Genomic DNA, 55599 nt, shown 5'->3' with positions numbered 1-55599 from the left:
GCGGGGCACCGGCGCTTCCGCACGGTGGCATTGCCTGCCGCGTTGTGGCTGTTCACCTCCGCCGCGGCGGCCTACGCGGTGCTGCCCGCGCTGATGGCGCCTCGGGTCGGCGCGGCGCCGATCGCGTTCTCCGCCATGATCTGTGTCATCACCCTCGGCTGCGGGTTCGCCGTCCAGTCCGTCGCCCGCCGGATCGACCGGCCCGGCACCGCGCGGGCGGCGACGGTGGCACTGATCGCGGTCACGATCGGGATGGCGCTCGCCGCGACGGCTTCCGGTCTGTTGACCCTGTGGGCGACGGTGGCCGCCGCCGTGGTGCTGGGAGCCGGCTACGGAATCGGTCTGGTGGCCGGGCTGCAGGAGATCGAACGCATCGCCCGCCCGGACGACCTGGCCGGGCTGACAGCCGTGTTCTACTCCGCGAGCTACTTGGGCTTCGGCACCCCGGCCCTGCTTACGTTCCTGCACGACATGTTCGGTCTCGGCTATCCGGCGATGTTCGGTGCGGGCGCGCTCGCGGCGGCCGGATGCCTCGGTCCGGTGCTGCGCGACTATCGCGCCTGACGGTCACCGATCCGCCGCGCCGCTCTCAGCCTTTCGGCGTCAGCAGGACGAGCGGAATCTCGCGCGTGGTCTTCGTCTGATAACCGGCGTAGACCGACTGCGCGGAGGTGACCCGGGGCCACAACGCCGCGCGCTCCTCGCTGGTGGCCACCCGAGCCGTCATCGGCACCTTCGGCCCGTTGCGCACCGACACGACGACGTCCGGGTTGTCGCGCAGGTTCAGGAACCACGCCGGGTGGACGGGGTCGCCGCCCCGCGAAGCGACCACGACATAGGTGTCACCGTCGACGATCGGCGCCGTGAGCATCACCGCGTGCGGCCGGCCCGATTTGCGGCCGGTGGTGGTGAGCTCGAGCGACGGCATGCCGGAGAAGTCGTTGCCCAGTTTCCCGAAGCTGATCTTCAGTAGGACGCGGTGCGCCGTATTCATGGCTTTCAGCGCGAAATTCGAGGGCATACGATCCTCACGATCGGCTCGACGGGTGGTTCTGCTCGACGACCCCCGCGACGGGAGATCACGAATCGGACTGTACCCGAATCGGCGCGGCTCGCTCAGCGGGCGGACCATCCCGACCACCGCGCCACATCGATGGCTATCACCGGGCCCGGTGGCGGCTGCTGTTCGTACTGGGAGTAACGCGCGGTCAAGTGAGCGATCGCCGCCTGCGCCTCGGCGCCGTCCGCGATACGAGCCGTACCGTCGGCGCGAGCCCACCACAGCTGGGTCCAGTCGTCGCCGTAGCGGTCGACGAGCACGGCGACCGCAGGGTTCGCCGCGATATTGTCCAGGCGGCGCAGCGCCGTGGTCGTCTTCGGTTTCGCGTCGACGCTGGTGTAGACGACCTCCCCCGCCACTGCGAAGACTATGGGCACCAAATGCGGGCGCAGTTGCGGCGAAACCGTTGCCAACCGTGCGACCGGACTGGTCGCGAATCGTTTGCGCGCCTCCTCGGAACTCAGCCGCACACCCGCCTCCTCGAGCTCGCCGTCCCCGGAAATCGGGGATCGAGTATGTTCCGCCCCCTATGCAACCGGACATTTGCCGTGAAATCACGGCGATCGACTACTACCACGCTACGGTCGAGTCAATGTGTGACCCGTCAAGAGGCTATGTCGTCAGAAGGTGGAGGCGGTTGTGGAAATCGATATCACTGCCCGGCTGAACCTAGCGTTCGAGATGTGGGAGCGTGCGCACGGGCGCCCGCTCGCCGACGATACGGTCGAGACATGGGTGACCGCAGCCGGGTACGACCTGGAACCAGGTCACCTGACGAAAGTTCGACGCGGTCAGGTCGCCACGCTCCCGGAGCAGACCCGGGCCGGGCTGGCCCACGTGTTCGGGCTCGACCCCAACTATTTCGTGTTCGATCCCGGTCCCGACCGGGCCTGCGACGCCGAAGTGATCGCACACCTGGACAATTCGGCCCTGCGCCGCCTCGGACAGGCCGTGAACGGCGTATCGCTGCGCACCCTGCTGTACCTGGAGTCCGTCGCCGAAGTACTCCGCCAGGCCGACGGCCTGCCCCCGTGCGAGCAAACCGCACAACTCTGATCGAACGACAGCGGCTCGGCTTCGGCCCCCCGGGAAGCCCGGCGGGCCGGCCACACCGCCCCGGCGCCACCGCCACTCGCGGGCGCGATCACATGACGCGTCGATAATTCAAGCTTGCAATATCGCATCGGTAATACGGCCGCACACAGGACGCCCCGGCACACCGATAGTGAATTCTAGGCAAACGTTAATTTCCCATTTCGCACCGAGCGCGTCGCCGTGTAGCACTTTTCGGCGCGTCGTCAGCGTAATCCGAGCATCGACACGGCAGCGGAATATCCGCCCGCGCCGCTTTCCCGCGAAATACGTCCGAGTGGCGCCGCACCGCCCACCCCGCTATGCTCGGGCCGCGATATTTCGAAACTGCTTGTCGGTCTGCGTATTTGGGGTGCCGAGGCACGCAGAAGGGGGCAAGTTTGCCGTTTCCCGGCGGCAAACGCGAGTGCGGAAGTACGGAACTTGTCAGAGTTGTTGAATCCGGCTGTGAGTGGGCCCGGCGAAGACGCCGTCCGGCATCCGAAACCGCCGTACGCGACATTGTGGGCCTGCGTTGTCGCGACCGCTGCCGTCGTCACGGCGGCGGTGTACTACGCGCCCGCCGAATTCCGGATACCACTCGCGGCAGGCGCCACCGCCGCCGCCGTCGCCCTGTGCGCCGCCACCACGGCGGCCGTCCACTTCCATCGGCAGGCCCGGCACGCCCGGCGGGACGCAGACCGGGCCAGGGACGACCGAGCGCTCGTCGCCAGCGGCGCGGAGGCCGAGGTCACCGCCGCGAGCGCGGCGGTCGCCGAATACGAAGCGCGCGCGAAGAGCAGCGATAGTCGTCGCGCCGCGGCCATGGCGGCCTTCGCGGGCGCGGCGGGCCGCATGCAGGCGATGACCACCAGCATGCTCGCGGAGCTGCGCGAGATGGAGCACCGCCACGGCGACCCCACCGTGCTCGCCGATCTCCTGCAACTCGATCACCGCACCGCTCGAGCGGGCAGGCTCGCCGACAGCATCGCCGTGCTCAGCGGCGCGCGATCCGGCCGCCGCTGGGCCAAACCCATTGCGATGGAATCGATTCTGCGTGGCGCGATGGGACGTGTCGCGGGCTATCAGCGAGTCCGGTTGCGCGCGATCGCCGACATCGCGGTCTCCGGTCACGCCGCGGAAGGCGTCATGCACGCGCTCGCGGAACTGCTCGACAACGCCTGCAACTTCTCCCCGCCCACCACCGAGGTGCACGTCTACGCCGCCGAGGTTCCGGCGGGCGTGATCATCACCATCGAGGACAGCGGATTGGTCATGAGCGAGTCGGCGCTGCGCCGGGCCGAGGCGGCGGTCTCGGCCGGCACGACGGACGCCCGCGGGGCCGGAGCCGACCTGTCCTCGCTGACCGGAACCAGGCTCGGCCTCGCCGTGGTGGGCAATCTGGCGCGCAAGCACGGGCTTACCGTCTCCTACCGGCCTTCCGCCATCGGCGGCACCGCCGTGGTCGTGGTGATCCCGCGGGACCTCACCACCCGCGCGGAACGGCCGCAGCCCTCCACCACGGGCACGCTGCCCGTCGCACGGGAGCGGTCTCGCGCAGCCGCGCCGCTCGATCACGAATCCACCGATCCGGAGCCCGTGCGTCCGTCGCCCGCGGTGGACGCTCCCGCCGTCGCGCCGCGAGCGCTGCCCAAGCGGCGTCGCGGCAGCACGCTGGCCGCTGTCCATCCCGAGGGCATCGGCGCACCGGAGGCCGCCGCACCGACTCCTCCTCCGGCACGACCGGACTCGCTCGGCGCGTTCCAGCGCGCGGTGTCCGGGCCCACGACCGGCAGCGCCGCCACCACTCCCCCTGCCCCCTCCGTCTCCATGGAGAACGAACGATGACCACCTCCGAGACCGCCCAGCTGAGCTGGCTATTGGAACAGCTGCTCACCCGCACACCGCGCACCAGACACGCCCTGCTGCTGTCCAGCGACGGGTTGAAGATCTGTCACACGCCCGAACTCACCGTGGACGGGGCCGACCAGCTCGCCGCCATCGCGGCGGGCATCCAGAGCCTCTCGCACGGCGCGTCGGTGGAATTCGGCGACGGCCGGGCCGGGGTGCGCCAGTCGATGACGGAGTTCTACGGCGGCATCCTGTTCATCGTCGAAGCGGGGCTCGGCGCGCACATCGCGGTCGTCGCCGCCGAGGACGCGGACGCCGGGCTGGTCGGCCACAATATGCGCGAGCTGGTGGAACAGCTCGGCGAACACTTGGCGGCCACACCGCGCTTCCCGGGAGCGGGCGTGTCGTGAGCAGACCAGGCCGCGACGACGACCCCGATCGGCTCTACACGCTGACCGGCGGGCGCAGCAAACCGGACTCCGACGCCTTCGATCTGGTCACCCTGGTGGTCAGCGAGTGCGCGCCGACGCCGGGCATGCAGTCCGAGCACGTGGTGATCCTCGACCTGTGCCGAGCTCCGACCGCCGTCGTCGAAATCGCGGCCGAGCTGCGGATTCCGGTCGGCATCGCGACCATCCTGCTGTCGGATCTGCTGCACGCGGGCAAGATCACCGTGCGTCCTCCGCAGGCCGGTCCGTCCGACTCGCCATGGCATTGCCTGCCCGACACCACGACGCTCGAGAAGGTGCTCGTTGGACTCCGCAAGCTCTGATCGGCGTCCCGCCCGCGCGGACGCGCCCCTGCACCGTGCGACCACGCGGGGACTGAAGGTCGTCATCGTCGGCGGTTTCGGCGTCGGCAAGACGACGATGGTCCGCGCGGTCAGCGAGATCCGGCCGCTCGATACCGAGGCGATCATGACCGACGAAGGACTGGAGATCGACGATCCCAGTGGCGCGCCGGGCAAATCGACGACGACCGTCGCCTTCGACTTCGGGCGCATCACCATCGATGACGAGCATGTGCTGTACCTGTTCGGCGCACCGGGACAACAGCGGTTCCGGTTCCTCTGGGATCGGCTGTTCACCGGCGCGCTCGGCGCGATCGTGCTGGTCGACCCGCACCGGATCGCGGATTCCTGGTACGCGGTCGACCGGCTGGAACACCAGAAGACGCCGTTCGTCGTCGCGTGCAACGACTTCGGCGAGGGCCACCGGCCCGACGAGGTCCGCGACGCGCTCGACCTGGATCGGCACGTGCCGGTGATCGACTGCGACGCCCGCTCCCGCGAGTCCGGCAAGGGCGTCCTCATCACCCTCGTCGAACACCTCTATTCCCGCGCGCCGTCCCCGGCGGCCCGGCGCCCCTTGTTCCCCACTCCGGAGGCCGCGTCATGACCACGCCCGCGCCGAGCTCCGCCGACAGCTGCCCCGTCGGCACCGCACCGGTCACGTTGAGCGGCCCGCGTTTCCATACCGACCCGCATCAGCTCTATCACGAGATGCGCCGGGAGCACGGACCGGTGGTCGCCGTGGAGCTGCCCGGCGGCGTCCCCGCGTGGCTGGTCATCGGCTACCGCGAATTGCATCAGGTGACCAACGATCCCGAGTTGTTCCCCCGCGATGTCGGGCGGTGGAACCAGTGGCCGAACATCCCGCCGGACTGGCCCTTGCTGCCGATGGTCGGGCAGCCGATGCCGTCGATCTATTTCACCGCGGGCGCGGAGCACCGCAGGCACGTGGCGATGGTGGAACCGGCATTGGAGACCGTCGACACCTTCGAATTGCGCCGGACCTGCGAGGACCTGGCCGACCGCCTGATCGACGCGTTCTGCGGCAGGGGCGAAGCGGAGCTGGTCGCCGATTTCGCCGAACCGCTGCCGGTGCTGGCCCTGGCGCGGATCCTCGGCTTCCCCGACGCGGACGGACCGCGGCTGGCGTGGACGATGAAGACCCTGGCCGACGGCGGGGCCGACGCCCAGGCCGCGCATCAGCAGTTCGCCGAGCACATGGGGCGGTTGCTCGCGACCAAGAAAGTCGGGCGAGGCGCCGATTTGGTGTCCTGGATGCTGGCGCATCCCGGTCCGTTCTCCGACGAGGAATACGTCCTGGACCTGATGGCGATCACCGCCGCCGGATACCTGCCCACGGCCGACTGGATCGGGAACTCGGTGCGGCTGATGCTCACCGACGACCGGTTCGCCGCGGCGCTCGGCGGCGGGCGACACAGTGTGGGCCAGGCGATGAACGAAGTGCTGTGGGAGGACACCCCGACCCAGATCCTCGCCGGACGGTGGGCAGCCCGCGACACGCGGCTCGGCGACAAGGTCATCCGGGCCGGTGACATGCTGCTGCTCGGCCTGGCCGCGGCCAACGCCGATCCCCATGTGCGCCAGCATGTTTCCGACGGCGCCGAGCCGGCGCACTCGGGCAACAGCGCGCACTTCGCGTTCAGCTACGGCGAATACCGCTGCCCGTTTCCCGCGCAGGAGATCGCCGAGGTCATCGCGCGCACCGGCATCGAGGTGCTGCTCGACCGGCTGCCCGATCTCGATCTCGCGGTGCCCGCCCAGAACCTGGTCCGGCGACCGTCGGCCTTCCTGCGCGGCATGACATCCCTGCCCGTCCGCTTCACACCCGTTCGTGCCGTCGGAGGTACCCCGTGAGCAGAGAATGCCCACACGCAGCAGCAATTGTCATCGATCCGATGGTCGGCGACCTGGGCGGAGAGACCAGCAGGCTGCGCGCCGCGGGTCCGCTCACCCGGATCGAGTTGCTCGGCGTGCCCGCTTGGACCGTCACCCAGCACGCACTGGCCAGGCAGCTGCTCGTCGACACCAGGCTGGTCAAGGACATCAACGCCTGGTCGCTGTGGCAGTCCGGCGCGGTGACCAGGCAGTGGCCGCTGATCGGCATGATCGACGCGGGCCGTTCCATGTTCACCGTCGACGGTCCCGAGCACCGCAGGCTGCGGATCAAGACCACCCAGGCGTTGACCAAGCGCAGGCTCGACGCGCTGCGTCCCGCGGTCGAGCGGATGACCGCCGAACTGCTCGACGACCTGGCCGAGGCCGGACGCGACGGAGCGGCGGTCGACCTCAAGACGGTGTTCGCCTACCCGCTGCCGATGCGGGTCATCAGTGAGCTGATGGGCGTGGACCGCGCCGACCATCCGATGCTGCTCGACTGGTACAAAGCGTTCTTCTCGCTGCTGACGCCGCAGGACGAGCGGTTGCGGGTGATCGACGAGATGGACATCTATTTCACCGATTTGGTGCGCAAGAAGACCGCCGACCCGACCGACGACCTGACCAGCGCCTTCATCGTCGGCGGCGACGACACCGAGCCGCTGACCGAAGAGGAAGTGGTCGGCAACCTGAAGGCGCTGGTGGCCGCCGGGCACGAAACCACGATCGGCCTCATCCTCAACACCGTGCGCGCCCTGCTGGCGCGGCCGGAGCAGTTGAGCGCCGTCCACACCGGTGACCGCACCTGGGACGCCGCGGTGGAGGAGACCCTGCGCTGGGACAGCCCGGTGACTCATCTGCTCATGCGTTTCGCCACCGAGGACATCGCCGTCGGCGACACCGTCATCGAGAAGGGCGAGGGTGTGGTCATGTCCTACCGCGCGATCGGCCGGGACTTCGCCGTGCACGGCGAGGACGCCGACGACTTCGACGTCTCCCGCCCGACGGCCAACCGGCACTTGGCTTTCGGCTACGGCCCGCACATCTGCCCCGGCGCCGCGCTCGCCCGGATGGAAGCGGGCATCGCGCTGCCCGCCTTGTTCGCCCGCTTCCCCGGCCTGCGCTTCGCCGTGCCGGTCGAACAGATCCGCAACCTGCCGGTGCTCACCCAGAACGACCTCGAAGCGTTTCCGGTGTATCTGGGGAACTGATCTGGCGCATGGGTTGTTGCCGTGCCTATGGTCAGTGATTCCCCGGCACCGCACCGGCGCGCGCAGCTACGCGACTTCCTCCGCACCCGCAGAGCCAGGCTCACGCCGCGCGACGTCGGTCTGCCGACCGTGGGCAAGCGGCGGACGCCCGGCCTGCGGCGGGAGGAGGTCGCGATGCTCGCCGGAGTCGGCGTCTCCTGGTACACCTGGCTGGAGCAGGGACGCGAGATCACGGTGTCGGCGGAGGTGCTGGACGCGGTCGGCGCGGCGCTGCGCCTGTCCGGCCCGGAACGACGGCATCTGTATCTGCTCGCCGGTCTCAATCCGCCGCCGCCGGGCCCGGCGCGTGACGCCGAGGTCACCCCACAGTTGCGCCGACTGCTCGATGCTTGGGGAGCGCGGCCGGCCGTGCTGCGGGACCGCTACTGGAATCTGCTCGCGGTCAACGACACGGCGCGCACCGTCTTCGGCTTCACTGCCGCCGACCACAACTGCCTGGTCTCCTTCTTCCACAACCCCCGGTATCGCGGCATGCACGTGGCGTGGACCGCGATCGCGCCCGCCGTCGTGGCCGCCTTCCGCGCCGATGCCGCCTACGCTCCCGACGATCCCGAATTCGGCCGGGTGGTCGGCGAACTCAGTGCCGTGAGCCCCGAATTCGCCCGGTTGTGGGCCCGCCACGACGTGGACGCCCCCGTCCAAGCCGTGAAGGCGGTACGCCATCCCGACGCCGGCGACCTGGTGTTCGACACGACCACCCTCGCAGTGGCCGACCACCCCGGCTGGTTCCTGGTGCTATACAACCCGCAGCCGGGCAGCGCGGAGCGGGTGGAGGGCCTGATGCGCGTCGCGCTCACCGCCTCGGCGTGACCGCAGCCTGGTGGCGCCACACCTAGGTCGACTGGACACTGTTCGCCCGCGCGGCCTTTCGGCACGCTGATTCCCATGAGGCACAACATTTCCCGATTCGATGGCAAGGTCGCACTCGTCACTGGCGGTTCGAGCGGCATGGGGCTGGCCGCCGCGCGACGGCTGCTCGCCGAAGGCGCACAGGTGGTCGTCACCGGCCGGGACAAGGCCAGGCTGGACGCGGCGGTCGACGCACTGCGCGGCGGCGACCGGGTGCTCGCGGTCCGGGCCGACGTGGCGCGCCTGGCCGATCTGGACGCGCTCACCGCCGCCGTCCGCAACAGGCACGGCCGATTGGATGTCGTGTTCGCCAACGCTGGGGTCGCGTCCTTCCGGCCGAACGCAGATATCACCGAGGACGAGTTCGCGCGCGTCGTCGACATCAACTTCAAAGGCGTGTTCTTCACCGTCCAGAAGGCGCTGCCGCTGCTGTCCGAGCACGCGGCGATCGTCATCAACGCGTCGTGGACCCTGCACCGCGGCCTGCCCGGCGCGTCGCTGTACGCGTCCACCAAGGCGGCCGTGCACAACCTGGCCCGCAGCCTCGCGGCGGAGCTGGGCCCCCGAGGGATCCGGGTGAACTCGGTGAGCCCCGGCTATATCGAGACTCCGATGTTCCACGACAACGTCAGCCCCGACGCGCACACCGCCGTGCTCGCCGAAGTGGCGAGCCGCCGACTCGGCACCGCCGACGACGTGGCCGACGCCGTGGCGTTCCTCGCGTCCGCCGAGGCGTCCTACGTCAACGGGCAGGACCTGATCATCGACGGCGGTTTGGTCGCGGCCGTTTCCCGGGAACTGATCTGACCGGACCGCACCCCGTCACGAGCGGGAACCCGCTCGCGTCGTAGTGATTCGATGATGGCTTTCCGGATGAGCCGCCAGAGCAGGCCGAGTTCTGCCGGGGTGCGTGGGTCGGCGTGGCGGTGGTCAGGCGTACCCCGCCAGGTTCGGCGCACGTCGGGCATCGGTCTGCCCACGTTATCGGTCACGAGTTATTCCGCGTGCGCGGTCTTGTCCGTGTCCGGTGCCGCCACGCGCCACGCCCGGCGCGTGACCGGGCGGCTGCCGCACCGCCGCTTGTGGGTGCTGCGCCTGTCCCAACCACAGAAGTCGTTCGACCTCCGACAGACGGCCTTTCTCGTCCAGCTCCTTGAACGCGGCGTTCCTCGCCTCGTCCAGCGCCTTGAACGCCGCTTCGCGTTCCTTCTCGGCTGCTGCCGCGCGTGCCTCGGCCGCTTCGCGCTCCACCGTGGCGGCGTCGGCCGCTTCGCGGGCCGCTTGCTCTGCGGTGTCGGCGGTTTCGCGTTCCTGGTACTGGCTGGGTACCGGGAATTCCTGCGCCACCCGTTCGGCGGCTTCTCGTTCGATGCGTGCCCGCTCGGTTTCCGGCGTCTGGCGTGCCTGCCGGGATCGCTCGGCCTCTACACGGGCTTGCCGGTCGCGTTCGACCTGATGCGGGGCATCCGCCCGGCCACGCGCGGCAGCTTCGCGGAATTGCTGGATCTTCCGGAATTTTTCGGCTCGTTCTTGCGCCCGCACGATCTGGCGAATCTTCGCCAGCCGTTCCCGCGCCCGATCGGCCCGTTGCAGCTCGTACGGCCGGATCAGTTCCAATTGTTGAGATACCAGCGACTGCCCGAGCTGCATCGCGCGAAGTGCATCCGACCTCGATACTACTTCGTGCTGAAACCTGCCCGGGAACTCCTGGGCTATTTCGCGCATGTATTCGAGGACGGAGCGTGGCACCTTTTCCCCAGAAACAGTCTCCCATCGGCTTTGGGTAAGTATTCCTGCCTGAAGTGCCGTGCGTTCAGTCTTCAGTTGCCTGAGCGTTTCTCGCTCGTTGACGCGTCCTGATTTCCGTTCGACACCGTTTGCGCCCCTGCCCTGAGTGCGTGCGGAATCTAGTACGCGGACACTCTTTCCGATTCTGATTGCGAATTGACGGACCCAGCCGCGTTCGCGAGTCTCGCCCCGGATCTGCGCTCGTCCCAGTTCGAAGTACAGGCCCTTTTCATAGTTGGTCAATCGCCGCCGGATGGCATCGTACTCATCGGGCACTGTCGCCCCCCACTTACAGTCGAATCAGGCAGGTCTACCGGCCATGCGAATACTGTATTCGACCCCCTTGGGGCCGAAATTCTCCATGAACAACTCTTCCGCCAGTGATATCAGCTCACAGCCGAGACCACTGTCAGAAAAGTGCACAGCGGGTCCGAAATCGGAATACAAAGGAGCACCAGAGTCCGGGCTATTCGTCCATGTCATCCCAGCATGCCGCCGCACGCAAACTTCACCCAAAAATCGAATGAATCCATCTGCGGCTTCTCGGTTCTCCGGCGAAAAAAATCTTGCTCGGTCGTGGAAGTGATTCTGTGTGGCTTCCAAGATTTGCAAAGTCAACGGCGGTTTCCACCACGAATCCGTGTATGCGGCGATCCCGGGAACTATGTCGGACAAGAATTTCCGAATGGCCGATTCCATGCGTTCCGGCGCAACCCAATCCAAGTACGCTTCCGTTGCGGCGTCGAATTCGATATCAAAACCCATTTGGTCGTCGTCCACTGGCGAAGCCTTCCCCTCATGCGAGCTGTCTCGTGTCGCGGTTTCGAGCACTACAGTGTCACGTCGGTACGTGTCGCCGGGCAAGCGGTGTGCGGAGGCGGGGTGTCGCCATCATCGCTCGACATACAGCCGCTCACAGGGCATCCGGGGCAGCCGGTCGGTTGCGCCGCTGGCGACGGCTGCGGCGTCGGTGCAACGGCGGACACTCTGGTCTTACAGGAACACCAGGGCCGCAGTCAGGCACGCCACGTAGTGCAGCTGGTGGCCGCGCATTCGCACGATCAGGTGCACGTCGGGTTCGTCCGGCAAAGGTGAGGTCATGCCGTGCATGGAGTGGTGCGGTTCGTCTGCGGGTTGCATGGGAGCCTTCCGTGAAGGGATCACCCTGGCTTGAATGCTGCTGTAGCGCAATAAATTCGGCGTGTCGGGGGAGGCTGGCGGGCGGGTTCGGTTGGGCACACCGATGCGGAGTCCCGTCCGCGCAGCCTTCCCCCTTCTGGGTGCCCCGGCACGTGGCGCGCTTCCCCTGTGGTGCAAAGGGGGCCAGGGGGACGCGCCTTTCGTGCGGGGCGGTCTGGGTGGTTCAGGTGTTGTTGAGGTGCTGGCCGATGATGGCGGGGATCAACAGGTCCAGAAAGGTGATGTCGTCGGCGGCGGGAATGTTCTCGATGATCGGATCGAGTACCGGTGCGGCATACAGGCGTCCGGTGTGCGGTGCGGCGGCAGCGCGGGCGCTGCTGATCAGTTCATAGACCACCATCGCCATCACACGGACACGGGTCGTGTCGCTCATCCCGTCGGGCACCGCGTCTGTGGTGGCGGCTACCAGAGTGCCGATCACGTCGGTAAGAACGTCGAGTTCGGCGTCGGCGCGCTCGGCGTCCTGGTCCCCGGTCACCGACCGGCCTGCGGCGGCTGGGTTGGCGGCGGCGCAGGTGGGGCGGCGGGGTCGGGATAGCGGGTGGGATCGAACACCACGCGGATACCGATCCACGGGCATTTCTGGCCTCCGAGCGCGATGTCCATCGGGGAATCGTGGTCGGCCATGCGACCGCGAACCACCGTCACCATCTGCCCGAAGCAGTTCATCGACGGGCATTTGACCGACAGCATTTCGCCGGTCTGGTGGTGGAAGGTGAACAGGCCGCATTGTTCGACGGCGATCCACGGCCCACACGCTGGAGCGCACCCGTGCGGCACCACAGTGTTGGGTTGTTCAGGCATACGCCATCACCCGCCCTCGATGCCGCACACGCTCGGCGACGCATCCCCGGATCGCCTCGACCACAACCCGGCCGGATGGCCGGTAGGCATCGCGGGGCGGGTGCACCCACGCCCGGAACAAACCTGGCCGCTGACCCGGACCGGGCAACGCGATCTCGCCTGCACGCAGGATCGACACACCCAACCGCGACATCTCCGCGAACAACCGAATGTCCTCCGGCAGATCCGGTCCGGTGAGGAAAGTCCACCGCTGCGAACGCGGATGCGTCAGTACCGGCCCGGATTGCTGGCCCGTGCGGTGCATCCACGCTTTGACTTCCGAGCCGATGAACGCAGGCATCATCACGCCGCACACCCGGCCCGCACGTAGCGTGATGCGCCCCAGGTGCGGTGGGTGGACTTCGGCAGGCAGGTCGCACACTCGCCGATAGAAATCGCATACCAACAACGGTGTGTCCTCAGGCTGTTGCTGTGAGTTCACAAGCGTCTCCCCTCGCTCGAACGATTGGCTTGCACCCGACGCCGAGGCCAACCGCAGGCTACTCGTAATCCGGCAACCGGCAGGGCCGGGATGAAGAACCGGCAGCACCCGGCGTCGGGGCCTATTCAGCGTCAGCGCTCGGCTCGATGGCCACAATGGGAGTAGTGAGCAGCGGCGTTGTAAACTACTAATTCGGAAATCTCTCGAAATCAATTGAGCCCACGTACCGTTGGCATATGGGCGCACAACTAGGGGACCGCCTGCGCAGTATTCGTAAACGGCGTGGGCTCACTCAGGCGGAGCTTGCAGAACGTTCCGGTGTATCGGTTCAGCTGGTCAGGCTTCTGGAGCAGGGTGGTCAGGAATCGACGAGAACTGAGACGGCGCGTCGGCTGGCGAGTGCACTGCGAGTCGAAACATCTGCGTTGATCGTCAAGCCGGATGCGGCCGATCCAGACGTGACAGATGTCGAGTTGTGGGCCGAGGTCCGTCAGGCGCTGGCTGGCATCTATCCGGCTGATGAGTTCAGCGAGCCGCCGACCGTCGCCGGTGTCAGCGCGACATTCGCTGAGGTCAAGCCACTCTTCCGTGGTGGTCGGTTCACAGAACTCGCTCCTCGGCTCGTACCGATGTTGCGCGACGCGGATTACCTGGTTTCCGCTGCGGATTCGGGTAGCACCGATGCACGCAGACTACGATCACGGATTCGGCAGATGGTGGCATGGCAAATGTGCCTGACCTGGCAGTTCGACGCCGCAGACCACGCCATCGCCTTGGCACTCGATGATGCCCCCGACCTTCGTGCTGCTGCGCCGTTGGCAGATGCGGATTGCTGGCGCTGGATTCGCAAAGGCGATCTGGCCAAGGCGCGCGAGGTTGCAACTAAGTGGGCGGACGATCTCGAACCGCGCCGGATCTCGAAGGCATCACGGGAAGACCTCGCCGGTTGGGGACTGATGTTGCAACGTGTCTCCACAGCGGCGATACGTGACAACCGGCCTGGCGAGGCAGAAGACGCGCTCGCGTTCGCCCGCGTAGCCGGGATGGCGATCCGTCACGGTGAACACGACTCCAAAGACGGCCTGCTGCACGCATTCGGCCCGGTCACCGTGCAGATGTTGGCGGCAGAGAACGCGATGGTCGTCGACAAACCGCAGGTGGCGCTGGCGATCGGTGCGCAACTGGCGGGGACGAAGTACCCCCTGCCGTGGCCGTGGCAGCGTCATCGGCTCGACATTGCAGCAGCACACGCGGCCATGCGGCAGTACCCGGAAGCGCTCGCCGTGCTTCAGCAGATCCGGCGGGAGCTGCCGGAATGGCTTGTGAAACAACGGTTTGCGCGTGACATCCTCGCAGGAATGATCGAGAAGCGGAGGACGCTGACCGCAGAGGTCCGCGAACTGGCGGACTTCGTGCAGGTCCCATACTGAAGCGGTTGGTGAGTCCCGGGTACATCGAGACCCCGATGTTCCACGACAACGTCAGCCCCGCCGCGCCGCCGCCGCGCTCGCCGAAGTGGCGAGCGGCGGTTGGGCATCGCCGATGACCAAGGAAGAGGACGCCGACGACTTCGACTTCTCCCGCTCGACGGCCAACCGGCACTTGGCTTTCAGCTACGGCCCGCACATCTGTCCCGGCGCGCCCAGCTGCGCCACTTCCTCCGCACCCCTAGGGCCAGATCACGCCGAAGGACGTCGGTCTGCCGACAGCGGGCCTGCGGCGGTCGCCCGGCCTGCGGCGAGCGGAGGTCGTGATACTCACCGAGGTGACGTCAGCAGGCGACGACTCTCAGGATGACTCCCCGTAGTAGGTGGCGATCGCGGCGGCGCGGTAGCGAAGGGAAGTGCGCAACGACCGCGGGGCCAGTGCTTCCGCGTCTGTGGTGAGCTGCCACAGCGCCCATTCGGCGTGTCGCGAGTCTTGGAAGATCACCTCCAGCCGCAGCCAGCCGTTTGTGTCGGTTTCTTCGGCGCGGACGGCCAGTGCGGTGCTCACCAATTCCTCCCGCCGGGCTGGGTTCACCCGTACCAGCACGGCGATTCGGTCGCCGCCGGCCCGGAACCGCGCGCTGCGTTCCTGCCACGCCCGGTCCAGATCGACCCGGCCTGGTCGCTGTGCCGGTTCGGAGAGTTCCTTCGCAGCCAGCACCCGCGACAGCCGGTAGGTGCGGTCCGCGCCAGATCTCGTGGCCAGCAGGTAGCCCTGGTCGCGAACGATGACCAAGCCGATCGGGTCCACCGTGCGCCACTTCGGGGTCTGGTCCACAGCCGCGTAGTGGATGCGCAGCTTGTGTCCGGCGAACACCGCGCGCCGGATCTCCGTCGATATGGTGTCGGGCACTTCCTCAGCGATCAGCCGACGCGACAGCAGATCGGTCTGCGGATCGATGAGCAATCGCTCGGCCACGCCAGCCGCGGTGTCCCGATAGCTTTCGGGTAGCGCGTCGATCACCTTGAGCATCGCCGAAGCAAGCGCCGAGCCGAGGCCGAATGCCTGTGCGCCGCGACGTGATCCGGCGACCAGCAGGGCAAGCGCCTCGTCGTGGTTCAGCCCGGTGAGCTCGGTCCGAAACCCGGGTAACAACGCGTAACCGCCGTGTCGGCCGCGTTCGGCGTAGACCGGGACACCGGCCGCGGACAGCGCCTCGATGTCGCGCAACACGGTGCGGGTGGACACCTCCAGCTCGTCGGCCAGCTCGGCCGCAGTCAGCCGACCACGCTGGCGCAGCAGTAGCACCAGCGAGACCAACCGGTCGGCGCGCATACGAAAAACTCTAACGAATACACGACACACGATGTCGTGATTCGCTGGGAGGCTCATCACCACGGCGTCACGGACAGCGGCTATCGGGCCGACAGGACGTACGTACTTCGAAATCGAATGGAGCTGATGTGGTAGCGGAACGAACGGCGGTCAACCCGGTGACGTGGTCGGTGGAGATGGGATTCAACCAAGGCGAGCTCGTCTGCGGCCACACCCGGACCCTGTACTGCTCCGGGCAGACCGCGATGGGCGGCGACGGCAAGCCCCAGCATGACGGTGACATGGCGGCGCAGTTGGCGCTGAGCCTCGACAACCTGGAAGCCGTGCTGGGCGAGGCCGACATGTCTCTCGCGAACGTCGTCCGGCTCAACGTCTACACCACCGACGTCGATCTGCTTTTCCAGCACTACGGTGTGCTGGCGTCGAGGTTGGGTGCTTCCCGGGTGGCGCCGACTACCACGATGCTCGGGGTCACACGGCTGGCGATCCCGGGCCAGTTGGTCGAGCTCGAGGGAACCGCCGTCGCGTGATGCCAACTCCGTCGAGCACATGACCGCCGGGAACTGGTCCGACCGGCCCGTGCCGCATCAGGTGCGGGAATCGGTTTCCCGTCGCACGGATTCGATGATGGCTTCCCGGATTGGCCGCCAGCGCAGATCGAGATCGGCCAGCGTGCGGGAGTCGTCGGTCGGCGTGGCGGTGGTCAGCAACCACGCCGCCTCGTAGCTGAGGCCCGCGCTGATCGGGAGGAATCGGGCGGCGGCGTCGGTGAGCCGTCCGATTCCCAGCAGGGCGGCCTTCGGCACCGGTATCCGGCGGATCCGTTGCCCGGCAGCGCTTTCCAAGATGTCCACGATCTCGTCGAAGGCCACCAGGTGACCGCCGCACAGATAGCGCCTCGGTCCGAGACCGGGGCGCATGACGGCGGCGTGCACGGCGGCCACGTCCCGGACGTCGATCATCTGCATTCCGCCCTGGATTCGCGGTGCGACGCGGGCCCGCAGGATGGCGCCCCAACCGTCGGAGGTGATTCCGGCCTGTGTCCCGAGACCGGGGCCGACGACGCTGGACGGATAGGTGATCACCACGGGAGCGCCGGTCGCCTGCAATGCCCGCGCGATGCGATCGGCGGCCGACTTGGTGCGGCCATAGGCACTGCGACCCGGTGCGGTGGGGCTGTCCGGCGTGATGACCGGATCGGGGCTGGGAAACAGCGCGCTGTAGCTGGCCACGTGCACGATCGGGTCCAGCCCGAGCGCCGTCGCGCGGGCGAGCACCATCGCCGTGGCGTCCGCGTTGACCTCCCACATCAGCTGCTCGCGCCGGTTGTCGGTGCCGACCACGCCTGCCGCGTGCAGAACGGCGTCGCATCCGACGAGCAACTTCTCCACGGTCTGCGGGGCCCTGATGTCACCGGGCAGCACCGAGAGCATGGCCGGCGTGGTGTCGAACATGCCGACCACCGCGGCGAGGGACTCGCTCGGATGGACCAGCAGAACGACCTGATGCCCGTCCCGCAATAGTGCGGAAACGGTGTGCGCACCGAGATAGCCGGTGCCGCCGGTGACCGCGATTCGCATACCGGCTACCCCTCGTCGCTACCGGTCGGCGTCCACGCGCTCGCCGCTCGCGCCGCCGTGCCGGTATCAGCCGGTGTGCCTTTCGGTCCGCCCATCTCGTTCCTCCGTCGCCACGGGTTCCGCCGTCCGGTCCACCGCCGCCGCGTCCACGGCACACGCGACAATGGCCGCACATCGGAAGCATCGGTACAAATTCGATGCCAGTGGCATCGTAATGGAGGTCAGGAAGCGGCATGGGCGAAACGGCGCGGGACCCGCATTCGGCGACCCGGAGCGCGGGCCGGCCCCGGGACGAGTCGGTCGAGCAGCGCGTGCTGGCGACCGTGCGGGAGATGCTGGTCGAGGTGGGTTGGGACGGGTTGAGCGTGCGGGCGGTGGCGGCACGCGCGGGGGTCGGCCGGGCGTCCATCGGTCGCCGCTGGCAATCGAAGGCCGAACTGGTGCTGCACGCCGTCCTCGGTGAGACGCCGGATCTGGGCCCGTTCGAGGGAACCGATCGGAAGGGATGGATCGAGTGGGTGCTGCGCGGCAGCCGGGAACTGTTCGCGCGTGACGATGTTCGCGCGGCCGTGCCCGGCCTGCTGACCGCGCTCGATCGCGATCGGCAATTGCGCGACCAGCTGTGGGCCGGATTCAGCACACCCGCGGCCGCGCTGTTCGCCGCGGGCGACACCGAATCGCGTGCGCGATCCGAACTGGATGCCAGGGCCGTCATCGCGCTGGCGGCCGGTGCGGCGCTGTTCCTGGAGTTCGTCGCCGACGGTGACGACACCGCGCTGATCCACCGGCGCATCGGCGAACTCCTGCGCCGCGCCGTGCTCGAGCACTGAGCGGCCCGAACCGCCGAAAATCCGGTTGACATCGCGTTCGGTCCGCTCAGTACAGTGGGCCGGTGATTCGCACCGCCGCGCTGGCCCATGTCCGGGATCGTCGCCTGCTACAGGCGCGCTCGGTCGGCAAGGACGTCTTCTACATGGCCGGCGGCAAGATCGACCCGGGCGAGACGCCCGAGGCGGCATTGCACCGCGAGGTGCGCGAAGAACTCGGCGTCGGCGTCGTCGCCTACGACGAGTTGGGCGTGTTCCGGGCCGAGGCGTACGGGCACTCCCCCGGCACCCAGCTGCACATGACCTGTTTCACCGCGGAACTCGACGGCGAGCCGCGACCCACCAGCGAGATCGCCGAGCTGCGCTACTTCACCGTGCGCGAGTACGCCGCCATGGACCACGTCGCCCCCGGCTCGATGCTGGTCTTTCGCAGGTTGCACGAACTCGGCGCGGTCGACTGGTAGCTCACCGAGAAAACTTGGCGCACAGAGGTTTCCGGAAGTGCGAGCTCCCGGCCGCATCACGCGCCGTTCTGCTGCGGACCGCGCAGAAAACGACCGACGGCGGTCTCGTCCAAGGCGAGCGCCTTGACGACCGCCGCCGCGCCCACGATCACCATCGACAGGACGAAAAGCCAACTGACCGTGGTGAAGGCCAGGCCGAGAGGGCCGAAATGTGCTTCGGCGTTCGCAGTGGTCCGCGGCAGGACCACCCGGCCCACCGCGTGCATCGCGGTCAGACCGGCCGCGGTGAGCACTCCGGACACCCACAACAGCCGCCCGGTCAGCGCTCCCTTCGTGAGCAAGAAGGGCGCGACCGTCCAGACGCACGCCCAGACGGCCAGCTCACCGGCCAAGGCGAGCGGTCCACCCGCATACCGGATTCGCGTGAGTTCCCTGGTCTGTCCCACCAGCGCCACCGCGATCGCGACGGCGAGCAGCGCGGCGAGCCAGCGCCACGCATCGCGGGGGCCAAGGGTCGGCACCTTCCATACCGCCGCGTAGACGCGAGCGAGCGCCCGCGCGAACGAGGTCCCGCCGAGCACGACCATGAGCAGTCCGACCACGCCGAACGCCGCCAGCGTCGGGTCGCCCGAACTCGTGCCGGTTTCGGCGCCCAGAGAGCCGGAATCGAACCCGAACTGGTCGTTGATCGTCTCCGCCGCCGCATGCCACCCGCTGAACACGGACGCGGCGATGATCACCGGCAGCACCGAGGTGAAGATCTGCGCGGCGAGCACCATCGACCGATCGACGATCTGGACCTCCGCCAAGCCATCGATCACCCGGCGCACGGTGCGGCCCTGGGGCGTTCCGCGCAGCCATCCGGTCGCTGCCCGGCTTCGTGCCAGCGAGACTTCCCGGGCCAATGCCACGGACAACTTCACCGACCGCACCGCGATTCACTTCCTCTGCTCATCCGGCCGCGAAGGGCGGATTCGCGCGACTGGTCCGCTCCGTCTCGACGTCCGGCCCCTCCCGAACCGGTCGTCGCCCGGCCAGGAGAACTCACGCATTTCGCCGAATCGACGCTACGCCGCGCTCATGGCGACTCGCGCACATTCCGGCAACAATTGCGCCGCTCGTGACCGGGAAAAGCGGCGACCCGCGAAACGGCACTCCGGGGCCGCGCGCCTGTGCAAGGATCGAGTGCACCGACAGCATTGGACAGACGTATGCGTGCGGCCCCGTTCCCGGGCAATTCCACGCATCGCACCGAATGGCGCATACGGGATTTCTCCACCGAAACAGGAGTAGGCAGATGATTTCCAAGAAAAGCGTCAGTGGAATCGCCGCTGTGGCCGTCGCGCTGCTCATGACCGCGGCGTGCGGGTCCGACGACGGCTCGAATTCTTCGGCGACGACGACCGAGCAGACCCACCCCCTGCGCAGCAGCCTGGCCGCCACCGCGTCCTCGGCCGTGCGCTCGGGCCTGAACACCGCGCAGCAGGTGATCCAGGACGGGATCAACGCGGCGCTGGCCGCAGCGCCGATCACCTTCGACAGCGGCAGCTCCGACCTCAGCGGGACGGACGTCGCCACCATCAAAGTGGTAGCGGTCCCGTTGAAAGGCAACGACGCCAAGGTGGAGATCACGACCTACGCCCAGGACGAGAACCCCGCCACCGCCAAATCCGTGGCCAAGGCCAGGGGCGACAACATCGCGGCCGAACTCGAGTCCGCGGGCGTCGAGAAGTCGCGCATCACCGTGAAACCCCAGGGCAACCCGACCGACCAGAACATCAAGGTCGACGAAGCGAAGATCGAGGTGCTCGGCAGCTGACCGTGTCGCCATCGGGCCGGTCCCCGGCCCGATGGCGCCGGACTCACCAAGGGCTTCATCCCGCGCATGGTGACCAGGCTGCGTCCGCGAATCCAGGAGCTCACGAGCGACTGGTCGACAAGGCCTTGGAGGCAGGCGAATTCGACCTCGTCGAGATGATCGCCTACCCGCTGCCGCTGATCACTCACGAGATTGCGCAGCCGGGTGTGGTCCGGCGGCTCCATCCACAGGAACGGCGTGGCCGACCGGCTCGAATCGTGGCCGGGTTCGGGTCGAGGTAGTACCGGGTGTAGCCGTCGACCGCGGTCTCCAGTCGAATGCCCAGAGATGCGCCGACGCGTGGGTTTTCGCGAAGTCCCCGCTCGAAAACCGTGGTCGATTCGGTGACGCGGGACGCCACGGTTCCGTTGGCGTGAGTGTCGATGCTGGTCATGGCTCTTCCTCCCTGCGAACGTTGCCCTGCTATTCGACCAGCGCCCGATGAACCCCACCCGACGGCATCCGCTTGCATACCGACATTCGATCGGGTGATAGGACACTTTTCGTAGCGAATCCGCCGCATCGGCACCGTCCTGCGCCCATCGCGGCGTGCGCTAGGGTTCGAACTCGTGTCCAAGCTGCGGCGACGGGTGGTCGAGGCTGCGGAAGCGGCGCTCGTCCAACGCAAATACGTGTCGGCGGTCGATGTGTTCGCCGTTCTGGGGTGGGTGCGGTCCGGTCAGGTCGATCGCTGGCGACAGGGGCAGGCGCCGTCGCTGGAGCAGGTCACGGCGGTGGACGGGCGACGAATGCTCGAAGCGGCGGATCTGCTGGGCGAGTGGGCTCGCGAGCACGGGCTGACCGCGAGCACAGCGGCGTATCTGTCGAGCGGCCGCGACCGCGAGGCGTTGTGGTTCGTCGACGACGGCGACGACACGGTGTTCCGGGTGCACTGGCTCTCGGCGGAGCTCAGCCCGGCGCGGCGTGAGCATGTCGTCCAGCGCCAGAACCGGGCCCCGGATCTGACGGTGATCGAGGCCGCTGAGCCTTCGACGTGCGCGGAATGCGCCGAGACCGGCTCGTATCTGATCACCTCCGCGGCCGGGCCGCTGTGCCTCACCTGTTCGGACCTAGATCATCTGGAGTTCCTGCCGGCCGGGAACGCGGCGTTGAGCCGGCGCGCCAAGAAGGAGAGCACCCTCGCCGCCGTGGTGGTCCGCTTCAACCGGCGGCGCAAACGCTACGAACGACTGGGCATCCTCGTCGAGGAAGCCGCCCTCACCCGCGCCGAACAGCAATGCCTGGCCGACGAAGAGGCCCGTTCCCGCCGCCGCGACCGCGACCGGGTGCGCCGCGCCGCCGAGGACGACGAATACCGCGCCCGCATGTCCGACGAGATCCGGCGGCTGTTCCCCGGCTGCCCCGCCGACCGCGCCACCGAGATAGCCGAACACGCCGCCGCCCGCGGCAGCGGCCGCGTAGGCCGCACCGCCGCCGCCAAACTCCTGTCCCCCGAAGCGCTCACCCTCGCCGTCATAGCCTCCATCCGCCACCGCGACACCGACTACGACCACCTCCTCATGACCGGCATCCCCCGCTCGGAGGCCAGAGCCCGTATCCGGCCCACCGTCGACCATGTCCTCGAAAACTGGCGCGGTTGAGGCGGCGCTCGGGGTCAGCGCGTGGTCAGGTCATTTTTCGGCCCGTCTCCCGCCGCCTCCGGCGAACGACGGGCATGCTCGGCCACCCAGACGCCGACGCCGATCGCTCCGGCGACCGGCCATGACACCAGCCCGGTGACCGCCGCCGCGCCGAGTCCGCCGAAATAGAGCAACGACTCCCGGTCCGGTACCCGATTGCGCACCGCCGTGGTCGCCGAGGAAACACCGGTCGCCACGCTGCGCGGCCCGGGCGGCAGCGGAAGTCGCGCCATCCGCATCCCGAGCGTCGGAACCGGCACACGCACCCCGCCGCGATCGGCGGTCGCGGTGCCGGTGCCGGTCGGCGCTTCGGTCCCGGCGGGCGGCGCGGAACGTGCCTTCTCCGGTGATTCGGAACCGGACTCGCGGACCTTCTCGGTTGCTGTCTTGGCCATGACCGCTCCTTCCTGCGCCCTGCACCTCGTCGCTGTGTATGTGATCCAGCCAAGCCGTGCTCGCCCCGCATCGCAACCCCTGGTCGGGATGCATTCGGTCGCGAAGTGACAAACGAACGGACACCGCCGGACGTTCGCGGCCGTGGCCCACGGCGGATCGGATGTCCAGCGCGGATGTGCGGTCTCCGCTTCGGACGCAGGGACTCTCCCAGTAGTGGCTGTTCAGTTGCTATGCATCACGATACCCACAATGAAGCGCGTCAAAATCGCCAGTTATCTTCGAGGCCAGTGGATTTTTCGCGCATTCCCGAACTCACCACTTCATGTTGCTGATAGTTTGCCGACGATGCACTCTGATGCCCCCCACTGTTCGGCGAATGCGGCGAACTACCCCTGGAGGTCAAGGTCGTGACTCGTCCGTTTCTTCGTTTGCTCGGCAGTAAACGCATCGGTTCCGCCCGTGCCATCGGCGCGTGCTGCGGAATGGCAGTCACTCTTCTGCTGGGGACGGCGGCAACCGCGGAACCGCTCTATCCGCAGCCCGATCCGGACCCGTTCTACGCCGCGCCGGCCGATCTGGCGGCGCACCGTCCCGGTGACATACTCGACGCGCGCGTCTTGCCACCGCTTCCGCTGTTCCCCGGCGCAACCGTCCGGTTGGTCGAGTTCCGGTCCACGAATTCGCGGGGCGCGCCGATTTCGGCCACGACAACGATCCTCACTCCCCTCGGCCAGCGGCCCGGCATGCCGCTGTTGTCGTATCAGCACTTCATCAACTCGCTCGGCACGCACTGCGCGGTGTCGCACCTGCTCTACAACAACGATCCGAACCTGTCGCTGACGACGCCGATGTTGAACGTCCTGCTGGCGCAGGGCTGGACGGTAGCGCTGCCGGACCATCTCGGACCGCAGTTCGCGCTCGGCGCCGGGCGTTTGGGCGGCCAGATCACGTTGGACGGTATCCGCGCGGCCAAACAGCTACCCGAACTCGGCTTGCAGAGCAGCCCGACCGCGCTGGCCGGTTACTCCGGCGGCGGTCTCGCCACGGCATGGGCGGCCGAGCTGCAACCGACCTACGCGCCCGACCTGCGGCTCGCGGGCGCGGCCATCGGCGGCGCCCCGATGAACCTGGTGACGATGGCCAAAGCGTTGGGTTTCGAACCGCATCCGGCGTTCGGCCTGGCCATGGCGACGGCGATCGGCCTGGAACGGGAGTACCCGGACCGCGTGCCGACCAGCCAATCACTGAACGAGCGCGGTCTGGCGCTTCGCGACGAGATGGCCAACAGCTGCACCAACGACATCCTCGCCGCGGGCGTGAACGGCAGCGCGCGCGACTATGTGACCTCTACATCGGTCTTCGACACTCCGGCCGCGTGGTCGGTGGTCGAGGAGAACAGTGTGGAGCTCTACCCGAGCGCCCCGGAAATCCCCATTTTCGAATGGCATTCACCGAGCGATGGGCTGATTCCGATCGATGCCATCGACAACACCAATCGCCATTGGTGCTCGGCCGGGGTGCCCGTGCAGACACTGCGCGTGGCCGAGGTGGAGCATCTGACCGCAGCGGTCCTCGGCGCCCCCTCGGTGCTGCCGTGGCTCCAAGGCCGGGTTCGCGGAGAGCCCGCGCCCAGCACCTGCTGACGTCGGCTCACCACCTCCCGGAGTAGCGATCGCGCGCTCGGAAACTTCGGATGGTCGGGCCCGGCGGACGAGTCGGGCCCGATCCGGATTGCGCGCAGATTCCCGGGGTAGACCGCAAATACAGGAGGTGATGACATGCCGAAGGCTTGGACCGACAAGCAGGAACGCCAGTACGAGCACATCACGGACTCGGCGAAATCCCGGGGCGCGAGCACCGGGCGCGCGAAGGAGATCGCCGCTCGCACGGTCAACAAGAACCGCGCCCAGTCCGGACAATCCAAGACTGCGAGCAAGACGTCGACCGACGACAAGTCCCCGCAGCAGCGCGGCGGTCAGCGTTCGCACAGCGGCGCCCGCGGGCCGACCCGCGACCAGCTGTACAACGAGGCCAAGAAGCGCAATGTCGAAGGCCGCTCGAAGATGACGAAGAAAGAGCTGGCGCACGCGCTCGGACGGGACTGACGCGACGCGCGGCTCGGCGACGAAGAAGCGAAAGGAGTGGAGATGACCAAGCAGCAGGAAACGGGCACCATCACCGGCACCAGGGACAAGGACTACAACCTGATCTGGTTCGTCGAGGCGTCCCTCGAGAACGCACTGCGTCTGGACACGTTCATCCAGGACGCGGAACGCGACGGAGACACCGAGCTGGTGGAGTTCTTCCGCAAGGCGCAGGCCGACAGCCGCAAGGGCGGCCGGATGGGTAAGGAACTGCTTGCCAACCGTCTCGCCCAATCGAATACGTGACTTTTCGCAGACGAGCGGCGGACGGGAGCCCGAGTGGGTTCCCGTCCGCCGCTGGTTCACAGGTCGTCCGGATCCGCACCGGCCCCTCGTGACGCGGTCCCGGCCGCGCCTTCGGACCACCGCACCCGGCGGTCGCCGGGCCGGGCCGGGAAGAGTCCGATGCACCGGTCCACCGCGGTGTCGTCGCCGACATCCTGGGTAAGCCGCTCTCGAACCTCGTCACCGAGCCAAGGAGCAGATATGCGCGTCGTCGTGGTCGGTGCCACCGGAAACGTCGGAACGAGCCTGCTGGAGACACTGTCGGCCGAAGCCGGAGTCAGTTCGATCGTCGGGATCGCGCGGCGGGTGCCGGGCATCCCTCGCCCGGGTGTGGAGTGGGTGCGCGCGGATGTGCGAACCGACGACCTGGAGTCCCATTTCCACGGAGCCGATGTGGTCGTGCATCTGGCATGGCTGTTCCAGCCCACCCATCAGCCCATGGTCACGTGGCGCGCAAATGTCGGCGGCACGGAACGCGTGCTGCGCGCCGTCGCCGCGGCGCAGGTCCCCGCGTTGGTCTACGCCTCCTCCGTCGGCGCCTACTCCCCGCGCCAGAGCGACGAGCCGGTGCCGGAGAGCTGGCCGACCGACGGCTGGCCACCCGCCGCTTACATGCGGGAGAAGGCTTACGTCGAAAGGCTGCTCGATCGGTTCGAGGCCGAGAATCAGGATCGCCGCGTGGTTCGCATGCGCCCGGCGTTCATCTTCAGCAGGCACACCGCCAGTCAGCAACGGCGTCTGTTCGCCGGTCCGCTGCTACCGAACCGCCTGATGCGGCCTGGTCTCCCGCCGATCCTGCCGATTCCGCGCGGCCTGCGGTTCCAGGCGGTGCACAGCTCCGACGTCGGGCGCGCGTACGCGCTCGCGATCGCGACCGATGCTCGTGGCCCGTTCAACCTGGCCGCGGAGCCGGTGATCGATCGCTCCTGGCTGTCCGCGGTCTTCGATGCCCGGGTGGTGTCCGTTCCGCCTGCGGTGATCCGCGCCGCACTCGCGCTGGGCTGGCACGCGCGGACACTGCCCGCTACGCCGGACCTGTTGGACGGGGTGATGCACCTGCCGATCATGGACACCGGCCGCGCGCGGGCGGAGCTGGGCTGGACACCTCGGTTCACCGCCGTCGACGCACTCCGGCACCTGATCTCCGGGCTGCGGGCGGGCGCGGGGGAAGACACCCCGCCACTGGCCGGCGACGCGGGCGGGCCATGGCGCTGGAAGGAATTCACCTCGGGCGTCGGTGGCCGCGAAATCGGCGTCGGCTAGTCACTCGGCCGAGTGCGCGGCGCGCTGAACGGGCGCTCCGGCCAGCACCTCTTCGATACGGGCGCTCGAGGACCGGCCCGCCGCGTGCAATGGTTCCGTCGAGCGCAGCGTGCGGCTGAGGACGAAAGCGCCCTCGAGGCTCGTGAGAACGGCGAGGATGAGATCGCGAGCGTCCGGGACGGACAGGCCGCGGCGGACGAAGTAGTCGGTGCCCTCGTCGATCCAGGAGGCGATGACTTCGGCGGCGACGTCGCGCAGCGCGGGTTCGCTGTCGGCGATCTCACCCGCGACGGTGCCGACCGGGCACATGTTGAGCCAGCCGGTCTGCTCGATCTGTTCGGCGGCCGCCGCGAAGGCGGCGGGTATCGCTTCGCGCAAGTCGTCGTGTGCGTCGAGCAGCAGCGGGAGCAACTGGATGTACGCGGCCCCGGACGTGCGCAACGCCGCGGCGGCGACCTGCGGTTTGCCCTCGGGAAAGTGGTGATAGAGCGACCCCATCGGAGCCCGAGCGGCGACGGTGAGTTGCTTGACGCTGGTGCCCGCATAGCCCTGCGTTCGCATCAACTCTGCCATCGCGGTGACGAGGCGCTCCCGGGTGCTGGTTGACATCTTCTCGGTCACCCTTCCAGACTAGAGCAAACACTCTAGAGTGATCGCTCGAATGGAGGCGGACATGCCTGTGATCGAACTGCCCGCGGGACGGGTGCACTACGTCGAGCGCGGCGAGGGACCTCCGGTCGTCCTGTTGCACGGCCTGCTGATGAACCACACGGTCTGGGACGAGGTGATCGACGCCCTACCCGAAGGCTTCCGGTACCTGTTGCCGGACCTGCCGCTCGGCGCCCATCCCCTGCCGCTGCGCCCCGGCGTCGACCTGAGTTTGCGCGGCCTGAACCACCTGATCGCCGATTTCCTCGCCGCGCTCGACCTGCGCGACGTCACGCTCGTACACAGCGATTGGGGCGGTGCGCTGTTCCTCACCGCCTACGGGCTGGACGAACGCGTCGGCAGGCTGATCGTGCTGCCGTGCGAGGCGTTCGACAACTTCCCACCCGGCCTGCCGGGCAAGATGGCCACCGTCGCCACTCACCTCCCGGGCGGCATCTCGCTGGCGCTGCGGCAGTTGCGCGTTCGGTGGCTGCGCCGCTCGCCGTTGCTGTTCGGTTGGATGGCGCGGCGCCCATTGTCCGATGCGCTGGTGCGCGGCTGGACCGAGCCGGGACTGCGCGACGCACGGATCCGGCGGGACCTGCTCGCCTACACCAGGTCGGCGTTCCCGAAACGAGAATTGATCGCCCACACCGAAGCACTGCGCGACTTCCGTGGAGACGCCCTGATCCTGTGGTCTTCGGCGGGCAAGGTGATGCCGCGCCGGCACGGCCCCCGGCTCGCGGAACTCATTCCCGCGGCCCGGCTGGTCGAAATCGATGACGCGTACGTACTGTCCATGCTCGACCAGCCCGCCGCCGTAGCCGAGGCGATGTCGGCGTTCCTGCTCGACAACCGCACCGCACCGGGGCGTGACAAGCGCTCGCCGCGATAGCGCCCGCGAGTCACGCTTCGTCCGGCACGCCGAGGACACCCCGCCCGATCACCCCGGCGATCACCTCCGTCGAATACGCCATGAGCTGGCCTGCCTGGGCATCGCGCAGATGACGTTGGATCGGCGACCGCTTCAGATACCCCGAGCCGCCGCCGACCCGAACGCCGAGCTGCGCCACGTCGACCGCCACTTTGTTCGCGAGGTACTTGGCTCGGGACAGGTTGTCGAAGAACAGCGCGATCCCATGGTCGGCCTGCCACAATGCCTGTTCGTAGAGCGCGTGCGCGGCGGCGAGCCGGGTCTGCGCGTCCGCGACCTCGTACTGCACCCACTGCTGGTGGCCCAAGGGCTTGCCGAGGATTTCCCTGGTGCGTGCGTGCTCGACCAGCGCGTCCAGCGCGGCATCGGCGATGCCGAGCGAAATCGCGGGAAGCCCGGCCGGGATCACCGCGAAATCTCCCGGACGCGGTGCGCGGCCGCGGTACTCGGCACGCAGCAGAGTGTCGTCGAACGCGAGCAGCTGGCTGCGCGTGGCGCGCAGGCCGAGAGTGTCCCAGATCGGGATGATCGATACCGTTTCGTCGGGGACCACGCCGAAGAAAGCGGGTTCCCCCGCCACGAGCGCGTTGACCAGCAGATAATCAGCGATCTCGCTCCCGGAGACGAACCGCTTCGCCCCGCTCAGCGACCACCCGCCCGCGGTCGGCTCGGCGACGTGCTGCGGCTGGAGGAAGCGGTTCCCGCTCGCCGGTTCGGACAACGCGTTCGCGAAGCGCTTACCCGACCGGAACTCGTCGGCGAAGAACGATCCCGAACTCTCGCCGGTGAATTCCGCGAGGGCGACGCCCGCCCCCGCGTGCATGGTCCAGATCGTCGCGGTGGACGGATCGGCTCGGGCCAGGATCCTGACGAGGCGACCGAGTCCCAGGTAGCTCAGGCCCGCGCCACCGGCCGATTCGGGCAGGACCGCGTGATCCGCCCCGGCCTCGTGCAACGCCTCCAGATGCTCGACGGCGAGTTCGGCGCGCTCGTCGTAGTCGGCCGCCACGGCCGCGAATCCGGTCGCCAAGTCGGCGACCCGGTCGAGCAATTCCCGCTCGCCGTCGCGGACCGGAACGATGAAATGCGCATTCGTCACGAAATGCTCTCTGGTCGAGGGGAATCGGCGAGCAAGGCTCGCCGGCTGATCTCCCCCGAGGGTACGCAGCCCGCGCCGACTTGCCTTGACGTCGACGAGAAGGTTTAGCGTGGCGGTAGCGGAGACAAGGAGGACGGATGCGCATCGGCGAACTGGCGGAGCGGGCGGGCACCAGCACGCGCGCCTTGCGTTACTACGAGGAGCACGGTTTGGTGCGGCCGCACCGCGCCGCCAACGGTTACCGCTCCTACGACGACGCGGAGGTGCTGATCGTGGCGCAGATCCGCGAACTGCTCGGCGCGGGCTTCGATCTCGACGACATCCGTCCGTTCGTCGCCTGCCTGCGGGCGGGCAACGGCTCCGGAGACGTCTGCCCGGACTCGGTGTCCACCTTGCGGCGCAAGCTGGCCGAGGTCGATTCATACCTGGCGCGGCTGGAGCGAGTACGGGGCCAGCTGCACGAGCGGCTCGCGGCGGCCTGCGAGTTCGACCGGATCGAGGAGCCGCGGTGAGGTTCGCGGTCAGCTACAGCACTCCCTTCTTCGGCGTCGACCCGGACCGGTTGATCGCCTACGCCCAGCACGCCGAGCGCTGCGGATTCGAAGCGATTTACCTGCCCGAGCACGTCGCGCTGTACCCCGGCGCCGCGGTCGGACCGATGGAGATCACGCCCTCGGTGCCGTTCGCCGACCCCCTCGACGCGCTGAGCTTCGTGGCCGCAGCGACCGAGCGGATCCTGCTCGGCACCGCGGTGCTGCTATTGCCCTACCACCATCCGGTCGTGCTGGCCAAACGCCTCGCGACGATCGACGTGCTGTCCAAGGGACGGATGCGCCTGCTCACCGTGGGGGTGGGGACCCTGCCCGGTGAGGCACAGGCCCTCGGCGTCGATTTCACCTCCCGAGGCCGCCGCGCCGACGAGGCCATCGACGTGCTGCGACTGCTGTGGTCCGGTGGCGCGGACGGGGTGAGCTTCGAAGGCGAGTTCTTCCGGTTCGAGAACCTCTGCAGTTATCCGAAACCCCTCGGCGGCGACCTGCCGATCCATGTCGGCGGATCGAGCCGCGCCGCGGCGCGCCGCGCCGGTTCCCGCGGCGACGGTTACTTCCCGGGCGGGATGCTCGCGCCCACCGAACGCGCCGCCCAGCTGGAGATCGCCCATACCGCGGCCGCTGCGGCAGGCCGCGATCCCGGCGCGTTCGAGTACACGCGCTGGGGATCTATCGACATGCCGGTCGAGCGGGTCGATGGACTGGCCGAACAGGGTGTCACGCGCATCGTGGTGAGCGCGAGCACAGGGGATCCGGAGCAAGCCGGAGACGAGCTGTCCGCCTTCGCCGAACGATTCGAACTTGCGAACGCACTGAAATAGCTTTCGCGCCCGGGCGGCGGTCCCGAACCAACTCAGACGGTATGGCCCGCAACCAGATCCGCCACCGAGTGGTAATGCAGGGTCTCCGCGGTGGGCCGCAGCACGGCGCCGTCCTCGGGTTCCAGCAGCATCCCGAGGTGATCACCCAGGTCGTAGCGGTCGCGGATACGAGCGACGAACCAGCTGGGCACCGTGCTGAGCACCGGGATGCCGCCCGGACCCGGGCGCCAGTCGCAGTGCACGAACTTGTCGATGTCGTCGCCGGTCTCACCGCCGAAAAGCCGTGCGAGGGAGAGTTGCTCGCTGCCGAGCAAATGCACCGCGAGCCGGTCGGCGTGCTGCGCGACCCGATAGGTGTAGTTCTTCTTGGACAGGCCGACCAGGAACCGGCGCGGCTCGATGCTGACCTGCGTCGCGAAGCCGACGAGACAACCGGCGCGCCGGCCGTCCGCCTGCACGGTGACCAGCAGCACGGGATAGTCCGCCGCCGCGACCACCGCGTCGAACACTGCGGTCCGGTCTTCGGTAGCCATCGGCCCTCCCAGCGTGATGCGACGTCTTCCCCGGATGCCCGCGCGACCGTCGCGCAAACATGCCGGAACGAGCAGCACTCACCCTACAACCGCGGCGGCAAGTCGTCTGAGACGCCGACGCCGACAAGAGTGAGAGGCCCGTACGACGGCCCGGTAGATCAGCTCTTTCCGATCTACATTGCCGTGGATGATAGTCCACCACAACGACTTCCGCGCCGACACCGAAAACGCATGGTGGCGGTCGCCACATTGCGAGCACATCTCTGCATACGGCTGACCCTCGCCTCGGCGGCCGCGGTTCGGCGGCACGGATCGTGCCACGAACTCGGCGGCGAGCGAGGCCATGGGCAGGCCGAGGATCACAGATCCACGTTCCGGTCGACGGGAGCGTCGCCGGTTCGCCGCCGCAGCGTCATGACGCCCGCCGCTGCGGCGATCATGCACAATCCCACCACCCAGAGCCCGGCGCGCTGACTGCCGGTCGCGTCCTTCAGCCCACCGGTGACGTACGGCGCGACGAAACCGCTGACGTTGCCGACCGAGTTGATCAACGCGATGCCACCCGCCGCCGCCGCGCCGGACAGGAAGGTGCCGGGCAGGGCCCAGAACGTCGGCAGCGCCGCGAGCACGCCGACCGCGCACACCGTGACCGCGACCATCGCGGCGAAGGGATCGCCGAGATACAGCGCCACCGGGATGGCGAGACCGCCCAGCAGCGCGGGCAGGGCGACGTGCCACGCGCGCTCACCGGTCCGGTCGCCGTGCCTGCCCCACCACACCATCACCACGGCCCCGACGAGGTAGGGCACCGCATTGATCAGTCCGCGCTGCACCACCGAGTAGTGCGTTCCGTATTGCTGCTGGAAGCCGTCGATGATCGTCGGCAGGAAGAATCCCAGCGCATACAGGCCGTAGACGATGCCGCCGTAGACGAAGGCGAGGCCGAGCACCCGCGGATGGGTCAGCGCACGGCGCACCGTCCAGTGCTCCGCGCGCCGCAACGTGGCCTGCTCCGCGGCGAGTTCGCCGGCCAGCCACTCCCGTTCGGCGGAGGCCAGCCAGCCCGCCTGCTCGGGACGGTCGGTCAGATAGAACCAAGTCGCCACCGCCAGCGCGACGGCGGGCAACCCCTCGACCAAGAACATGAAACGCCAACCGCTGAGCCCGAAGACGCCGTCGCCGTATCGAATGATCAAGCTGGACACCGTCGCGCCCAACGCGGTGGACAAGGGCACCGCCGTCATGAACAACGCGACGATCCGCGCCCGTTGCGCCTGCGGGAACCAATAGGTCAGATAGAGCAGGATGCCGGGAAAGAAGCCCGCCTCCACCACACCCAGCAGGAACCGCAGGAGATACAGCACGGTGGCGTCGGGCACGAAGGCCATCGCCGTGGCCACCAGCCCCCAGGTGGCCATGATCCGGGCGATCCAGCGCCGGGCGCCGAACCGGTGCAGCGCCAGGTTGCTCGGCACCTCCAGCAGCAGGTATCCGGCGAAGAAGATGCCGGAGGCGAATCCGAACGCGGTCTCGGTGAGCCCGAGCTCGGTCTTCATGCCGCTCGGCCCGGCGAACCCGATGTTCACCCGGTCCAGATAGTTGACGAAGTACAGCAGCCCGAGAAAGGGCAGCAGGCGAATAGTGACCTTGCGCAGCGTCGTGTCTGCCGCCTCGGCGGTGGAAACCATCTGCGCACTCTCGGCTCCGGACGGCCGCGTCGTCAAGGGCGGCGCAGTAAAATCCGTCCCATGGCGGTTACCTGGCCGGACGATGTGGACGACGTTCTCGGCGGCGATCTGACCTGTGCCGCAGCGTATGTGACGCCCGCGGGCGGCGCGGTGGTGTCGGCGGTGTCGCCGATCGGGCTGCGCGACCGGGCCCCGGGAACAGTGGGATTCACGACTTCACTCGGGTTCGGACGCAAGCTGGAGCGAATGAAGCGGCCCAAAGTGGCGCTGGCATATCACGCGCGCGAGCACGGCATAGGAAGCCGGGACAACTCGCGATTCGTGCTGGTGCAGGGCACCGCGGCGTTCGACCCGGCGCCCGACCAGGAGGCGCTCGACCGCCTCGGCGCCCAGGCCACGCCCTACATGGGCGCACCGCGGCGCGGTGTGTTCTGGGACCGGTGGCTGCGCGCCTACTACGCCGATCGAGTGGTGGTGACCGTGACCGTCGATCGCATCGTCGTATGGCCGGACTTCGACGCGGCGGGCACGCCCGAGATCCTCGGTGCCGCGGTCCATTCTGTCGAACCAGCGACACAGCAGCCTCCGGCGAAGGGGACGGCCCCCCGGGTGGACGTCGCCCGGACCGCGGCTCAGGCGGCGAAGCTGCCGCACCGGCTGCTCGGCTACCGGCAGGCCGACGGCTACCCGGCGGTCGTCCCGGTGCAGGTGACCGGGTCGAGCGCCGACGGTGTGCGGTTGACCGTCCCGGCGGGCCTTCCGCAAGGCGGACGCCGCGCCGGGCTGCTGGCCCACGAGTATCGGTCCCAGTTGATCGGCTTGGAATCGCGGCAGAACACCGGCTGGCTCGAGGTTTCCGGCCCCGACGCGGTGTACGCGCCGCACACCGCGTCCGGGTTCAAAGCGCCGCCGAACAAGACCATCCTGTTGCTCGGCAACGGTTTTCTCGCCCGGCGCGGACTCGCGAAGGCTCGCAAGTCCGGCTTGGTCGAAGCATTGCGCTGAGCCGCGCCTCCGGCAGCGACCGGGGGCGCGGGTCAGCCCCTAGTCCGCCGCCAGGTACACCGGCAGCCTGGCGTGCCCGTTGGAGATGAAACTGGACACGCTCCCGAGTTCGGCGGGATCGGCCGCCAGGCGCAGGTTCGGGAAGCGCTGGAAGAGCGCGGGCAGGGCGACCTCGGCTTCCAGCCGCGCCAGGGGTGCGCCCAGGCAGTGATGGGCCCCGTAGCCGAAGGCCAGATGTTCCTTGTTCGCTCGCCGCACGTCGAATTCGCTCGCGGTGGGGCCGTGCAGTTTCGGATCGCGGTTGGCCCCGGCGTAGGACGCGAGGATCGGTTCGCCCTTGGCGATGCGCAGGCCGTCGATCTCGATGTCGTCGGCCGCGAAGCGCAGCGGCAGGTGCGCCACCGGCGCCTCGTACCGCAGCGCCTCCTCGATCAGATCGGACCAGGCCGCACGCCCCTCGGTCACCTCGACACGCTGGTCCGGGTGGGTCAGCAGCGCGAAGACGGCCTGATCGAGCAGGTTGACCGTGGTCTCGTGCCCCGCGCTGATGACAAGCAGCAGCGTGTCGATCAACTCCTGCTCGGTCAGCTGCGAGCCGTCCTCCTCGTCCCGGTGCGAGATCAGCAGGCTGGTCATGTCGTCACCGGGTGTCTCCCGCCGATAGGCGACGAGTTCACCAAGGATCCGGTACATCTCCATGTAGTTCGCCTGGGACTCCTCGGGCCCGAGCGACGTATCGAAGATGCCGTCGACGCATCTGCGCAGACCGGCGTTCAGGGATTCCGGAACGCCCATCAGCGCGCTGATGACCTGGATCGGCAGCGGGTAGGCGAAACCTTCCCTGAGATCGACCGCTTCGCCCGCCGGTGTCGCGGCGAGCGCGCCGAGCAGGTCCGCGGTGATCTGCTCGACCATCGGGCGCATCGCCTGGGTGCGGCGGTGCGTGAAGGCGGGCGCGACGAGTTTGCGCAGCCTGCGGTGGTCGGCACCGTACGCGGTGAACATATTGTTCACCGCGACCCACGGCAACAACGGCCAGTCCTGGGGTATCTCGCCGTTGATCAACGCGGGCCAGTGCTGCTTGCCGTCCTTCGACACCCGGGGATCGGCCAGCAACCGCTTGAGCACGTCGGCGTCGGTGACCGACCACGCTCGCACGCCGCCCGGCAATTCGACCGGGGTCACCGGACCGCGCGCACGAATACGGGCGGACTCACCCTGAATATCGGCACCCACCGGGTCGAGTACCAGGGGTTGTGTGTCCATCGAGGACTCCTTAGAAGACGGTCAGCGGAGGGGATTTCGGAAAGACGACCGGCAGGGAGACCAGAGCGCGGTGGAATGGTCCCGGCCGCCAGTTCAATTGATCGGGCCGCACGCCCAAGCGCATCTCGGGCAAGGCGTCGAGGATCTGGTCGATCGCGTCCTGCACCACCAAGTACGCGGCCGACCGGGCGGGGCAGGCGTGCGGGCCCACGCTCCACGCCAGATGGGCGCGGCTGTCGGTGCGCTGCCCGACGCCGATCGCCGGATCGTTGTTGCATCCGGCCATACTGATCAGCACCGGCTGGTGCGCGGGTAGCCAGACATCATCGATGAGGATCGGCTGGCGCGGGAAGCTGACGCAGTAGTTCGCCATCGGCGGGTCGTTGAACAGCACCTCGTCGAGCGCGTCGCGGGTCGAGAGGCTGCCGCCGAGAAAGTCTCCCGCGAAACGTTCGTCGGTGAGCATCAGCAGCACCGTATTGACGATGAGGTTCTGCGTCGGTTCGATGCCCGCGCCGTAGAGGGTGATCAACTGGTGGATCATCTCGACGTCGTCGAGCCCGGCTTCGTGCCGCAACAGCCTCGAGGTGATGTCGTCGCCCGCGTCCTTGCGCTTGAGCTGCACCAGTTCGAACAGCGCGTCGGTGAGCATCGCGTTGCCCTTGTCCGCGTTGACGCCTTCGAAGATGGCGGCCATACCGGTCGCGACCTGCTGGCTGATGTCCGCCGGGCAGCCGAGCATGGCGTTGAGCACCGCGAAGCTGAGCGGGAACGCGTACTGGCTGATCAGATCCGCCGCGCCGTCCTCGCAGAAGGCGTTGATCAGCGGGATGGCGATCTGCTCGACGGTTCCGTGCATCGCGTGCAGGTCGACCCCGTCGATGGCGGCGACGTTCGCCTGCCGGTAGCGCAGATGTTCCAAGCCCGCGCTGCGCAGCGCGTTCTTCCGCCACTCCAGCATCGGCAGGACCGGGCACTCGCCCGGGATGTCCTTCTGCCAGATCCGCGGATCGGCCGGGAAATGATCGGGATCGTTGAGGATGCGCAGCGCGGTGTGGTAGCCGATCACCAAGGTGGCGGGCACGCCCGGCGACAGCTCGATCGGAACGAGCGAACCGAACTGGCGGCGCATTTGACGGTATGCGTTGTGCGGATCTTCCGCGTATTCCTGCGAATACAACGGGTAACGAGGGCCGCTGGTGTCGATCGGCGAGCCGTGCGAGACGGGGCACCCGGTCGCGGAAGTGGACGGCGGGAAGTGTGGCGTGGTCAAAAGACGAAACTCCAGAGAAACGAACATGTGACGAACGCGATCGACCGGGCGCGTGCGCGCCGCGACGGCGTAGGTCGACGTGAGGCGTGGGATCGGTGACAGGCCGGCGCACACCCTCATCAGCTGTGTGCACGACGACCTCTGAGCGGCAACCTCCTTCTGGACGGGAACGCGGCGATGGCGGCTCGCCGGACGGAGCACGGCTACTGCGCCGTGCTCCCCTCCGGCTGCGGGACATAGACGGACAGGGGCGGTGATTCCGGGAAGAGGACCGGCAGGGCGGTCAGCGATCGATGGAACGGACCCGGTCGCCAGGTCAGCTGCTCGGCAGGAACACCCAACCGCATCTCCGGCAACGCGTCGAGCAGCTGATCGATGGCGTCCTGGGCGATCAGATAGGCCACCGACCGGGCCGGACAAGTGTGCGGCCCGACGCTCCAGGCGAGATGAGCGCGGTTGTCGGTGTAGGCGCCCGTGTTGATCGCGGGGTCGTTGTTGCATCCGGCCATGCTGATGACCACCGGCTGGTGCGCGGGTAGCCAGACGCCGTCGATCAGCATCGGCTGTCGCGGGAAGGTGACGCAGTAGTTCGACAGCGGCGGGTCGGTGAACAACACCTCGTCCAGCGCGTCCCGGGTCGACAGGCTGCCGCCCAGGATGCCGCCCGCGAACCGCTGGTCGGTGAGCATCAGGCGCAGGGTGTTGACGATCAGATTCTGCTGCGGCTCGATCCCCGCGCCGTACAGCATCAGCACCTGCTGGACCATCTCCTCGTCGTCGAAATCGACGGGGTGCCGCAGTATCCGGGAGACGATGTCGTCGCCGGGATGGGATCGCTTGAGCGCCACCAGGTCCGCCATCGCCTCGTTGAACATCGTATTGCCCTGTTCGGCGTCCACGCCTTCGAACATGGCGGCCAGTCCCGCCGCCGCCCGCTGCCCGATGTCCTGAGGGCAGCCGAGCATCGCGTTGATCACCGCGAACGCAAGCGGGAACGCGTATTGCGAGATCAGATCGGCGGAGCCGTCCCCGCAGAACGTATTGATCAGTGGCACGGCGATCTGCTCCACCGTATTGTGCAGCGCGAACTGGTCGATCTCATCGATGCCCGCGACCGTGGCCTGCCGGTATCGGGCATGTTCCATGCCGGAGTTGCGGATCGCCGCCGGACGCCACTCGAGCAGCGGAAGGACCGGACAGTCACTGGGCACGGTCTGCTGCCAGGTCCGCGAATCGGCGGGAAAGTGGTCGGGATCGTTCAGGATGCGCACCGCGGTGTGATATCCGATCACCAGTGTCGCGGGCACGCCGGGCGACAGTTCCACCGGCACCAGGGAACCGTATCTCGCGCGCGCTTCTCGATAGACGTGGTGTGGATCCGCCGCGAAATCGTCCGAGTACAAGGCGACCCGGGGTCCGTCGGAGCCGACCGGTGAACCGTGCGGGACCGGGCAGCCGCTGGAGAAGGACGATGTCGAGGACTGGGGGTGGGTCAAAACGTGACTCCAAAATCGGAACGTTCGACGAGCAGGGTGGGCACACGACACGCGTCCCGGAGCCCGGGAAGCGAACTGCCAGGTGAGCGTCTCGAATTCGAGCGAATGCCGAATTCCGCTGCGGCAAAGCATATCTCGTGTGCCAAACCGATGCGATCGTGCGTGTTCCCACTGCGCACGCCAACGGTGAAACACCTCCGCCCGCGTATCCACGAGGGCCACGCGGGCTGTCGAGTCCCGGCGCGGGACAGCCGAGCGCCCATGCCGGGTGTGATCGAGATGTTCTTCCCAGCCGGCCTACTCCGTCGCCTCCAAGAACACCGGCAGCTCGGAATGACCGTTGGAGATGAAGCTGAGCACGGTGCCCAGCTCGGACGGATCGACCGCGAGGCGCATGTCCGGGAAGCGCCGGAAGATGGCCGGAAGGGCGATCTCGGCTTCCATCCGGGCCAGCGGCGCGCCCAGGCAATGATGCGCCCCGTAACCGAAGGCCACATGATCCTTGACCGAGCGACGCAGGTCGAACTGGTCGGCGTTCGGACCGTGCACCTTCGGATCGCGGTTGGTCGCCACGTAGGAGGCCAGGATCGCCTCCCCCTTGGGAATACGGACGTCGGCGATGTCGATGTCCTCGACGGCGTAGCGCAGCGGCAGGTGCGCGACCGGCGCCTCGTAGCGCAGCGACTCCTCCACCACATCCGACCAGGGGATCCGCCCCGCCACCACATCGGCACGCTGGTCCGCACGGGTGAGCAACGCGAAGATGGCCTGATCCAGCAGGTTCACCGTCGTCTCGTGCCCGGCGTTGATGACCAGCATCAGGGTGTCGACGAGTTCCTTCTCGGTCAGCTGTGAGCCGTCCTCCTCGTCCCGGCTGGCGATCAGCACGCTCGTGATGTCGTCGCCGGGTCTCTCCCGCCGGTACGCCACCAGTTCGCTGATGAGCCGGTACATCTCCAGGTAGTTGGCCTGGGCCTCCTCCGGCCCGAACGAGGTGTCGAAGAATCCGTCGACACATTTCCGCACCCCTGGGCCCAGATGCTCGGGCACACCCATCAGCTCGGTGATGACCTGGATCGGCACCGGATAGGCGTAGCCCTCACGCAGATCGACGGCCGTGCCGCGCGGGGTCGCGGCCAACTGGTCGAGCAACTCGGCGGTGATCGCTTCGATGCGCGGTCGAAGCGCCACCGTACGACGGTGCGTGAACGCGGGTGCGACCAGCTTGCGCAGCCGCCGATGCTCGGCGCCGTAGGCGGTGAACATGTTGTCGACCGCTACCCACGGGTGCAGCGGCCACTCCTCGGTGATCTCGCCGTTCATGAACGCGGCCCAGTGCTGCCTGGGATCCTTCGAGACGCGCGGGTCGGCCAGAAGGCTCTTGAGCACGACGGCATCGGTGATCGACCACGCCGGCACCCCGCCGGGCAGTTCCACTAGGGCCACCGGCCCACGCTCGCGCAGCCGCGCCGCTTCGCCTTGGATATCGGAACCGGTCAGATCCAAGACTATCGGCTCTTGCGACATCGGACGCTTCTCCTTACACCATGTTCAACGGAGGGGACTTGGGGAAGACGACCGGCAGGGCCGCCAACGCCCGGTGGAATGGGCCGGGGCGCCAGACCACTTCGTCCGCGGGCACGGCCAGCCGCATTTCGGGGAGAGCGTCGAGCAGCTGGTCGATGGCTTCTTGCACGACCACGGACGCGACGGACTTCGCGGGGCAGGCGTGCGGTCCGACCGCCCACGCCAGATGCGAGCGATTACCGGTGCGGTCGCCGCCGCGGATCGCCGGATCGTTGTTGCAGCCCGCCAGGCTGACCAGCACCGGCTGGTGCGCGGGCAACCAGACGTTGTCGATCAGGATGGGCTGGCGCGGATAGGTGATGCAGAAGTTCGCCATGGGCGGGTCGTTGAACAACACCTCGTCCAGCGCGTCACGCGTCGACAGCGCGCCGCCGAGCATGTCGCCACCGAAACGGTCGTCGGTGAGCATCAGCAGCAGGGTGTTGGTGATCAGGTTCTGCTGCGGCTCGATCCCGGCGCCGTAGAGGCTGATCAGGTTCGACAGCATCTCCTCGTCGTCGAGGCCTGCCGGGTGATGCGCCAACCGGGACGTGACGTCGTCGCCCGGCTCCGCGCGGCGCTGGTGGATCAGCTCCATCAGCGCCTCGGAGAGCATCTGCATGCCCTTGGCCGCCTCGACGGTGTCGAAGAGCATCGCCATGCCGGTGGCGACCCGCTGCCCCAGTTCCGTCGAACAGCCGACGATCCGGTTGAGCACTTCGAAGACGAGCGGGAACGCGTACTGGGTCACCAGATCGGCGGACCCCGCCTGGCAGAAGGTGTTGATCAGCGGAATCGCGATGCGCTCTACCATCGAGTGCACCTCGTGCAGGTCGATGGCGTCGATGCTCGCGACGTACGCACCCCGGTAGCGGGCATGCGCCGCGCCGCTGTTGCGCAGCGCGTTCGGGTACCACTCCATCATCGGACGGATGGGCGAGTCCTCGGGAATGTTCTTCTGCCAGATGCGTGGATCGGCGGGGAAGTGCTCGGGATCGTTGAGGATCCGCACGGCTTCCTGATAGCCGATCACCAGCGTGGCGGGCACCCCTGGCGACAGTTCGATCGGGACCAACGAACCGTGGCGCCTGCGCATTTCCCGGTAGATCCCGTGGGGGTCGGCCGCGAATCCCTCGGCATAGAGCGGAATTCTGGGACCGTCGGTGTCGATCGGCGATCCGTGTGCGACCGGGCAGGCGCCGCTGGATAGGTGCGCGGGGTGGGTCGAGGACTGGGGCGTGGTCAAATGCGAGACTCCAAACGGTGGAACAAGAATTCGACTAGCGTGATCAGCGAACGCAGGCACGTGCCTCGGTCCCGGGCGTCCAGTGACGTCAGGGGGGTCCCGGGTTCCAGGTCGAGGGCATCGCGCACCTCGTCGAGCGGGTAGGGCCGGGCGCCTTCGAACTGGTTGACGGCGACCGAATACGGGACGCCGCGCTCCTCCAGCACCGAGAGGACCTCGTCGGACTTCTCGATGCGGCGGGTGTCCACCAGCACGAGCGCGCCGAGCGCACCGCGGGCCAGCTCCTCCCACAAGGGGACGAAACGCTGCTGACCCGGAGTGCCGAACAGGTAGAGCGCCAATTTGGGACTGAGCGTGATGCGGCCGAAGTCCATCGCGACCGTGGTCTGCGACTTGCCGGGCAGCCCCGCCATGTCGTCGACGCCGACGCTGGCTTCGGTGATGGTCTCCTCGGTGCGCAGCGGTTTGATCTCCGAGACGCTGCTCACGAACGTGGTCTTGCCGACACCGAAGTTGCCGGCCACCAGCAGTTTCACCGAGCGGGTCACGGTCTCCGGCACGTAATCGACGGCGCGATCAGACGGCGAGAGCACGGAGCCCATTGAGTACCTCCTCCAGCAGAGCGATCTCCGGCAGGGACTCGGCCGGGGTGGGGGTGACCAGATGCCCGCCGTCCATGAGATCGGACGCGACGATCTTCACGACGGACGGCGGAAGGTCGAGGTACGCAGCGATCTCCGCGATCGACAGCGCACCCCGACGGCTGCACAGGGCCATGACCCGGCGCGCATCGGGCGACGCGCCGGGGAGTGGATCTTTGGCGGTCAGGACCAAAGTAACCAGGTCCAGCTCGCGAGTGGGGCGCGTACGCCCTCCGGTGCGCACATAAGCCCGGACCAGGTCCGGATCGCGCCGCGGCTTGCTCATGACGGCCCCTCGCTCTCGCTCGGCTCCGTGCTGCCCAGCGGCGCAGTACCTCTGACTCGCTCGCTGCGCTCGATCATGGCATTTCGCTGCCGTCAACGCGCCTGCGCGGCTGGCTGCCGAGCTCGCGTCCGACCCGGCCTGCCAGCTCGTTCATCCGGTGGGCGACGAGGCCCACGTCGATGTCGTTGGTGGTCGCGACGCCGAGTAGCGCGCCCTCGCCCGCCGCGGTGATGAGGATCATTCCCTGGTCGTACTCGGTCATGTTCTGCCGCACGCCGTTCGTGGCGTCACCGCAGAATTCGCCGAGCGCCTTACCGAGCGAACGCAGGCCGGAGGCCGCGGCGGCGAAGCGTTCCGCCTCGTCGCGGGCGATCCCCGTGGAGTGCGCGATCCGCAGGCCGTCGTCGGAGAGCAACACCGAGAACCGCACACCCGTGATGCTGAGATCTTCGAGTAGCCAGCCCAGTTTGTTGCTGCTGTCGGTCACGGGTGTGGCCATCAGGATGTCATCCCTTCCGTGTCATCAGATGCGGCGGCGCGGCCGCTCTTGGAGCCGGTATGCCAAGCTGCGGCGACCTCGGGGCGAGCGAGACCGGGTTCGGTGCGCGGCCCGACCGGGGCGAGTGCGACCGTCCTGCGTCGCCGCTTGGGTAGCCCGCCGCTGGTGATCTCGCTCACCGACAGCGACGGCTCGTTCTCGCCGGGCTGTTCGCTCGGCGCGTCCTGCGCGGGAACCGTGGCCGGCTCCGGTTTTGCCTCGGTCACGGGCGCGACCTCCTGGACGTTCTGCGGGGTGACCAGCAGCGACTCCGGGATGTAGACCATCGCGCGCATGCCGCCGTAGACGTTCGGGCCGTCGATGTAGACGGTGAAGCCGTAGCGGCGGGCCAGCGCGGCGATGCCCGGGAAGCCGACCTTCGGCGACGGGCCGAGCTGGTGGATGTCGACGGGCCGCTCGTGCGCGAGCACCTGGCGGGCCTCCTCCATCTGCTCGGCGTTCATCCGCACGCCCGCGTCATCGATGATGACGGTGACGCCGTGGTGACCCTCCTGGAAGTTGACGTCCACGTAGGAAGTCGGCGGCGAGTACCGCAACGCGTTGTCCAGCAAGGTCGCCAATGTGTGCACGAGCGGTTCCACCGCGCGGCTGATCACGACACGGTCGAGCTGGTTGGGCCGCACCCGCAGGTATTCCCGGACACGGCCGGTGGCGCCGCCGACCACGTCGGTCAGCGTCTGCGCGGGCCAGCGGCGGCCGGGCAGACCACCGCAGACGATCACGTAGGACTGCGCCTGACGGATCATCTGCTGCACCGTGTGGTCGATGCGGGTGAGGGTTTCGTACACCTGATCGTCGCGATGCTCACGCAGCGCGGCGCTCACCACCTGGCTGACGTCAGCGCCGAGGCTGACCACGGAGGTGCCGAACGAGCGGACCGCGGCGCTGGTCGCTTGGCGCGACGCGGAGGCGACCTCGTTGCGCGCGGCCTCCTCGGCCGCCTTGATCGCCTGCTGTCCTTCGTTGTTGGTCAGCTCCCTGGTCTCCGAGCGCATCAGGCTCAGATCGTCGGCATACCGCTCGGAGATCCACCGCAGGATCTGCGCGAGCCGCGAATTCTCCATGCCCGCCTGGACTTCGACCGGGGGCACCTGGGACTCGAACCGGCGGATCGACTCGGCCACCGCGGGTAGCGTGGTGGCGGCGAACCGCTCGAGCGTGTCCTCGGTCGCGCGCTGTTCCCTGGCCAGAGCCTCGAGCTTGGCCCGCTGAGCCCTGGCATACTGCACTGCGTACAACGCCCCCGCTACGGCGATCACCAAAGCGACGGCGAGGATCCATGAAAGCACCACGGCGATATCTTGATTCATCAGTTCTTTCGTCGTTGACTGGTCTCGAGGAATCGGCCCACTGCCATCCTGCTTCGCTCGCCTTCCCTCGCCTGCCGACCCATGAACGGACCGGTCGGTGGGGTCCGCGTCGGAGTACCGGAAATCCCACGACGGCACCGGCGCTCACCGAGAGCGCCTACCGCACAGTGCCCGCAGGACAGGCGATTACATGTCAATCGCCGACCGCCCGGATCGTGTCCGAACGGTAACCAGAACCCGACCATTCGCACATTAGCAGCATTCCACCGAACTCTCTGCCGATCCCACAGACACTTTCCGGATTCCCGGAACTGGGACGATAGGTGCCGCAGATCGCGACATAGCTGCGCAATAATGTTGGGCTGCGGTGCAACCCGTGGACCATTTGTCCTGCGTATGGGCCTGCGCGCCGGAGAGCACCGGAAGCGCGGGTGGCGGCGCGGAGGCCGGGAACGCCCACGGCGGCCGAGCCGAACAGGCGGAATGGATGTTCGCTGACGCATCAACAAATGTATTGGCGGGTGCTCGAATTCGAGTCCGCGAAGTAGCGTCCACCTCTGTGCGGGGACTCCACCCGGACCGGCCGCCCTCGCCACCGACCGGACCGCGGGAGCCGGATACCATGCGCCCATGGCAAAGCTGAAGGTCTCGGTCGACGTCCCGATCTCGCCCGAGGAGGCCTGGACGCACACCTCCAACCTCGCCGAACTCGACAAATGGCTGACCATGCACGAAGCGTGGCGCGGAGAGGTTCCCGCCGAATTGACCGTCGGCACCCAACTGGTCGGCATCGCCTCAGTGAAGGGCCTGCGCAATCGGGTCACCTGGACCGTGCGGGCCGCCGAACCGCCGCGCCGCCTGCAACTGACCGGCGCGGGCAAAGGCGGCACCAAACTGGGTTTGCAGCTGCTCGTCGCCCCGAAGGGCTCCGGTTCGGAGGTCACCGTCGACATCGAACTCGGCGGCGCGCCGCTGTTCGGCCCCATCGGATCCGGTGTGGCCCGCGCCGTCAAGGGCGATATCGAACGTTCCCTGGATCGCTTCATCGCCCTGTACGGGTGACCTCGGCCGTCACCCGCCGAAGGTGTCGAAGATCGTTTCGGCGCGGTCGCGGGTGCGGTACATGCCCCACGCGGTCTCGGCCAAGTCGTCCGGATCCAGAGTGTGGCCGTCCGGGCTGCCGAACCGCGCCGGGTCGGCGGCGACCATCGCGTGGATGTCCCCACGCTCGACGAGACCGCCGATGGTGAGTGTGCCCGCGTAGAGACCGCGCTCGGCCAAAGCCGCGTTCAGGGTGAGCGCGTAGTTGCGCAGCGCCGCGGCGGCGAGGGCGAGGTGGCCGAGCATGGGCATGGGGCGGACGCTGGAGAGCCCGCCGGCGAAGAGCAGTGCGCCTTTCCCCCGATCGAGCATGCCCGGCAGCACGCCGCTCACCACGTCGACCGCGGGCCACACCCACTCGAACGCCGATCGCGCTGTCGCCGCGTCGATGTCGGTGATCGGCACCGGCTGCTGCGTCGGCCCCGGTCCGTAATAGACCATTCCGATCGGGCCCTCCCTGCGGATGTCGCCGAGTATCGCGCCGAGCCGCGACCGATCGGTGACGTCCGCGACGTGAGCGGTGGCGGCTACACCACGTTCCGCCAGGTCCGCGAGATACCCGGCGTGCCGAGCGTCGCTGCGCGAGATCAGCGCGACGCGGAACCCTTCCCGTCCGAACCGGCGGGCCATCGACATCCCGAGGCCGGGGCCGACACCGACGATCACCGCTGTTTCCTGATCCGCCATGCGTTCTCCTTAATTTGAGGCCCCCCTCGATTTATCACCGTAGCACGAAGTCGAGGGCTCCCTCAGGTTCGGTAGGATGATCGCGTGACCAAACCGCTGCGCCGCGACGCCGCTCGCAATCGCGATAATCTGCTGCGGGCAGCGGCCCAGGTGTTCACCGAACAGGGCCTCGACGGCTCGCTGGAGGAGATCGCGCGGCGCGCCTGCGTCAGCATCGGGACGCTCTACAACCACTTCCCCACCCGCGACACCCTGATCGATGCCCTCCTGCCGCCCCGGTTTGCCGCGGTGGACGAGATCGCCGCCCGGGCGGCGGCCGAACCGGACGCGTGGACGGCGTTCACCGGATTCGTGGAAGACCTGCTCAGCAGGCTCACCGCCGATCGCGGACTGCTAGAGGCGTTCACCGGGGACCATCCAGCGGCGGTTCAGCTGGCGCAGGCCTGCCATCGCGGAATGTCGCATCTGTCGACGGTGCTCGCGCGCGTCCGGGATGCCGGCGCATTGCGTGCCGACGCGACCGACGAAGATGTCGTCAACTTGGTATGGGCGCTGTCGCTGCTCGGCGAGACCACCGGCTCGCCGTCGTGGCGGCGCGGCCTGGAGATCGTCTTCGACGGGCTGCGCGGCGATCGCTGAACGAAAGGATTTCGCACAGGTGCCCTACGCAACGGCGGCCGATGGAGTTCGCCTCGCCTATCAAGTGGCGGGCACGGGCAGCCCGCTGGTCCTGCTCGCCGGGCAGGCCAACAGCCATCACTGGTGGGACGGCATCCGCACGGACTTCGAGACCGGGTATCGCACCATCACGCTCGACTGGCGCGGTACCGGCGACAGCGACAAACCCGATGAGGTCTACAGCACCGAGGGTTTCGCCGACGACGTGGTGGCGGTCCTCGACGACTTGGGCGTGCGGCAAGCCGACGTCTACGGCACGTCCATGGGCGGGCGAGTGGCCCAGTGGCTGGCCGCCCGCCATCCGGACCGGGTGCACACCCTGGTGCTCGGCTGCACCTCTCCGGGCGGAAAACACGCTTTCGAACGCGGTCCGGAAGTCAGGAGATCGCTCGCGCAGCGCGACCCCGCGGCCGCGCGACAGGCTCTGCTGGAATTGATGTACACCCCGGCTCGGCTGGCGAGCACCTCCGGCCCGTACAACACGCTCGGCGACCCGGCCATGCCCGCCTACGCGAAGCGCAGGCATCTGTACGCGAGCAACAAGCACGACGCCTGGGATGCGCTGCCCGACGTCCGGGTTCCCACTCTGGTGGTGCACGGCACGGAGGACTGCTTCAATCCCGCCGCGAACGCTCCCCTGCTGGTCGAGCGCATCCCCGACGCGCGACTGCATCTGATCGAGGGCGCACGGCACGCGTATTTCGACGAGTTCCGCTCGGTGGCGAGCCCGGCCGTCTTGGCGTTCCTCGACGGGGCGCGGCCTCGGCCCACCACGGGCCTTGCCCACGGCAAGAAATAGGGGCCGCGGCGGCATCCGCCCGGCCCCTGGGTAGGTCCCGGGATCGGCAGGCGATCCCGGGACGAGTACCGCTAGGCGTGCACCACTGTCGCCGCGTCGACCGCCTGTGGGTCCTTCGGCTTGGTCCGCGGCAGGAAGGACGCCGGGATCAAGGTGAGCACGATCAGCACCAGCGCCACCACATAGGTGTGGCTGAACGCTTCCGCGGCCTGCTGCAGCCCGGTTTCGACGGCGCCCGGCGGAAGCTGGCTCGCCAAGCTGGGATCGAAGTTGGCCGCGATCGCCGGGCGCGCCAGCGGCTGGTTGTTCAGCAGGTTGGTCAGCACCACCGACATCGTCGCCGTGCCGATGGAGCCCGCGGTCTGGTTGACGATGTTCATCAGCGTCGACCCGCGCGCCACCTGCTGGTGGGTGAGAGTCTGGATCGCCGCGGTCATGATCGGCATCATGGTGCAGCCCATGCCGAGGCCCATCACGAACAGCGCGCCGATCATGGGGAGATACGAGCTGTCCGCGTCGAGTTGGACGAAGTAGGCCGTCCCGATCGAGATCAGCGTGATACCGACCAGCACGATCTTGCCCGGGCCGATCTTGTCCACGAAGCGGCCCGCGATCGGCATGCTGAGCATCGCGCCGATGCCCTGCGGCGCGATCAGCAGACCGGCTTGCAGCGCCGACTCACCGCGCACCTGTTGCAAATAGGTCGGCAGCAGCAGACCCGCTCCGAAGAAGGCGATGGCGAACAACACCATCGTGAGCACCGCGAAGGTGAGCGCGCGGTTGCGGAACAGGTGCAGATCGATCAGCGGGTGCTCGGTGCGCAGCGCGTGGAACACGAACGCCGCCATGAGCACCGCGCCGATGGCGGCCGGGATCAGCACCCGCGCCGCGAGCACCGTCCCCTGCTCCGGGATGGAGGAGACGCCGAACAGGAACAGCGCCAGGCCGGGCGAGGCCAGCAGCATGCCGATGAAGTCGAACGACTCGGACGGCTCCGGCTTGTCGCTGGGCAGCACGATGGACGCCAGCGTCAAGGCGATCACGCCGATCGGCAGGTTGATCAGGAAGATCCAGTGCCAGCTGAAGTTCTCGATCAGCCAGCCACCCAGGATCGGGCCGCCGATCGGGCCGAGCAGCATCGGCACGCCGAGCACCGCCATCACCCGGCCGACCCGCTGCGGACCGGCCGCATGGGTCATGATCGTCATGCCGAGCGGCATCAGCATGCCGCCGCCGAGGCCCTGGATCACGCGGAACGCGATCAGCGATTCGATGTTCCACGCCGTGCTGCACAGCAGTGAGCCGAGCACGAAGAAGGTCAACGCCATGATGTACAGCCGCTTGGTGCCGAAGCGGTCGGCCGCCCATCCGGTCAGCGGGATCACGGTGGCCAGCGCCAGCGTGTACCCGGTCATCGTCCACGCCGCGATGGCGTAGCTCGTGTCGAACTCGCGCTGGAAGGTCGGGATCGCGACGCTGACGACGGTGATGTCGAGAATCGACATGATCGCGCCGAGCACCACGACGCCGGCGACCTTGAAGACGGCCGCGTCGAGTTTGTCGGTGGCCGGGTCGGGCCCAGCCGCCTGGGTATCCGGAGGTTGTGTCACCGTTTAAGCGTGGCACCTTCGCGGCCGCAATACCAGTCATTACGGGTTCCCGTTGCCGGAAAATCCGCCAGCGCGACCAAGGCGGCCCGAGTCGCTGCCTCACTGGCGGGCAGCAGAGGCAACCGTACCGCAGGGCTCGGTATGCGACCCTGCGCCGCGAGCACCGCTTTGATCACCGCGGGGTTGGGTTCGGCGAACAACGCGGCCGACAATACCGCGAGCCGGTGACCGAGCGTCCGCGCCACATCGACCGGACCGGAGCGCCACGCGGCGACCATCGCCGCGAACGACGAGGTGTGCACGGCGGCCGAGGCCGCGATCGCACCGGACGCGCCGAGGGCCAGCAGCGGCGCGGCGAACAGATCGTCACCGGCCAGTACGGCGAAGCCTGCGGGCCGGGTGGCCATCAGCGTGACGGTGGCGTCGTCGACGGCGCCGACGGCATGCTTCAGGCCGATGACGTTGGGCAGGTCGGCCAGCGCGAGGAGTGTCGCGGTTCCCAGGGAAAGTCCGGTCCGGTAGGGGATGTGGTAGATGATCAGCGGAACGGGAGAGGCCGCCGCGAGTTCGCGGAAATGCGCGAGCACGCCCGCCTCGGAAGGGCGCGTGTAATACGGGACCACGGTGAGCGCCGCGGTGGTGCGCGGATCCAGCCCGGCGAGGGCTGCGACGGAAGCCGCCGTCGAGTTCGATCCGGCGCCGACGATCAACGGCGCGTCGCGTTCCCGGCACACGCGCGCGCAGACGGCGATCACTTCCGCCCGCTCGGCGGCGGTCAGAGTCGCGGGCTCCCCGGTGGTGCCGAGCGCGACAAGGCCGGTCGCGCCGTCGTCGAGGACTTGGCGGGCGAGCCGCTCCAGCGCGTCCGCGGCGAGTGCGCCGTCGGCCGTGAACGGGGTGACCAGAGGAACGAAGAGACCTGCGAGCGTCATGACGATCAGCCTCGCCGCCGGAACTCATCAGATCCAGTTCACGTTTCTGTCGCAGACCATAAGCTGAACTTATGCTCGACGTCCGCAAACTGCGCCTCCTGCGGGAACTGTCGCACCGCGAGACCATCGCGGCGGTCGCGGAGGCCCTCGCTTACACCCCTTCGGCGGTCTCCCAGCAACTCGCCGCACTGGAACGGGAAGCGGGCGTGCCACTGTTGACGCGGACGGGCAGGCGGGTGACGCTGACCCCGGCGGCCGTGGCGCTCGTCGGGCACACCGAGCGGATACTCGCGGTGCTCGAGCAGGCCACCGCCGAACTGGCCACGATCCGCACCGAACTCACCGGAACCTTGCGCATCGGCGCGTTTCCGACCGCGGTGCGGACCATCCTTTCCCCCGCGCTCGTCGCGCTGAGCAGCGCGCATCCCCGGCTGGAATTGCGCGTGACCGAATTGGACCCGGCGCTGGCGCCCGACGCGCTGCGCGCCGAGACCCTGGACGTCGCGCTGATCCAGGAGTACGACTACGCGCCGGTCCCCGCCGATCCCGCGTTGCACAGCGAGCCGCTGTTCGAGGAGATCGTCCATCTCGCCGCGCGCACCGCCGAACCGCTCGCCGCGCATCGCGAAAGCGCTTGGATAGCAAGCACTCCCGGCACAATGTGCCACACCATGACGGTGCGCGCCTGCGAGGCGGCGGGCTTCACGCCCAGGATCCGGCATCACGCCGACGACTTCGGCACGGTCCTCGCGCTCGTGGCCGCGGGTCAGGGTGTCGCGTTGGTCCCGGAATTCGGTACGCGGGATTGCCCGCAGGGCGTCATCCTCGGCGCGCTGCCGATGCGACGGCGCACGCACCTCGCCTACCGGCGCGGCACGGGTGACCATCCCGCCGTGCGCGCCGCACGCGTCGCGCTGCGGGAATCGGCGGGACGCTCCGGCCGCTGAACCCCTCAGCGCAGCCGATATCGGCTGGTGGGCACGACATCCAAGTTCCGGTCACCGCCGAACGTCGCGACACTCGCCATCAGCCGATCGATGCGGCGTGCCAGTTCCGCTCCGTCACCGCCGCTGCCGTAGAAGGCGTGCGGATCGGTGAGCGCCTCGAGCGGGAACAGCTCCTCCACGATCCCGGCGATGTCCGGCGCACCGGCTGTCGCGGGCCCGGTCACGACGTTCTGCACGTAGCCGAAGGTCGCCTGAGTCTCGATGGCGACGGCGGTGTGATGGTTGCGCCAGCGATCCAGCCACTCGGCATGCGACAGGTCGTCCGGTTTACGTAGGAAGGCGAAGTTCGACAGGCCCGGCGCACGCTCGAGCACCGCGGTGACCGGTGGGGGAATCGGCGTCGCCTCCTCGACATGCCAGCCTTCCACCCGCTCGGCCACGGTGCTCAGCACGCGCGCGGCCACCTCCGCCTGCGGCGCGTCCGCCCACCAGACGCTGACGACGGCCCGCACCGGCGCGTCGAACGACGTGATGCGCAGCATCGCCGTCTCGACCGCCGCGTCGGAGATGTTCGCCTGCACCGCGGCGGCCCCGGTCAGGCGCGGCGCGAAGTCCGCCGCGAGCAGGTCACCGACGCCCCACAGCGCAAAGATGGTCTTCATCGACAGGCCACTTTCTAGAACACGTTTCACTCGCGTTCGAGCCTAACCCACCCGCACGGTTGGTCGCTCGGGCTCGGGGTATCCGACCCTCAGGCTTGCGAAGGTGGTGATCCGTGCGGACCATATCGACCGACATACCGGCCAGGCTGGATCGTCTGCCCTGGTCGCGGTGGCATTGGATGATCGTGATCGGGCTCGGATCCGTCTGGATCCTCGACGGGCTCGAAGTGACGGTCGTCGGCAGCGTGGCCGCGCGGCTTTCGGAACCGGGCAGCGGCCTGACCATCACGGCCGCACAGGTTTCTGGTGTCGCGGCGGCGATGTACGTGGCGGGCGCGGGCACGGGCGCTCTCTTCTTCGGTTGGCTGACCGACAGGTTCGGCCGCAAGAAGCTGTTCCTGATCACGCTCGCGATCTACCTCTTCGCGACCGCCATGACGGCGTTGTCGTTCTCGATGTGGTGGTTCGTCTTGTTCCGCTTCCTCACCGGCTTCGGCATCGGCGGCGAATACGCGGCGATCAACTCCGCGATCGACGAGCTGATCCCCAAGCAGTACCGCGGACGCATCGACATCGTCATCAACGGCACCTATTGGCTCGGCGCGGTCGGCGGCGCGTTGCTGTCCATCGTCGCATTGAACACGAATCTGTTCCCGCCGAATGTGGGCTGGCGCTTGACCTTCGCGCTCGGCGCCGTGTTCGGCCTGATCATCCTGCTGGTGCGCAGACATGTGCCGGAAAGTCCGCGCTGGCAGTTCATCCACGGTCACGAGGACGACGCGGAACGCTCGGTCACCGCGATCGAGGCGCGCGTCCGGGACGACACGGGCGCTTCGCTCGCCGACGTCTCCGATCACCAGATCCGGATCCGGCAGCGGCGCAGCATCTCCTTCCGGGAGATCGCGGCGGTGCTGGTGCGGCACTATCCGCGCCGCAGCGTGCTCGGGTTGTCGCTGTTCATCGGGCAGGCGTTCCTCTACAACGCCGTCACGTTCAACTACGCGCTCATCCTGTCCAGATCGTTCGGCATTCCGGACGACCGGGTCGGTTATTACTTCGCGGTCCTCTGCTTCGGCAACTTCCTCGGTCCGTTGCTGCTGGGCAAGTTCTTCGACACGATCGGGCGCAAGCCCATGATCGCGGGCAGCTACCTCGGCTCGGCCGTGCTGCTGCTGGGCACGGCGTGGCTTTTCGCGGCGGGCCACCTGACCGCGACCACGCTCACCGCCTGCTGGACCGCGGTGCTGTTCGTCGCGTCGTGCGGCGCCAGCGCGGCGTATCTGACCGTCAGCGAGGTCTTCCCGATGGAAACCCGCGCCATGGCCATCGCCTTCTTCTACGCGATCGGTACCGTCGCGGGCGGCGTCGCGGGACCGTTGGTGTTCGCCGGGCTGACCGCGGGCGGCGAGCCGGGGAAGACGGCCCTGGCGTTCACCATCGGAGCGCTCGCCATGTTCGCCGCCGGTCTGGTGGAACTGGCCTACGGGGTGCCTGCGGAAGGGCGGTCGCTGGAGGATTTGGCCGAGCCGCTCAGCGCGACGCCCGAGCGGGCGCGCGTCGAGGCCGGTCAGCCGCCGCCGAGCGGATAGGGACGATACCGCGGATCGTCGCTCGCGATGGCCTCGCCGCCAACCTCGTCCGCGATTGCGCCCGTTGCCCTTCCAGATCTCGAAAGGCTTGCCGTTACGGCTCTCCACCGGTGCGGCGGCGGAAAACTGCGTGGCGACCGCACAGAAGGCAGGTCGCACCCGCCCCGGAATTCGCGGGGCGGTCATGGATGGGACGAGTCGCTACATCCTCGCAAGTCGAGCCGAACTCGGAGCGAGTCTTCGATTTCGAACGCCGCGAAATGTGAATGTCACGTAAACGCGCGAAGTTTTCGGTGAACGCGCTCCCGGCCCACCGTTCAGGCCACGAACGACATTCGTGATCACCCTGTGCGCGCAGCGCTTTCGGCTATGCCGCGGAAAACCCTCGCACACATTCGGGCGCAAGTCGTAGAACAACTCACCGCCCGCAATTCCGCGCCGAGGGCCGGCCGACGCCGGCCGGCCTTCTGCACGTTGCGGCGAAACCGACGAGCCCGCGGCTCGTCAGTTGTGCCGCGGGTCGGCGGCCGAGGCGTGCGGCCGGGTGATCCGGCGATGCGCCATGACTTCGGCCCACCAACTGCTCAGCGGGCTCGGGTCGGGCCATACGATCCGATCTCGTTCTTCGTCGTCCGCGACGGGCGCTTCGGGTTTCTCGATCACGATGACATTCCTCTGCGCTGGTGCACGTAGCCGTACACATACTTGCGGAGAGCCCTCGTGTCCGTGCGCGCCGGTAGTTTCGCGACAGAGCGCGTCGAATCGGCTGAACGTCGAGCAGCGCGGGTTCCTCGCCCCTTTTATCGGATGACCGCGCTGTCGATCCGATACATCCCACATTTACCACAGCCGACGGGAAACAAACCGATCTTTTCGGTTTACGATCTGGACACCAAGCGGTCGCTTGTTCACTATTTTCGGCGCTGAACAGTGGAAATAGCGGGTTCGGCCGGGTTTCTTACACGAAACCGAAAAAGCACCGGGTGGTGAAACACACGCGGCCAACTCGTCGCCATCACCCACGGCAGCGCCCGCGCTGACAGCGATCGGCCTCGGCCGCGCGTACGCGACTCCGGAACGCGGCGCGGTAGCGGCGGCGGTTGGAGGCTTCGTAGATCCCTCGGGTACAACTCGTGTGGTAGCGCGCCCCCACACGAACGCGCCGCGCCCACCTGCGTTCGCTGATTCGGCTCGACACGCCCGGGTACCCGCCGACTGTGGTGCACCGAACCGAAGCCGTCGGCACACACGACGAAGTCACCCACCGCCGAGCAGCACGGACCGGGTGGTCGCCGATGGTTTCCGACGACCACCGGCACGGGCCTTCGCGGCAAGGGATGCCTAGGTGATCTCGATGGCCGACCTCCGCCGCATAATCCATCAGCACGGGCCCTTCGCATCGGTCTGCTTCGACAGTTCCCACGACACCGAGGACGCGGCGCGCGGCACCGAGCTACGCTGGCGTTCGATAGACGCCGAACTGGACCGCAGCGGAGCCCGGCCGCGCACCCGCCGGCTGCTAGCCCAGGCGATCGAACTGCACCCACCGGCGCGAGGGCGATGCGGCAGGCTGCTCATCGCCGACGAGACCGAGGTGCTCGCCGACGAACGTCTACCGCGCCCGCCCGACATCCAGACCGTCCGGGTGTCGCCGCTGCCCTACCTGCTGCCGCTTATCGAAGCGCAGGCGGAGAAAGTACCGCATGTCGTCGCGCTCGTGGGCCGGGTGGGCTCGGAGCTGTACGCACTCGACGGCCACGGCAGCGAAACGAGGCAGACCCTCCGCACCGCCGGCCATCCGGTGCTCGAGCCTCGGCGCGACGACTGGTCGCACCGCACGATCCGGCAGCGGATCGAGGACACGGCGCGACGCAACGTCCGCGAGTTCGCGGGCGAGCTGGACCGGCTCGCCGATACCGTGCGCGCGGAGGTCGTCGTGCTCGCCGGGGAAGCCTTGGCCCGTGCGGAACTTCGGGCGGTGTTCGATGCGAAGGGCAGGGACGTCATCGACGCCGAAACCGGCACGCTGACAGCGGGTTCGGACCCCGAGGCGCTCGACGCCGAGGTCCGCGCGATTCTGCACCGGGTGGCGGCGCAGCGGCGCCGCCGGGTCCTCGAGCGCTTCGCCGCCGAGATCGAGCGCCCGGACGGCTTGGCGGTGGCCGGACTGGCCGCGACCACCAGCGTGCTGCGCGCCGCCACCGTGGAGCGGCTACTGCTCGATCTCGGAGTGCTGGGCGACCGATTGGTGCCGGCCGGGTCCGCCCCGAACCCTCTGATCGGCCCGGCCACGAACGGCTCGGCCGGTGAGATGCGCCGCGCCGACGAGGCGCTGCCGGTGGCGGCTCTGGCGATCGGGGCCGAGATCGTCCTGGTCGACGCCGTGGCAGCCCTGCACGACGGGGTCGGCGCCGTGCTGCGCGACCACTAGGACCGATCCCTACGACTTAGGGATGCGCTCGTGCAATGTGAGCAGCATGTGGTCGAACGCGGTCTGCACTCCGGGCGAGGCCGGGGGCAGGCGGTCGATTTCGGCGATGAGCTGGGCGGCGAGGTCGCGCAGCTTGACGTTGGTCTCCTGCGAGCGCCACTGCAACACGTGGAATGCCTGGTCGGCGTTGATCCGGTAGACCCGCATCAGCACGCCTTTGGCCTGCTCGATCAGCGCGCGCGCTTCGACGAGTCGCGGCAGCGTGTCGTCGAGCAGATCCTGGCGGTCCTCGGCGATGGTGGCCGTCAGGTCGACGTAGTAGCCCGCGGTGCCGACCACGGTGCCGTCCTTGTCGGTCATGGTGTCGCCCAGTACGAGCACATGGTGCGGCACACCCGCGGTGTCGATGATGCGATGACGGCTGCAGAACGGTTCGGCGTTGCGCACCGACTTCTCGATCGCCTCCGCGACATGATCCCGATCCTCGGGGTGCTTGTGCGCGAGTAGCAACTCGGTCGTCGGCGTCACCGCGTCAGGCTCGTAACCGTGCATCGCGGCGACCTCGTCCGACCACTCCCAGTGCTGGTCGGCGAACCAGAACCGGAAGCTTCCCGTGGCCTGCGGGATCCCCGCACCGACCACCCGGGCTACGGTGTCTTCGGCCGTGTCCACGATTGAGTCGCCCGATCCGTTCATCGCGTCAGTATGCTCCTACCTGCAGCGTCTCACCGTGATCCCGGCGATCGAAGCGAACGTCCCGACCGCGCACCGCACGCGGCGCCAACATCATCTTATTCCCGGCGGAGCATGGCCGGCCGGACGATCCGCCGCGAGCCCGTCACCATGGCCGGATAGTCTGGGGGTCGTGGGGGGGGGGGGGGGGGGGGGCCCCCCCCCCCCCGCCCCGGGCGGATTGATCGGGGGCGCCGGGGGGGCCCGGGGTGGGCGGGGGGGTGGGCG

General features: G+C 68.2%; 61 protein-coding genes (1 of these 61 only partly in view). 30 read left to right on the top strand and 31 right to left on the bottom strand.

Annotated features, from left to right (window positions below; genetic code table 11):
* Window positions 1–564 carry the 3' portion of an MFS transporter gene (locus ACWEH3_RS26445; RefSeq protein WP_450020189.1) on the top strand. The gene continues 654 nt to the left of window position 1, outside the view, so the window shows 564 of its 1218 coding nt (coding positions 655–1218); its start codon lies off the left edge, out of view; the stop codon is at window positions 562–564.
* Between the two features lie 25 nt (window positions 565–589).
* Here the strand turns inward: ACWEH3_RS26445 and ACWEH3_RS26440 are convergent, their stop codons facing one another.
* Both ACWEH3_RS26440 and ACWEH3_RS26435 read right to left on the bottom strand, forming a co-directional pair.
* Window positions 590–1021 carry a nitroreductase/quinone reductase family protein gene (locus ACWEH3_RS26440; RefSeq protein WP_450020191.1) on the bottom strand — a complete coding sequence of 144 codons (432 nt, stop codon included), beginning with the start codon at window positions 1019–1021 and terminating at the stop codon, window positions 590–592.
* A 95-nt stretch (window positions 1022–1116) separates the two neighbouring features.
* The gene (locus ACWEH3_RS26435) at window positions 1117–1524 is read right to left on the bottom strand and encodes a TIGR03668 family PPOX class F420-dependent oxidoreductase (RefSeq protein WP_450020285.1); all 408 of its coding nucleotides are present in this window, start codon (window positions 1522–1524) and stop codon (window positions 1117–1119) included.
* Between the two features lie 175 nt (window positions 1525–1699).
* On the opposite strand from ACWEH3_RS26435, the gene ACWEH3_RS26430 reads away from it, so the two are divergent.
* From ACWEH3_RS26430 to ACWEH3_RS26390, 9 genes are all read left to right on the top strand, one after another.
* On the top strand, window positions 1700–2116 hold the full coding sequence (locus ACWEH3_RS26430) for a hypothetical protein (RefSeq protein WP_355076474.1): 417 nt from the start codon (window positions 1700–1702) through the stop codon (window positions 2114–2116).
* A gap of 483 nt (window positions 2117–2599) precedes the next feature.
* A complete protein-coding gene (locus ACWEH3_RS26425) occupies window positions 2600–3979 on the top strand; it encodes a sensor histidine kinase (protein WP_450020193.1) in 1380 nt (459 codons plus the stop codon).
* On the top strand, window positions 3976–4392 hold the full coding sequence (locus ACWEH3_RS26420; RefSeq protein WP_450020195.1) for a roadblock/LC7 domain-containing protein: 417 nt from the start codon (window positions 3976–3978) through the stop codon (window positions 4390–4392). Before ACWEH3_RS26425 ends, ACWEH3_RS26420 begins: the two co-directional genes overlap by 4 nt.
* Window positions 4389–4754 carry a DUF742 domain-containing protein gene (locus ACWEH3_RS26415; RefSeq protein WP_450020197.1) on the top strand — a complete coding sequence of 122 codons (366 nt, stop codon included), beginning with the start codon at window positions 4389–4391 and terminating at the stop codon, window positions 4752–4754. Before ACWEH3_RS26420 ends, ACWEH3_RS26415 begins: the two co-directional genes overlap by 4 nt.
* A 52-nt stretch (window positions 4755–4806) precedes the next feature.
* A complete protein-coding gene (locus ACWEH3_RS26410) occupies window positions 4807–5379 on the top strand; it encodes a GTP-binding protein (RefSeq protein ID WP_450020287.1) in 573 nt (190 codons plus the stop codon).
* Window positions 5376–6647 carry a cytochrome P450 gene (locus tag ACWEH3_RS26405; RefSeq protein ID WP_450020199.1) on the top strand — a complete coding sequence of 424 codons (1272 nt, stop codon included), beginning with the start codon at window positions 5376–5378 and terminating at the stop codon, window positions 6645–6647. Before ACWEH3_RS26410 ends, ACWEH3_RS26405 begins: the two co-directional genes overlap by 4 nt.
* Window positions 6644–7879, top strand: coding sequence for a cytochrome P450 family protein (locus ACWEH3_RS26400; RefSeq protein WP_450020201.1), 1236 nt, complete (start codon window positions 6644–6646; stop codon window positions 7877–7879). Before ACWEH3_RS26405 ends, ACWEH3_RS26400 begins: the two co-directional genes overlap by 4 nt.
* Window positions 7880–7906: 27 nt before the next feature.
* Window positions 7907–8749, top strand: coding sequence for a helix-turn-helix transcriptional regulator (locus ACWEH3_RS26395; RefSeq protein ID WP_450020289.1), 843 nt, complete (start codon window positions 7907–7909; stop codon window positions 8747–8749).
* Between the two features lie 75 nt (window positions 8750–8824).
* Window positions 8825–9595 (top strand): SDR family NAD(P)-dependent oxidoreductase, encoded by a 771-nt coding sequence (locus ACWEH3_RS26390; RefSeq protein WP_450020203.1) that lies wholly within the window; start codon window positions 8825–8827, stop codon window positions 9593–9595.
* Window positions 9596–9769: 174 nt separating this feature from the next.
* Here ACWEH3_RS26390 and ACWEH3_RS26385 read toward each other — a convergent pair whose 3' ends face one another.
* From ACWEH3_RS26385 to ACWEH3_RS26360, 6 genes are all read right to left on the bottom strand, one after another.
* Window positions 9770–10852, bottom strand: coding sequence for a hypothetical protein (locus ACWEH3_RS26385; RefSeq protein WP_355076491.1), 1083 nt, complete (start codon window positions 10850–10852; stop codon window positions 9770–9772).
* 24 nt (window positions 10853–10876) lie between these two features.
* Window positions 10877–11356, bottom strand: coding sequence for a hypothetical protein (locus ACWEH3_RS26380; protein ID WP_157170724.1), 480 nt, complete (start codon window positions 11354–11356; stop codon window positions 10877–10879).
* A gap of 213 nt (window positions 11357–11569) precedes the next feature.
* On the bottom strand, window positions 11570–11716 hold the full coding sequence (locus ACWEH3_RS26375) for a hypothetical protein (RefSeq protein ID WP_397077529.1): 147 nt from the start codon (window positions 11714–11716) through the stop codon (window positions 11570–11572).
* A gap of 223 nt (window positions 11717–11939) precedes the next feature.
* A complete protein-coding gene (locus ACWEH3_RS26370; protein ID WP_450020207.1) occupies window positions 11940–12254 on the bottom strand; it encodes a hypothetical protein in 315 nt (104 codons plus the stop codon).
* Window positions 12251–12580, bottom strand: coding sequence for a hypothetical protein (locus tag ACWEH3_RS26365; protein WP_450020209.1), 330 nt, complete (start codon window positions 12578–12580; stop codon window positions 12251–12253). Before ACWEH3_RS26365 ends, ACWEH3_RS26370 begins: the two co-directional genes overlap by 4 nt.
* Window positions 12573–13061, bottom strand: a complete 489-nt coding sequence (locus ACWEH3_RS26360; RefSeq protein ID WP_355076499.1) for a DNA-directed RNA polymerase subunit beta — start codon at window positions 13059–13061, stop codon at window positions 12573–12575. The genes ACWEH3_RS26365 and ACWEH3_RS26360 overlap by 8 nt, the downstream gene beginning before the upstream one ends.
* A gap of 236 nt (window positions 13062–13297) precedes the next feature.
* On the opposite strand from ACWEH3_RS26360, the gene ACWEH3_RS26355 reads away from it, so the two are divergent.
* Window positions 13298–14491 (top strand): helix-turn-helix domain-containing protein, encoded by a 1194-nt coding sequence (locus tag ACWEH3_RS26355; RefSeq protein WP_450020211.1) that lies wholly within the window; start codon window positions 13298–13300, stop codon window positions 14489–14491.
* Between the two features lie 358 nt (window positions 14492–14849).
* On the opposite strand, the gene ACWEH3_RS26350 is transcribed toward ACWEH3_RS26355, so the two are convergent.
* A complete protein-coding gene (locus tag ACWEH3_RS26350; protein WP_450020213.1) occupies window positions 14850–15824 on the bottom strand; it encodes a helix-turn-helix transcriptional regulator in 975 nt (324 codons plus the stop codon).
* Between the two features lie 176 nt (window positions 15825–16000).
* On the opposite strand from ACWEH3_RS26350, the gene ACWEH3_RS26345 reads away from it, so the two are divergent.
* Window positions 16001–16354, top strand: a complete 354-nt coding sequence (locus ACWEH3_RS26345; protein ID WP_450020291.1) for a RidA family protein — start codon at window positions 16001–16003, stop codon at window positions 16352–16354.
* 57 nt (window positions 16355–16411) lie between these two features.
* On the opposite strand, the gene ACWEH3_RS26340 is transcribed toward ACWEH3_RS26345, so the two are convergent.
* Window positions 16412–17404: an NAD-dependent epimerase/dehydratase family protein gene (locus ACWEH3_RS26340; protein ID WP_450020215.1), complete on the bottom strand. Its 993-nt coding sequence runs from the start codon at window positions 17402–17404 to the stop codon at window positions 16412–16414.
* Window positions 17405–17637: 233 nt separating this feature from the next.
* On the opposite strand from ACWEH3_RS26340, the gene ACWEH3_RS26335 reads away from it, so the two are divergent.
* On the top strand, window positions 17638–18234 hold the full coding sequence (locus ACWEH3_RS26335) for a helix-turn-helix domain-containing protein (RefSeq protein WP_450020217.1): 597 nt from the start codon (window positions 17638–17640) through the stop codon (window positions 18232–18234).
* 62 nt (window positions 18235–18296) lie between these two features.
* Window positions 18297–18695 (top strand): NUDIX hydrolase, encoded by a 399-nt coding sequence (locus ACWEH3_RS26330; RefSeq protein WP_379252722.1) that lies wholly within the window; start codon window positions 18297–18299, stop codon window positions 18693–18695.
* Between the two features lie 56 nt (window positions 18696–18751).
* On the opposite strand, the gene ACWEH3_RS26325 is transcribed toward ACWEH3_RS26330, so the two are convergent.
* The gene (locus ACWEH3_RS26325) at window positions 18752–19627 is read right to left on the bottom strand and encodes a hypothetical protein (protein WP_450020220.1); all 876 of its coding nucleotides are present in this window, start codon (window positions 19625–19627) and stop codon (window positions 18752–18754) included.
* A gap of 365 nt (window positions 19628–19992) precedes the next feature.
* On the opposite strand from ACWEH3_RS26325, the gene ACWEH3_RS26320 reads away from it, so the two are divergent.
* Both ACWEH3_RS26320 and ACWEH3_RS26315 read left to right on the top strand, forming a co-directional pair.
* Window positions 19993–20514: an OmpA family protein gene (locus ACWEH3_RS26320; RefSeq protein ID WP_450020222.1), complete on the top strand. Its 522-nt coding sequence runs from the start codon at window positions 19993–19995 to the stop codon at window positions 20512–20514.
* A 608-nt stretch (window positions 20515–21122) separates the two neighbouring features.
* Window positions 21123–22154, top strand: a complete 1032-nt coding sequence (locus ACWEH3_RS26315) for a DUF2293 domain-containing protein (RefSeq protein WP_450020224.1) — start codon at window positions 21123–21125, stop codon at window positions 22152–22154.
* 14 nt (window positions 22155–22168) lie between these two features.
* Here the strand turns inward: ACWEH3_RS26315 and ACWEH3_RS26310 are convergent, their stop codons facing one another.
* Window positions 22169–22588, bottom strand: coding sequence for a hypothetical protein (locus tag ACWEH3_RS26310; protein ID WP_450020226.1), 420 nt, complete (start codon window positions 22586–22588; stop codon window positions 22169–22171).
* Between the two features lie 483 nt (window positions 22589–23071).
* On the opposite strand from ACWEH3_RS26310, the gene ACWEH3_RS26305 reads away from it, so the two are divergent.
* From ACWEH3_RS26305 to ACWEH3_RS26290, 4 genes are all read left to right on the top strand, one after another.
* Window positions 23072–24232 (top strand): lipase family protein, encoded by a 1161-nt coding sequence (locus tag ACWEH3_RS26305; protein ID WP_450020228.1) that lies wholly within the window; start codon window positions 23072–23074, stop codon window positions 24230–24232.
* A 135-nt stretch (window positions 24233–24367) separates the two neighbouring features.
* A complete protein-coding gene (locus ACWEH3_RS26300) occupies window positions 24368–24694 on the top strand; it encodes a plasmid stabilization protein (protein ID WP_450020230.1) in 327 nt (108 codons plus the stop codon).
* A gap of 42 nt (window positions 24695–24736) precedes the next feature.
* Complete coding sequence (locus ACWEH3_RS26295) at window positions 24737–24979, top strand: hypothetical protein (protein ID WP_450020232.1); 243 nt, start codon at window positions 24737–24739, stop codon at window positions 24977–24979.
* A 240-nt stretch (window positions 24980–25219) separates the two neighbouring features.
* Window positions 25220–26281, top strand: a complete 1062-nt coding sequence (locus ACWEH3_RS26290; protein WP_450020234.1) for an NAD-dependent epimerase/dehydratase family protein — start codon at window positions 25220–25222, stop codon at window positions 26279–26281.
* Here ACWEH3_RS26290 and ACWEH3_RS26285 read toward each other — a convergent pair whose 3' ends face one another.
* Entirely contained in the window at window positions 26282–26890 is a 609-nt protein-coding gene (locus ACWEH3_RS26285) for a TetR/AcrR family transcriptional regulator (protein WP_450020293.1), read from the bottom strand. It abuts the gene before it with no gap.
* 64 nt (window positions 26891–26954) lie between these two features.
* Between ACWEH3_RS26285 and ACWEH3_RS26280 the strand changes: the two genes are divergently transcribed.
* A complete protein-coding gene (locus tag ACWEH3_RS26280; protein ID WP_450020236.1) occupies window positions 26955–27824 on the top strand; it encodes an alpha/beta fold hydrolase in 870 nt (289 codons plus the stop codon).
* 10 nt (window positions 27825–27834) lie between these two features.
* On the opposite strand, the gene ACWEH3_RS26275 is transcribed toward ACWEH3_RS26280, so the two are convergent.
* The gene (locus ACWEH3_RS26275) at window positions 27835–28962 is read right to left on the bottom strand and encodes an acyl-CoA dehydrogenase family protein (protein ID WP_450020238.1); all 1128 of its coding nucleotides are present in this window, start codon (window positions 28960–28962) and stop codon (window positions 27835–27837) included.
* Between the two features lie 137 nt (window positions 28963–29099).
* Here ACWEH3_RS26275 and ACWEH3_RS26270 point away from each other — a divergent pair, with 137 nt between their 5' ends.
* Together ACWEH3_RS26270 and ACWEH3_RS26265 are read left to right on the top strand one after the other, a co-directional pair.
* The gene (locus ACWEH3_RS26270; RefSeq protein WP_450020240.1) at window positions 29100–29474 is read left to right on the top strand and encodes a MerR family transcriptional regulator; all 375 of its coding nucleotides are present in this window, start codon (window positions 29100–29102) and stop codon (window positions 29472–29474) included.
* Window positions 29471–30334 (top strand): TIGR03619 family F420-dependent LLM class oxidoreductase, encoded by an 864-nt coding sequence (locus ACWEH3_RS26265; protein WP_450020242.1) that lies wholly within the window; start codon window positions 29471–29473, stop codon window positions 30332–30334. Before ACWEH3_RS26270 ends, ACWEH3_RS26265 begins: the two co-directional genes overlap by 4 nt.
* 32 nt (window positions 30335–30366) lie before the next feature.
* On the opposite strand, the gene ACWEH3_RS26260 is transcribed toward ACWEH3_RS26265, so the two are convergent.
* A complete protein-coding gene (locus tag ACWEH3_RS26260; protein ID WP_450020244.1) occupies window positions 30367–30867 on the bottom strand; it encodes a flavin reductase family protein in 501 nt (166 codons plus the stop codon).
* 359 nt (window positions 30868–31226) lie between these two features.
* A complete protein-coding gene (locus tag ACWEH3_RS26255) occupies window positions 31227–32555 on the bottom strand; it encodes an MFS transporter (protein WP_450020246.1) in 1329 nt (442 codons plus the stop codon).
* 60 nt (window positions 32556–32615) lie between these two features.
* Here ACWEH3_RS26255 and ACWEH3_RS26250 point away from each other — a divergent pair, with 60 nt between their 5' ends.
* Window positions 32616–33560, top strand: coding sequence for a hypothetical protein (locus ACWEH3_RS26250; protein WP_450020248.1), 945 nt, complete (start codon window positions 32616–32618; stop codon window positions 33558–33560).
* 39 nt (window positions 33561–33599) lie between these two features.
* Here ACWEH3_RS26250 and ACWEH3_RS26245 read toward each other — a convergent pair whose 3' ends face one another.
* The 9 genes from ACWEH3_RS26245 to ACWEH3_RS26205 form a co-directional block, all read right to left on the bottom strand.
* Window positions 33600–34826, bottom strand: a complete 1227-nt coding sequence (locus ACWEH3_RS26245) for a cytochrome P450 family protein (RefSeq protein ID WP_450020250.1) — start codon at window positions 34824–34826, stop codon at window positions 33600–33602.
* A 10-nt stretch (window positions 34827–34836) separates the two neighbouring features.
* Entirely contained in the window at window positions 34837–35958 is a 1122-nt protein-coding gene (locus tag ACWEH3_RS26240; RefSeq protein ID WP_450020252.1) for a cytochrome P450, read from the bottom strand.
* Between the two features lie 344 nt (window positions 35959–36302).
* The gene (locus ACWEH3_RS26235) at window positions 36303–37595 is read right to left on the bottom strand and encodes a cytochrome P450 (protein ID WP_450020254.1); all 1293 of its coding nucleotides are present in this window, start codon (window positions 37593–37595) and stop codon (window positions 36303–36305) included.
* 297 nt (window positions 37596–37892) lie between these two features.
* Window positions 37893–39122, bottom strand: coding sequence for a cytochrome P450 family protein (locus tag ACWEH3_RS26230; protein WP_450020256.1), 1230 nt, complete (start codon window positions 39120–39122; stop codon window positions 37893–37895).
* 13 nt (window positions 39123–39135) lie between these two features.
* The gene (locus ACWEH3_RS26225) at window positions 39136–40407 is read right to left on the bottom strand and encodes a cytochrome P450 (protein ID WP_450020258.1); all 1272 of its coding nucleotides are present in this window, start codon (window positions 40405–40407) and stop codon (window positions 39136–39138) included.
* Window positions 40404–41009, bottom strand: a complete 606-nt coding sequence (locus ACWEH3_RS26220) for a GTP-binding protein (protein ID WP_039805400.1) — start codon at window positions 41007–41009, stop codon at window positions 40404–40406. The genes ACWEH3_RS26225 and ACWEH3_RS26220 overlap by 4 nt, the downstream gene beginning before the upstream one ends.
* Window positions 40984–41334, bottom strand: a complete 351-nt coding sequence (locus ACWEH3_RS26215; RefSeq protein ID WP_039805398.1) for a DUF742 domain-containing protein — start codon at window positions 41332–41334, stop codon at window positions 40984–40986. The genes ACWEH3_RS26220 and ACWEH3_RS26215 overlap by 26 nt, the downstream gene beginning before the upstream one ends.
* A 73-nt stretch (window positions 41335–41407) precedes the next feature.
* On the bottom strand, window positions 41408–41833 hold the full coding sequence (locus ACWEH3_RS26210; protein WP_039805396.1) for a roadblock/LC7 domain-containing protein: 426 nt from the start codon (window positions 41831–41833) through the stop codon (window positions 41408–41410).
* On the bottom strand, window positions 41833–43203 hold the full coding sequence (locus tag ACWEH3_RS26205; protein ID WP_450020261.1) for a sensor histidine kinase: 1371 nt from the start codon (window positions 43201–43203) through the stop codon (window positions 41833–41835). The genes ACWEH3_RS26210 and ACWEH3_RS26205 overlap by 1 nt, the downstream gene beginning before the upstream one ends.
* 630 nt (window positions 43204–43833) lie before the next feature.
* Between ACWEH3_RS26205 and ACWEH3_RS26200 the strand changes: the two genes are divergently transcribed.
* A complete protein-coding gene (locus tag ACWEH3_RS26200) occupies window positions 43834–44265 on the top strand; it encodes a type II toxin-antitoxin system Rv0910 family toxin (RefSeq protein ID WP_067809684.1) in 432 nt (143 codons plus the stop codon).
* A 9-nt stretch (window positions 44266–44274) separates the two neighbouring features.
* Here ACWEH3_RS26200 and ACWEH3_RS26195 read toward each other — a convergent pair whose 3' ends face one another.
* Window positions 44275–44991 (bottom strand): SDR family NAD(P)-dependent oxidoreductase, encoded by a 717-nt coding sequence (locus ACWEH3_RS26195; RefSeq protein ID WP_450020263.1) that lies wholly within the window; start codon window positions 44989–44991, stop codon window positions 44275–44277.
* Window positions 44992–45075: 84 nt separating this feature from the next.
* Here ACWEH3_RS26195 and ACWEH3_RS26190 point away from each other — a divergent pair, with 84 nt between their 5' ends.
* Both ACWEH3_RS26190 and ACWEH3_RS26185 read left to right on the top strand, forming a co-directional pair.
* Window positions 45076–45630 (top strand): TetR/AcrR family transcriptional regulator, encoded by a 555-nt coding sequence (locus ACWEH3_RS26190; RefSeq protein ID WP_450020265.1) that lies wholly within the window; start codon window positions 45076–45078, stop codon window positions 45628–45630.
* 19 nt (window positions 45631–45649) lie between these two features.
* Window positions 45650–46468, top strand: a complete 819-nt coding sequence (locus tag ACWEH3_RS26185) for an alpha/beta fold hydrolase (RefSeq protein ID WP_450020267.1) — start codon at window positions 45650–45652, stop codon at window positions 46466–46468.
* A 71-nt stretch (window positions 46469–46539) separates the two neighbouring features.
* Here the strand turns inward: ACWEH3_RS26185 and ACWEH3_RS26180 are convergent, their stop codons facing one another.
* A complete protein-coding gene (locus ACWEH3_RS26180) occupies window positions 46540–48078 on the bottom strand; it encodes a DHA2 family efflux MFS transporter permease subunit (RefSeq protein WP_450020269.1) in 1539 nt (512 codons plus the stop codon).
* A complete protein-coding gene (gene dapA / locus ACWEH3_RS26175; protein WP_450020271.1) occupies window positions 48075–49010 on the bottom strand; it encodes a 4-hydroxy-tetrahydrodipicolinate synthase in 936 nt (311 codons plus the stop codon). Before dapA ends, ACWEH3_RS26180 begins: the two co-directional genes overlap by 4 nt.
* 71 nt (window positions 49011–49081) lie before the next feature.
* Between dapA and ACWEH3_RS26170 the strand changes: the two genes are divergently transcribed.
* Entirely contained in the window at window positions 49082–49957 is an 876-nt protein-coding gene (locus ACWEH3_RS26170) for a LysR family transcriptional regulator (RefSeq protein ID WP_450020273.1), read from the top strand.
* A 5-nt stretch (window positions 49958–49962) separates the two neighbouring features.
* On the opposite strand, the gene ACWEH3_RS26165 is transcribed toward ACWEH3_RS26170, so the two are convergent.
* Complete coding sequence (locus ACWEH3_RS26165; RefSeq protein WP_450020275.1) at window positions 49963–50619, bottom strand: EthD domain-containing protein; 657 nt, start codon at window positions 50617–50619, stop codon at window positions 49963–49965.
* Window positions 50620–50732: 113 nt separating this feature from the next.
* On the opposite strand from ACWEH3_RS26165, the gene ACWEH3_RS26160 reads away from it, so the two are divergent.
* A complete protein-coding gene (locus ACWEH3_RS26160) occupies window positions 50733–52208 on the top strand; it encodes an MFS transporter (protein WP_450020277.1) in 1476 nt (491 codons plus the stop codon).
* Between the two features lie 504 nt (window positions 52209–52712).
* Here ACWEH3_RS26160 and ACWEH3_RS26155 read toward each other — a convergent pair.
* Window positions 52713–52871 (bottom strand): hypothetical protein, encoded by a 159-nt coding sequence (locus tag ACWEH3_RS26155; protein ID WP_355076589.1) that lies wholly within the window; start codon window positions 52869–52871, stop codon window positions 52713–52715.
* Between the two features lie 691 nt (window positions 52872–53562).
* Between ACWEH3_RS26155 and ACWEH3_RS26150 the strand changes: the two genes are divergently transcribed.
* Window positions 53563–54639 (top strand): baeRF2 domain-containing protein, encoded by a 1077-nt coding sequence (locus ACWEH3_RS26150; protein ID WP_450020279.1) that lies wholly within the window; start codon window positions 53563–53565, stop codon window positions 54637–54639.
* 9 nt (window positions 54640–54648) lie between these two features.
* On the opposite strand, the gene ACWEH3_RS26145 is transcribed toward ACWEH3_RS26150, so the two are convergent.
* Window positions 54649–55335 carry a PAS and ANTAR domain-containing protein gene (locus ACWEH3_RS26145; protein ID WP_450020281.1) on the bottom strand — a complete coding sequence of 229 codons (687 nt, stop codon included), beginning with the start codon at window positions 55333–55335 and terminating at the stop codon, window positions 54649–54651.
* Window positions 55336–55599: the final 264 nt, after the last annotated feature.

The organism is Nocardia sp. NPDC004718, from assembly GCF_053601535.1.
Note: the sequence above shows the minus strand (reverse complement) of the source record. Positions and strands in the feature narration are given on the sequence as shown.

Bases quoted from the DNA above. Each gene is read 5' to 3' on its own strand.
- ACWEH3_RS26355 (WP_450020211.1), top strand. From the start codon at position 13,298: ATGGGCGCACAACTAGGGGACCGCCTGCGCAGTATTCGTAAACGGCGT.
- ACWEH3_RS26255 (WP_450020246.1), bottom strand. From the start codon at position 32,555: ATGGTTTCCACCGCCGAGGCGGCAGACACGACGCTGCGCAAGGTCACT.
- ACWEH3_RS26240 (WP_450020252.1), bottom strand. From the start codon at position 35,958: ATGCGCCGCCAGTTCGGTTCGCTCGTTCCGATCGAGCTGTCGCCGGGC.
- ACWEH3_RS26320 (WP_450020222.1), top strand. From the start codon at position 19,993: ATGATTTCCAAGAAAAGCGTCAGTGGAATCGCCGCTGTGGCCGTCGCG.
- ACWEH3_RS26340 (WP_450020215.1), bottom strand. From the start codon at position 17,404: ATGCGAATCGCGGTCACCGGCGGCACCGGCTATCTCGGTGCGCACACC.
- ACWEH3_RS26310 (WP_450020226.1), bottom strand. From the start codon at position 22,588: ATGGCCAAGACAGCAACCGAGAAGGTCCGCGAGTCCGGTTCCGAATCA.
- ACWEH3_RS26210 (WP_039805396.1), bottom strand. From the start codon at position 41,833: ATGGCCACACCCGTGACCGACAGCAGCAACAAACTGGGCTGGCTACTC.
- ACWEH3_RS26170 (WP_450020273.1), top strand. From the start codon at position 49,082: ATGCTCGACGTCCGCAAACTGCGCCTCCTGCGGGAACTGTCGCACCGC.
- ACWEH3_RS26215 (WP_039805398.1), bottom strand. From the start codon at position 41,334: ATGAGCAAGCCGCGGCGCGATCCGGACCTGGTCCGGGCTTATGTGCGC.
- ACWEH3_RS26305 (WP_450020228.1), top strand. From the start codon at position 23,072: ATGGCAGTCACTCTTCTGCTGGGGACGGCGGCAACCGCGGAACCGCTC.
- ACWEH3_RS26285 (WP_450020293.1), bottom strand. From the start codon at position 26,890: ATGTCAACCAGCACCCGGGAGCGCCTCGTCACCGCGATGGCAGAGTTG.
- ACWEH3_RS26290 (WP_450020234.1), top strand. From the start codon at position 25,220: ATGCGCGTCGTCGTGGTCGGTGCCACCGGAAACGTCGGAACGAGCCTG.
- ACWEH3_RS26205 (WP_450020261.1), bottom strand. From the start codon at position 43,203: ATGAATCAAGATATCGCCGTGGTGCTTTCATGGATCCTCGCCGTCGCT.
- ACWEH3_RS26280 (WP_450020236.1), top strand. From the start codon at position 26,955: ATGCCTGTGATCGAACTGCCCGCGGGACGGGTGCACTACGTCGAGCGC.
- ACWEH3_RS26260 (WP_450020244.1), bottom strand. From the start codon at position 30,867: ATGGCTACCGAAGACCGGACCGCAGTGTTCGACGCGGTGGTCGCGGCG.
- ACWEH3_RS26335 (WP_450020217.1), top strand. From the start codon at position 17,638: ATGGGCGAAACGGCGCGGGACCCGCATTCGGCGACCCGGAGCGCGGGC.
- ACWEH3_RS26200 (WP_067809684.1), top strand. From the start codon at position 43,834: ATGGCAAAGCTGAAGGTCTCGGTCGACGTCCCGATCTCGCCCGAGGAG.
- ACWEH3_RS26405 (WP_450020199.1), top strand. From the start codon at position 5,376: ATGACCACGCCCGCGCCGAGCTCCGCCGACAGCTGCCCCGTCGGCACC.
- ACWEH3_RS26390 (WP_450020203.1), top strand. From the start codon at position 8,825: ATGAGGCACAACATTTCCCGATTCGATGGCAAGGTCGCACTCGTCACT.
- ACWEH3_RS26345 (WP_450020291.1), top strand. From the start codon at position 16,001: ATGGGATTCAACCAAGGCGAGCTCGTCTGCGGCCACACCCGGACCCTG.
- ACWEH3_RS26220 (WP_039805400.1), bottom strand. From the start codon at position 41,009: ATGGGCTCCGTGCTCTCGCCGTCTGATCGCGCCGTCGATTACGTGCCG.
- ACWEH3_RS26375 (WP_397077529.1), bottom strand. From the start codon at position 11,716: ATGCAACCCGCAGACGAACCGCACCACTCCATGCACGGCATGACCTCA.
- ACWEH3_RS26270 (WP_450020240.1), top strand. From the start codon at position 29,100: ATGCGCATCGGCGAACTGGCGGAGCGGGCGGGCACCAGCACGCGCGCC.
- ACWEH3_RS26230 (WP_450020256.1), bottom strand. From the start codon at position 39,122: ATGTCGCAAGAGCCGATAGTCTTGGATCTGACCGGTTCCGATATCCAA.
- dapA (WP_450020271.1), bottom strand. From the start codon at position 49,010: ATGACGCTCGCAGGTCTCTTCGTTCCTCTGGTCACCCCGTTCACGGCC.
- ACWEH3_RS26440 (WP_450020191.1), bottom strand. From the start codon at position 1,021: ATGCCCTCGAATTTCGCGCTGAAAGCCATGAATACGGCGCACCGCGTC.
- ACWEH3_RS26250 (WP_450020248.1), top strand. From the start codon at position 32,616: ATGGCGGTTACCTGGCCGGACGATGTGGACGACGTTCTCGGCGGCGAT.
- ACWEH3_RS26195 (WP_450020263.1), bottom strand. From the start codon at position 44,991: ATGGCGGATCAGGAAACAGCGGTGATCGTCGGTGTCGGCCCCGGCCTC.
- ACWEH3_RS26365 (WP_450020209.1), bottom strand. From the start codon at position 12,580: ATGCCTGAACAACCCAACACTGTGGTGCCGCACGGGTGCGCTCCAGCG.
- ACWEH3_RS26300 (WP_450020230.1), top strand. From the start codon at position 24,368: ATGCCGAAGGCTTGGACCGACAAGCAGGAACGCCAGTACGAGCACATC.
- ACWEH3_RS26150 (WP_450020279.1), top strand. From the start codon at position 53,563: ATGGCCGACCTCCGCCGCATAATCCATCAGCACGGGCCCTTCGCATCG.
- ACWEH3_RS26395 (WP_450020289.1), top strand. From the start codon at position 7,907: ATGGTCAGTGATTCCCCGGCACCGCACCGGCGCGCGCAGCTACGCGAC.
- ACWEH3_RS26420 (WP_450020195.1), top strand. From the start codon at position 3,976: ATGACCACCTCCGAGACCGCCCAGCTGAGCTGGCTATTGGAACAGCTG.
- ACWEH3_RS26245 (WP_450020250.1), bottom strand. From the start codon at position 34,826: ATGGACACACAACCCCTGGTACTCGACCCGGTGGGTGCCGATATTCAG.
- ACWEH3_RS26350 (WP_450020213.1), bottom strand. From the start codon at position 15,824: ATGCGCGCCGACCGGTTGGTCTCGCTGGTGCTACTGCTGCGCCAGCGT.
- ACWEH3_RS26295 (WP_450020232.1), top strand. From the start codon at position 24,737: ATGACCAAGCAGCAGGAAACGGGCACCATCACCGGCACCAGGGACAAG.
- ACWEH3_RS26145 (WP_450020281.1), bottom strand. From the start codon at position 55,335: ATGAACGGATCGGGCGACTCAATCGTGGACACGGCCGAAGACACCGTA.
- ACWEH3_RS26165 (WP_450020275.1), bottom strand. From the start codon at position 50,619: ATGAAGACCATCTTTGCGCTGTGGGGCGTCGGTGACCTGCTCGCGGCG.